The organism is Flavobacterium granuli, from assembly GCF_031456055.1.
Classification (GTDB): Bacteria; Bacteroidota; Bacteroidia; order Flavobacteriales; family Flavobacteriaceae; genus Flavobacterium; species Flavobacterium granuli_A.
In genome coordinates this window covers 288,357-346,027 of sequence record NZ_JAVDTX010000001.1, presented here as the reverse complement: position 1 = coordinate 346,027, position 57,671 = coordinate 288,357, and the positions used below count along the sequence as shown (strand labels likewise).

54 protein-coding genes (1 of these 54 only partly in view) are annotated in these 57,671 nt (G+C 33.8%); 25 read left to right on the top strand and 29 right to left on the bottom strand.

The features are described from left to right. Nucleotides 1-147 precede the first annotated feature (147 nt). The 11 genes from J2W95_RS01555 to J2W95_RS01505 all read right to left on the bottom strand — a co-directional run bounded on the left by J2W95_RS01555 (nucleotide 148) and on the right by J2W95_RS01505 (nucleotide 9,919). The gene (locus J2W95_RS01555) at nucleotides 148-1,431 is read right to left on the bottom strand and encodes an MFS transporter (RefSeq protein ID WP_310003231.1); all 1,284 of its coding nucleotides are present in this window, start codon (nucleotides 1,429-1,431) and stop codon (nucleotides 148-150) included. Between the two features lie 10 nt (nucleotides 1,432-1,441). After that, entirely contained in the window at nucleotides 1,442-1,669 is a 228-nt protein-coding gene (locus J2W95_RS01550; protein WP_310003229.1) for a hypothetical protein, read from the bottom strand. 1 nt (nucleotide 1,670) lies between these two features. Continuing rightward, a complete protein-coding gene (locus J2W95_RS01545) occupies nucleotides 1,671-2,270 on the bottom strand; it encodes a TetR/AcrR family transcriptional regulator (RefSeq protein ID WP_310003227.1) in 600 nt (199 codons plus the stop codon). Nucleotides 2,271-2,461: 191 nt separating this feature from the next. Further along, nucleotides 2,462-3,625 carry an FAD-dependent oxidoreductase gene (locus J2W95_RS01540; RefSeq protein WP_310003225.1) on the bottom strand — a complete coding sequence of 388 codons (1,164 nt, stop codon included), beginning with the start codon at nucleotides 3,623-3,625 and terminating at the stop codon, nucleotides 2,462-2,464. Between the two features lie 31 nt (nucleotides 3,626-3,656). Then, on the bottom strand, nucleotides 3,657-4,415 hold the full coding sequence (locus J2W95_RS01535; protein ID WP_310003223.1) for a helix-turn-helix domain-containing protein: 759 nt from the start codon (nucleotides 4,413-4,415) through the stop codon (nucleotides 3,657-3,659). 119 nt (nucleotides 4,416-4,534) lie between these two features. Then, on the bottom strand, nucleotides 4,535-6,757 hold the full coding sequence (locus tag J2W95_RS01530) for an NADP-dependent isocitrate dehydrogenase (protein WP_310003221.1): 2,223 nt from the start codon (nucleotides 6,755-6,757) through the stop codon (nucleotides 4,535-4,537). A 288-nt stretch (nucleotides 6,758-7,045) separates the two neighbouring features. Beyond that, entirely contained in the window at nucleotides 7,046-7,396 is a 351-nt protein-coding gene (gene rplS, locus J2W95_RS01525; protein ID WP_077370497.1) for a 50S ribosomal protein L19, read from the bottom strand. A gap of 193 nt (nucleotides 7,397-7,589) precedes the next feature. Next, nucleotides 7,590-7,961, bottom strand: a complete 372-nt coding sequence (locus tag J2W95_RS01520; protein ID WP_310003218.1) for a hypothetical protein — start codon at nucleotides 7,959-7,961, stop codon at nucleotides 7,590-7,592. Between the two features lie 66 nt (nucleotides 7,962-8,027). Continuing rightward, nucleotides 8,028-8,705: a tRNA (guanosine(37)-N1)-methyltransferase TrmD gene (gene trmD / locus J2W95_RS01515; protein ID WP_100841719.1), complete on the bottom strand. Its 678-nt coding sequence runs from the start codon at nucleotides 8,703-8,705 to the stop codon at nucleotides 8,028-8,030. 95 nt (nucleotides 8,706-8,800) lie between these two features. After that, nucleotides 8,801-9,448, bottom strand: coding sequence for a DNA/RNA non-specific endonuclease (locus tag J2W95_RS01510; RefSeq protein WP_310003213.1), 648 nt, complete (start codon nucleotides 9,446-9,448; stop codon nucleotides 8,801-8,803). 27 nt (nucleotides 9,449-9,475) lie between these two features. Continuing rightward, nucleotides 9,476-9,919 (bottom strand): DUF1569 domain-containing protein, encoded by a 444-nt coding sequence (locus J2W95_RS01505; protein WP_310003211.1) that lies wholly within the window; start codon nucleotides 9,917-9,919, stop codon nucleotides 9,476-9,478. Between the two features lie 359 nt (nucleotides 9,920-10,278). On the opposite strand from J2W95_RS01505, the gene J2W95_RS01500 reads away from it, so the two are divergent. The 4 genes from J2W95_RS01500 (at nucleotide 10,279) to J2W95_RS01485 (ending at nucleotide 13,736) form a co-directional block, all read left to right on the top strand. After that, a complete protein-coding gene (locus J2W95_RS01500; RefSeq protein ID WP_310003209.1) occupies nucleotides 10,279-10,842 on the top strand; it encodes a DUF4256 domain-containing protein in 564 nt (187 codons plus the stop codon). Between the two features lie 49 nt (nucleotides 10,843-10,891). Further along, the gene (locus tag J2W95_RS01495; RefSeq protein ID WP_310003207.1) at nucleotides 10,892-11,425 is read left to right on the top strand and encodes a GNAT family N-acetyltransferase; all 534 of its coding nucleotides are present in this window, start codon (nucleotides 10,892-10,894) and stop codon (nucleotides 11,423-11,425) included. 57 nt (nucleotides 11,426-11,482) lie between these two features. Next, the gene (locus J2W95_RS01490) at nucleotides 11,483-12,652 is read left to right on the top strand and encodes a dipeptidase (protein WP_310003205.1); all 1,170 of its coding nucleotides are present in this window, start codon (nucleotides 11,483-11,485) and stop codon (nucleotides 12,650-12,652) included. Nucleotides 12,653-12,803: 151 nt separating this feature from the next. Further along, complete coding sequence (locus J2W95_RS01485; RefSeq protein WP_310003203.1) at nucleotides 12,804-13,736, top strand: peptidylprolyl isomerase; 933 nt, start codon at nucleotides 12,804-12,806, stop codon at nucleotides 13,734-13,736. Nucleotides 13,737-13,881: 145 nt separating this feature from the next. Here the strand turns inward: J2W95_RS01485 and J2W95_RS01480 are convergent, their stop codons facing one another. Continuing rightward, complete coding sequence (locus J2W95_RS01480) at nucleotides 13,882-14,442, bottom strand: thioredoxin family protein (RefSeq protein WP_310003201.1); 561 nt, start codon at nucleotides 14,440-14,442, stop codon at nucleotides 13,882-13,884. Between the two features lie 179 nt (nucleotides 14,443-14,621). Between J2W95_RS01480 and J2W95_RS01475 the strand changes: the two genes are divergently transcribed. Next, complete coding sequence (locus J2W95_RS01475) at nucleotides 14,622-14,957, top strand: tRNA-binding protein (protein ID WP_310003199.1); 336 nt, start codon at nucleotides 14,622-14,624, stop codon at nucleotides 14,955-14,957. Between the two features lie 35 nt (nucleotides 14,958-14,992). On the opposite strand, the gene J2W95_RS01470 is transcribed toward J2W95_RS01475, so the two are convergent. Beyond that, nucleotides 14,993-15,571 (bottom strand): YceI family protein, encoded by a 579-nt coding sequence (locus J2W95_RS01470; RefSeq protein WP_310003197.1) that lies wholly within the window; start codon nucleotides 15,569-15,571, stop codon nucleotides 14,993-14,995. Nucleotides 15,572-16,025: 454 nt separating this feature from the next. Here J2W95_RS01470 and J2W95_RS01465 point away from each other — a divergent pair, with 454 nt between their 5' ends. Beyond that, nucleotides 16,026-17,558 carry a SulP family inorganic anion transporter gene (locus J2W95_RS01465; protein ID WP_310003195.1) on the top strand — a complete coding sequence of 511 codons (1,533 nt, stop codon included), beginning with the start codon at nucleotides 16,026-16,028 and terminating at the stop codon, nucleotides 17,556-17,558. 362 nt (nucleotides 17,559-17,920) lie between these two features. Here the strand turns inward: J2W95_RS01465 and J2W95_RS01460 are convergent, their stop codons facing one another. From J2W95_RS01460 to capB, 4 genes are all read right to left on the bottom strand, one after another. Next, on the bottom strand, nucleotides 17,921-18,739 hold the full coding sequence (locus J2W95_RS01460; RefSeq protein ID WP_310003192.1) for a sulfurtransferase: 819 nt from the start codon (nucleotides 18,737-18,739) through the stop codon (nucleotides 17,921-17,923). A gap of 3 nt (nucleotides 18,740-18,742) precedes the next feature. Next, nucleotides 18,743-19,291: an RBBP9/YdeN family alpha/beta hydrolase gene (locus J2W95_RS01455; protein ID WP_310003190.1), complete on the bottom strand. Its 549-nt coding sequence runs from the start codon at nucleotides 19,289-19,291 to the stop codon at nucleotides 18,743-18,745. After that, nucleotides 19,288-20,121, bottom strand: a complete 834-nt coding sequence (locus J2W95_RS01450; protein WP_310003188.1) for an alpha/beta hydrolase — start codon at nucleotides 20,119-20,121, stop codon at nucleotides 19,288-19,290. The genes J2W95_RS01455 and J2W95_RS01450 overlap by 4 nt, the downstream gene beginning before the upstream one ends. A gap of 248 nt (nucleotides 20,122-20,369) precedes the next feature. After that, nucleotides 20,370-21,632, bottom strand: a complete 1,263-nt coding sequence (gene capB, locus J2W95_RS01445; protein ID WP_310003186.1) for a cysteate-C-fatty acyltransferase — start codon at nucleotides 21,630-21,632, stop codon at nucleotides 20,370-20,372. A gap of 416 nt (nucleotides 21,633-22,048) precedes the next feature. Between capB and J2W95_RS01440 the strand changes: the two genes are divergently transcribed. The 5 genes from J2W95_RS01440 (at nucleotide 22,049) to J2W95_RS01420 (ending at nucleotide 26,824) form a co-directional block, all read left to right on the top strand. Continuing rightward, nucleotides 22,049-22,879, top strand: coding sequence for an NYN domain-containing protein (locus J2W95_RS01440; RefSeq protein WP_310003184.1), 831 nt, complete (start codon nucleotides 22,049-22,051; stop codon nucleotides 22,877-22,879). Between the two features lie 365 nt (nucleotides 22,880-23,244). Continuing rightward, nucleotides 23,245-23,826, top strand: a complete 582-nt coding sequence (locus J2W95_RS01435) for a non-canonical purine NTP diphosphatase (RefSeq protein ID WP_310003183.1) — start codon at nucleotides 23,245-23,247, stop codon at nucleotides 23,824-23,826. A gap of 106 nt (nucleotides 23,827-23,932) precedes the next feature. After that, nucleotides 23,933-24,886, top strand: a complete 954-nt coding sequence (locus J2W95_RS01430) for a transporter (RefSeq protein ID WP_310003181.1) — start codon at nucleotides 23,933-23,935, stop codon at nucleotides 24,884-24,886. 168 nt (nucleotides 24,887-25,054) lie between these two features. Continuing rightward, on the top strand, nucleotides 25,055-25,549 hold the full coding sequence (locus tag J2W95_RS01425; RefSeq protein ID WP_310003179.1) for a hypothetical protein: 495 nt from the start codon (nucleotides 25,055-25,057) through the stop codon (nucleotides 25,547-25,549). Between the two features lie 156 nt (nucleotides 25,550-25,705). Beyond that, complete coding sequence (locus J2W95_RS01420; protein WP_310003177.1) at nucleotides 25,706-26,824, top strand: GTP cyclohydrolase; 1,119 nt, start codon at nucleotides 25,706-25,708, stop codon at nucleotides 26,822-26,824. Between the two features lie 79 nt (nucleotides 26,825-26,903). Here J2W95_RS01420 and J2W95_RS01415 read toward each other — a convergent pair whose 3' ends face one another. Further along, nucleotides 26,904-27,287 (bottom strand): PUR family DNA/RNA-binding protein, encoded by a 384-nt coding sequence (locus J2W95_RS01415; RefSeq protein ID WP_310003175.1) that lies wholly within the window; start codon nucleotides 27,285-27,287, stop codon nucleotides 26,904-26,906. A 67-nt stretch (nucleotides 27,288-27,354) separates the two neighbouring features. Further along, nucleotides 27,355-29,115, bottom strand: coding sequence for an ABC transporter ATP-binding protein (locus J2W95_RS01410; RefSeq protein WP_310003173.1), 1,761 nt, complete (start codon nucleotides 29,113-29,115; stop codon nucleotides 27,355-27,357). A 203-nt stretch (nucleotides 29,116-29,318) separates the two neighbouring features. On the opposite strand from J2W95_RS01410, the gene J2W95_RS01405 reads away from it, so the two are divergent. From J2W95_RS01405 to yajC, 3 genes are all read left to right on the top strand, one after another. Next, nucleotides 29,319-30,422, top strand: a complete 1,104-nt coding sequence (locus tag J2W95_RS01405; RefSeq protein WP_310003171.1) for a Glu/Leu/Phe/Val family dehydrogenase — start codon at nucleotides 29,319-29,321, stop codon at nucleotides 30,420-30,422. Between the two features lie 222 nt (nucleotides 30,423-30,644). Next, the gene (nusB, locus tag J2W95_RS01400) at nucleotides 30,645-31,556 is read left to right on the top strand and encodes a transcription antitermination factor NusB (protein ID WP_310004258.1); all 912 of its coding nucleotides are present in this window, start codon (nucleotides 30,645-30,647) and stop codon (nucleotides 31,554-31,556) included. A gap of 66 nt (nucleotides 31,557-31,622) precedes the next feature. Further along, on the top strand, nucleotides 31,623-31,898 hold the full coding sequence (gene yajC / locus J2W95_RS01395; RefSeq protein WP_111409251.1) for a preprotein translocase subunit YajC: 276 nt from the start codon (nucleotides 31,623-31,625) through the stop codon (nucleotides 31,896-31,898). Nucleotides 31,899-31,976: 78 nt separating this feature from the next. On the opposite strand, the gene J2W95_RS01390 is transcribed toward yajC, so the two are convergent. From J2W95_RS01390 to J2W95_RS01375, 4 genes are all read right to left on the bottom strand, one after another. Next, on the bottom strand, nucleotides 31,977-32,525 hold the full coding sequence (locus J2W95_RS01390; RefSeq protein WP_310003168.1) for a hypothetical protein: 549 nt from the start codon (nucleotides 32,523-32,525) through the stop codon (nucleotides 31,977-31,979). A 251-nt stretch (nucleotides 32,526-32,776) separates the two neighbouring features. After that, nucleotides 32,777-33,340 (bottom strand): YdeI/OmpD-associated family protein, encoded by a 564-nt coding sequence (locus tag J2W95_RS01385; RefSeq protein WP_310003166.1) that lies wholly within the window; start codon nucleotides 33,338-33,340, stop codon nucleotides 32,777-32,779. Nucleotides 33,341-33,466: 126 nt separating this feature from the next. After that, nucleotides 33,467-34,741, bottom strand: a complete 1,275-nt coding sequence (gene pepT / locus J2W95_RS01380; RefSeq protein WP_310003165.1) for a peptidase T — start codon at nucleotides 34,739-34,741, stop codon at nucleotides 33,467-33,469. 165 nt (nucleotides 34,742-34,906) lie between these two features. Beyond that, on the bottom strand, nucleotides 34,907-35,668 hold the full coding sequence (locus J2W95_RS01375; protein ID WP_310003163.1) for a hypothetical protein: 762 nt from the start codon (nucleotides 35,666-35,668) through the stop codon (nucleotides 34,907-34,909). Between the two features lie 340 nt (nucleotides 35,669-36,008). Here J2W95_RS01375 and J2W95_RS01370 point away from each other — a divergent pair, with 340 nt between their 5' ends. Continuing rightward, on the top strand, nucleotides 36,009-36,971 hold the full coding sequence (locus J2W95_RS01370) for an ion channel (protein ID WP_310003161.1): 963 nt from the start codon (nucleotides 36,009-36,011) through the stop codon (nucleotides 36,969-36,971). On the opposite strand, the gene J2W95_RS01365 is transcribed toward J2W95_RS01370, so the two are convergent. Then, the gene (locus J2W95_RS01365) at nucleotides 36,961-37,653 is read right to left on the bottom strand and encodes an SIR2 family NAD-dependent protein deacylase (RefSeq protein WP_310003159.1); all 693 of its coding nucleotides are present in this window, start codon (nucleotides 37,651-37,653) and stop codon (nucleotides 36,961-36,963) included. The two genes, J2W95_RS01370 and J2W95_RS01365, sit on opposite strands and share 11 nt — an antisense overlap. A gap of 61 nt (nucleotides 37,654-37,714) precedes the next feature. On the opposite strand from J2W95_RS01365, the gene J2W95_RS01360 reads away from it, so the two are divergent. Further along, nucleotides 37,715-38,380, top strand: a complete 666-nt coding sequence (locus J2W95_RS01360; RefSeq protein WP_310003157.1) for a TrmH family RNA methyltransferase — start codon at nucleotides 37,715-37,717, stop codon at nucleotides 38,378-38,380. A gap of 1,058 nt (nucleotides 38,381-39,438) precedes the next feature. Here the strand turns inward: J2W95_RS01360 and J2W95_RS01355 are convergent. Together J2W95_RS01355 and J2W95_RS01350 are read right to left on the bottom strand one after the other, a co-directional pair. Further along, nucleotides 39,439-40,206, bottom strand: a complete 768-nt coding sequence (locus J2W95_RS01355; protein WP_310003154.1) for a carboxypeptidase-like regulatory domain-containing protein — start codon at nucleotides 40,204-40,206, stop codon at nucleotides 39,439-39,441. Nucleotides 40,207-40,296: 90 nt separating this feature from the next. Further along, entirely contained in the window at nucleotides 40,297-42,225 is a 1,929-nt protein-coding gene (locus J2W95_RS01350; RefSeq protein ID WP_310003151.1) for a DEAD/DEAH box helicase, read from the bottom strand. A 375-nt stretch (nucleotides 42,226-42,600) separates the two neighbouring features. Here J2W95_RS01350 and J2W95_RS01345 point away from each other — a divergent pair, with 375 nt between their 5' ends. From J2W95_RS01345 to J2W95_RS01320, 6 genes are all read left to right on the top strand, one after another. Continuing rightward, complete coding sequence (locus J2W95_RS01345) at nucleotides 42,601-42,894, top strand: DUF4834 family protein (RefSeq protein ID WP_310003147.1); 294 nt, start codon at nucleotides 42,601-42,603, stop codon at nucleotides 42,892-42,894. A gap of 145 nt (nucleotides 42,895-43,039) precedes the next feature. Next, a complete protein-coding gene (locus J2W95_RS01340; RefSeq protein ID WP_310003146.1) occupies nucleotides 43,040-45,457 on the top strand; it encodes a YfhO family protein in 2,418 nt (805 codons plus the stop codon). A 44-nt stretch (nucleotides 45,458-45,501) separates the two neighbouring features. After that, a complete protein-coding gene (locus J2W95_RS01335) occupies nucleotides 45,502-46,800 on the top strand; it encodes a glycosyltransferase family 4 protein (protein WP_310003144.1) in 1,299 nt (432 codons plus the stop codon). A 41-nt stretch (nucleotides 46,801-46,841) separates the two neighbouring features. Continuing rightward, complete coding sequence (locus J2W95_RS01330) at nucleotides 46,842-48,311, top strand: lipopolysaccharide biosynthesis protein (protein WP_310003142.1); 1,470 nt, start codon at nucleotides 46,842-46,844, stop codon at nucleotides 48,309-48,311. Nucleotides 48,312-48,448: 137 nt separating this feature from the next. Further along, nucleotides 48,449-50,131 carry a mechanosensitive ion channel family protein gene (locus J2W95_RS01325; protein WP_310003139.1) on the top strand — a complete coding sequence of 561 codons (1,683 nt, stop codon included), beginning with the start codon at nucleotides 48,449-48,451 and terminating at the stop codon, nucleotides 50,129-50,131. 270 nt (nucleotides 50,132-50,401) lie between these two features. Next, the gene (locus J2W95_RS01320; RefSeq protein WP_310003137.1) at nucleotides 50,402-50,698 is read left to right on the top strand and encodes a hypothetical protein; all 297 of its coding nucleotides are present in this window, start codon (nucleotides 50,402-50,404) and stop codon (nucleotides 50,696-50,698) included. Nucleotides 50,699-50,954: 256 nt separating this feature from the next. On the opposite strand, the gene uvrA is transcribed toward J2W95_RS01320, so the two are convergent. Beyond that, nucleotides 50,955-53,750, bottom strand: coding sequence for an excinuclease ABC subunit UvrA (uvrA, locus tag J2W95_RS01315; RefSeq protein WP_310003134.1), 2,796 nt, complete (start codon nucleotides 53,748-53,750; stop codon nucleotides 50,955-50,957). Nucleotides 53,751-54,126: 376 nt separating this feature from the next. On the opposite strand from uvrA, the gene J2W95_RS01310 reads away from it, so the two are divergent. Then, on the top strand, nucleotides 54,127-54,711 hold the full coding sequence (locus tag J2W95_RS01310) for an RNA polymerase sigma factor (protein ID WP_310003132.1): 585 nt from the start codon (nucleotides 54,127-54,129) through the stop codon (nucleotides 54,709-54,711). Between the two features lie 52 nt (nucleotides 54,712-54,763). Further along, nucleotides 54,764-54,907, top strand: coding sequence for a hypothetical protein (locus J2W95_RS01305; protein WP_310003130.1), 144 nt, complete (start codon nucleotides 54,764-54,766; stop codon nucleotides 54,905-54,907). A 108-nt stretch (nucleotides 54,908-55,015) separates the two neighbouring features. Here the strand turns inward: J2W95_RS01305 and J2W95_RS01300 are convergent, their stop codons facing one another. Next, nucleotides 55,016-55,666 carry an endonuclease III domain-containing protein gene (locus tag J2W95_RS01300; protein WP_310003128.1) on the bottom strand — a complete coding sequence of 217 codons (651 nt, stop codon included), beginning with the start codon at nucleotides 55,664-55,666 and terminating at the stop codon, nucleotides 55,016-55,018. A gap of 153 nt (nucleotides 55,667-55,819) precedes the next feature. Here J2W95_RS01300 and bcp point away from each other — a divergent pair, with 153 nt between their 5' ends. After that, a complete protein-coding gene (gene bcp, locus J2W95_RS01295; RefSeq protein ID WP_310003126.1) occupies nucleotides 55,820-56,272 on the top strand; it encodes a thioredoxin-dependent thiol peroxidase in 453 nt (150 codons plus the stop codon). A 112-nt stretch (nucleotides 56,273-56,384) separates the two neighbouring features. Here bcp and J2W95_RS01290 read toward each other — a convergent pair whose 3' ends face one another. After that, a protein-coding gene (locus tag J2W95_RS01290) for a TonB-dependent receptor (RefSeq protein ID WP_310003124.1) crosses the window boundary here: on the bottom strand, nucleotides 56,385-57,671 show its 3' portion. It continues 174 nt past the right edge of the window; 1,287 of the gene's 1,461 nt are visible here — the last part of the coding sequence; its start codon lies off the right edge, out of view; its stop codon occupies nucleotides 56,385-56,387.

Sequence of the window (57,671 nt, the reverse complement as noted above, 5' to 3'; positions counted from 1 at the left end):
TAACAGTTGTTTATTTTAGTTTTAGAATTGATTGGAATAATGCTTTTGTCAGGGTTATAGAGCCCAGTAATTTTTTTTATAAAATACTAGGAATTGGATATATATTCCTTGTGATTAGAAAATCGATAGAATTGGAATAGGCTATTGTTAAGATTTGGTTTGAGCTTCTAGAGAAATGGCAAATTCTTCTTTCTTTTCTTTGTTTTTTCTTTTCACCATTTTATTGACACGATACATAAGAACTATAGTCAATATTGAAATACAGACGATTATGATTCCCAAGGTGTCGTAATGTTCAAGAGGACTCATCTTGTCTTTTTGTACGACAATTGTTCCTGCAAACACAGCAGCAATACCACCGGCAATTTGTTGTAAAGACGAGTTTATGCTCATAAACGCACCTCTGTCTTGCATTTCGGGGATGGAGGTTACCAAAGCCGTTGAGGGCACCATACGTCCCATAATTCCCATCATCATAAGTATATTTGCGACAGCAACCAACACAAAAGGAGTAACGCCAAGATTGGTGTAGATGGTAACCATTATGATTGTCCATATTGTGGCACCAACGAATATTTTGTATTTGTCTATAGTGTCACTCAATTTTCCAATCAAAGGCATCACTAACAATGTAGATAAGCCAGCTATCATAAATAGCATTGGTAATTGATGTTGTGTAATGTGCAAATTGTTAATAGCGAATGCACTACCAAAAGGCATCATCATAAAACCTCCAACAGATAGCAATGCTGTAGCAGTAAACCCGATTCGGTAGTCTTTATTTGCAATAGTGTGTTTTAAGTGTTCAAAAGCTGATTTTTCTTGTCGGAGTTCAAGATGTTTTGTGATGGGTTTTAATTTAACTGCGATAAAAAACGCCACAATTCCGGCCATTCCACCCACCCATAAAAATGGAGCATGCCAACCCCAAGCATTGGCTAGATACAAACCAATTGGAATCCCTAAAATTTGACTAGCACCAAATCCCATTTGGATAAAACCCATTACACGTCCGCGTTGTTGAAGCGTGAATAAATCGGCAACAATAGCCATAGAAATCGAACCAATAACGCCTCCAAATAGTCCAGTAATGATTCTGGCCGCTACAAGCAAATAGTAGGAGTTTACAATTCCACATAAAAAGGTTCCCAAAATAAATCCAACGTAAAAAAACAACAATAGTTTTTTACGGTCAAATTTATCGGCAAAACCAGCTGTTAGCAATCCTGAAACACCCGCGCTAAAAGCGTAAGCGGAAACAACCAGGCCAAAATGAGTTGGCTTTAAACTAAGAGATTTCATTAGTATATCGCCCAAAGGAGACATTACCATAAAATCGAGTATTACTGTAAATTGAGTAATTGCGAGTATAAAAACAGCAAATTTTTGATAAGAAGTGAATGGGGTTGCCTTTGGTTTTTGTTCTTTCATTTTCTTTTGTTTATTCCAATGCTGAGCAGTTGAAGTTTTTATTGTCTAAAAGTTTTATTATTTGTTCTTCGGATAAAGTGTCGCTTACAATTCGTAAAACACGATCAATATCTTCCAAGTCTAGCGTCCATTGTTGGATTTCTGTGTTTCCATCAAGGATATTGCTTATTTTTTGTTTATCGTTTTCGGTTGCAATATTGGTTGCAAATACCAATACATTTTCTATTTGGTTTTCCATATTAAGATGTTTTAGGTGTCAATGCTTTTATCACTAATTCAAATGCTTCTTCAGTCGCTTCTTTGGTAAGTTTGAAAGGAGTTCCTCCGATACCTTTTTCTTCATTGTGAAAACGAAGTAAAGAATATAATGGTCCATAGGCAATACTCCAAAACACCTCGTTAGATAAGGGAATTAATTCTTTTTTATCAATAGAATTTTTTATAAAATCAGTCATTATGGTTTTAAAGTCGGACAGACTTTCGTTTATAATATAATCTCGATAACTGGAATGACACAAAAGTTCCCAGCAAGATGTTCTCAAAGGATATTTGATTACAAATCGTGCTCTGTTTTCCCATTGTTTACGTAATCCTTCTTTAAAAGGCATTTCAGGAGAAAAATCTTTGACCATTTCATTGAAGAAATCTTGTCCAATTTCGATTCCGATTTTTTTTATCAAATCCTCCTTATCTGTATAATAGATGTATAAAGTAGCCACCGACACGCCAGATTCTTTTGCCAATCTATTCATTCCAAAGCCTTCAATGCCCAATTTTACCAGCATTTCTATGGCTTTCTGTTTGACTATTTCTTCCTTGTTTGTATCTCTTGTTCGCATTTTTAATTTTTTGAAGAAGCAAAAATATTGATTATAAATGAATGTTCGCTTATTTATGAAAAATAATTGAATGAAAATTTTAAAAAATTAACCGCAAAGTTCGCAAAGAATTAGACTAAGCTCTAAAAGCTTTGCGTACCTAGCGTTTCCCTTTGCGCACTTTGCGGTTAAAATTTTTTTTCAAAAATGAATTATGAGAATTGTTGAAACATTTCCAATAATTTTTTTAGCCCTTCAGGAGAGTGCATAAATTCGGTATTGTCCATTGTTTCCTTTCCTTTTTTTGCAAATCTTGTGAACATTTCTTCTTCGTAATCTGCAATTGCAGATTTTAAATCTGTAAATTTTCCATTGGTTAAGCTTTCGCTTAATTGCAAAGCATCAAGCATTGCCATATTAACGCCTTCACCAGCATAAGGTGGCATCAAATGCGCAGCATCGCCAATAATTGTGATGTTTGCTTGAGCTTCCCATTTTTGATCTAAAGGCATGCAGTATAATGGTCTTGGAGTATATGTCACATTATCAAATTCGAATAATTCTAGCCAAACGCTATCCCATTTGAAGTACTCTTTTTTGAACCATTCCAAAACTTGTTTACTGTTTTTAAAGTCTATGCCACTTTCTGTAATCCAGTCGGCATTTGTTTTCCAACCAGCATAAAAATCCAAGCTTCCATCGCCTTTTGCACTTACTGATATTGTTTTTGAATCTCCAAAAGACATAATTTTTCCGCCTTTTAATAAGTTGTGGATTTTTGGAACGTTCTTTTCAGAATCAGGAATATTGCCTTCTAATACTGTAACACCTGAATAAAAAGGTTGAATTGGTGTCACGAATGGACGAATTTTAGATCTCGCTCCATCAGCTCCAATAACAATATCAGCCACAACAGTCTCGCCGTTTTCAAAAACGATTTTCCAGCTGTCGTTAATGCTTTCAAGGGAAACAATATGACTATTCCAAACTACTGTATTTGGTTGTAACGAATCCAATAAAATAGTTCTTAGCGGTCCGCGGTCAATTTCAGGTCTGAACCATTCATCTCCAAAATTACCTGTAGATTCATCATTATGGTCGTCAAAGAAAATTTCTGCATTTTCGTCTAGAATTCGAAGTCGGTCTGCGCCAGGTCTGTAATTTGCATTGAAAGCATCCATCAAACCTGCTTCTTCAAGCGCTTTCAATCCCGATTCATAATGCAGGTCAAGCGTTGCGCCCTGTGCTCTAACTTCTCTGTTGAAATCTCTTTCGTATACTTTTACATTTGCTCCTTTAAGTTGTAAAAGTCTTGCTAATGTCAATCCACCTGGACCTCCACCAATTATTGCTATTTTTTTGTCTTGTAGTAACATTGCTTTATTTGTTTAAAATTATAAGGCAAAACTACTTCTTTGGCAAAGTTGAAAATTGTAAAAATCGGTCGTTTTTGTTTTTAAATAATTCTTTTGGTGTAACACCCGAAAGTTTTTTTACTTCTTTGATGAAGTGGGCTTGATCTGTAAAGTTTTGTTCAGGAAATAAAATGCCTTCTTTGATGTGTTGCACCGAAGCTCGAAATCGCAGGATATTACAATAAGATTTCAAGGAAAGTCCAAACATTTGATTGAAATACCGATTGATTTGGCGACTGCTCCAAAACACTTTTTCGGATAATTCGACAACTGATAGCGAGCCATTTGATGAATAGATGAGGTTGAAAAGTTTTCGCTTTCTATCATCTACTTCTTGCGGTATAAGAGTTTTTATTTTGTTGGTGACTTTAATGCAAAGTGCTTCAAAATCATTTAAGTCTTCTTTGGTAATTTCCCAAAAGCTATTTGGCAATTGCTGACCATCATTCAAAATTGTTGAAATGCTGGTGCCTAGTAAATATTCAATGGCTAAAAGTTTTAAATTGACTGCGAAAATGACGGTTTTGGGAGGAAGTATCGTTTGTGTTGGTTCGCTTTCTAATCCCCTTAAAGCGGAATCGAAAGGCTCGGTGTCCGAGTAAGAAAAGAAAATATCTATTCTCCCATCTGGTATAACCATAATTTCTTTTTCGATATCCGAATGATTAGTAAGCATCCAAAACCTTTCCACAAAATCGGAAATGGATTCTTCGGCTTCAATTATTTTATGTTCAATTTCGTTGTTAAACATTCGGTTTTTGCTTTTTTGAAAAATCAATCGGAATATTTTTCAAAGATACTAAACAAGTGTAAAAAAAAAGACAACCCTTTCGAGTTGTCTTTTGAATATAAATAGAAGCCTTTTTTGAATTAAGCTAGTTTAGCTAAAATACCATTGAAAGTTCCACTTGGACGCATTGCTTTGTCTGTCAATGCTGGATTAGGTTGGTAATAACCACCAATCTCTTGAGCTTTACCTTGAGATCCTATTAATTCTCCGTTGATTTTAGATTCATTTGCAATAAACTCAGCAGAGATAGGGGTGAAGATTGCTTTCAATTCAGCGTCTTTGTCTTGTGCTGCCAAAGCTTCTGCCCAGTACATTGCCAAATAGAAGTGTGAACCACGGTTGTCAATTCCACCTAATTTACGAGTAGGCGATTTGTCAGTTGCTAAGAATTTCTCGGTAGCTAAATCCAAAGTTTCAGCTAGCACAATTGCTTTAGGATTGCGTAAAGTTTGTCCTAAATGCTCTAATGAAGCTCCTAAAGCCAAAAACTCTCCAAGTGAATCCCAACGTAAGTATCCTTCTTGAATAAATTGCTCAACGTGTTTTGGTGCCGATCCTCCTGCGCCAGTTTCAAATAAACCACCACCATTCATTAATGGAACGATAGAAAGCATTTTTGCTGAAGTTCCTACTTCCAGAATTGGGAATAAATCGGTTAAGTAATCACGTAATACGTTTCCGGTTACCGAGATAGTATCCTGTCCTTTGATGATACGCTCCAAAGTAAAGTTGGTAGCCTCAATAGGATTTAGGATTCTGATGTCTAAACCAGTTGTATCGTAATCCTTTAAATATTTCTCTACTTTTTCGATTAATTGTTTATCGTGTGCTCTGTTGTTATCCAACCAGAAAACCGCAGGAGTATTAGACAAACGGGCTCTGTTTACGGCTAGTTTTACCCAGTCTTGAATAGGAGCGTCTTTTGCTTGACACATTCTGAAAATATCGTTTGTTTCAACACTTTGCTCCATTAAAACAGTTCCGTTTGTATCGACAACGCGAACAACCCCATCAGCTTTCATTTGGAATGTTTTGTCATGAGAACCGTATTCTTCGGCTTGTTGTGCCATCAAACCTACGTTTGGTACACTTCCCATTGTAGTAGGTACAAAAGCACCGTGTTTTTTACAAAAATCGATAGTAGCAGTATAAACACCAGCATAACATCTGTCTGGGATAATTGCTACAGTATCTTGTTGTTTTCCTTCTTTGTTGAACATTTGTCCAGAAGTACGAATCATTGCAGGCATAGAAGCATCTACAATCACATCCGACGGAACGTGAAGATTGGTGATTCCTTTATCTGAATTTACCATTGCCAAAGCTGGTCCGTTTTCGATAGCTTGTGCAAGGGCAGTTTCCACTTCGGCTTGTTGAGGGTGTCCTGTAATTTTTGCATAGACATCACCTAAACCATTGCTGGTATTAATGTTTAATTCTTCAAATAAAGCAGCATATTTTTTGAATACATCAGCAAAATATACTTCAACAATAGCACCAAAAATAAGTGGGTCTGAAACTTTCATCATCGTTGCTTTCAAGTGCACAGAAAGCAATAAATTTTGTTCTTTGGCTTCTATGATCGTTTTGGCCACAAAAGATTTTAACGCATTTAGGCTTAAAACTGAAGAGTCAATGATTTCTCCTGATTTCAAAGGAGTACTTGCTTTAAGAACGGTAGCGGTTCCGTCTTTGGCAACAAATTCGATTTTTACATCTGTTTCATTAGCCAAAGTCAATGATTTTTCACTTCCGTAAAAGTCACCGCTTTCCATAGAAGCTACGTGAGTTTTTGAATCAGCGGTCCAAGCACCCATAGAGTGTGGATTTGCTTTTGCGTAATTCTTAACTGCTTTTGGAGCTCTACGATCTGAATTTCCTTCACGTAAAACTGGATTTACAGCAGATCCTAAGATTTTAGAATATTTAGCTTTAACAGCTTTCTCTTCTTCAGTTTGTGGATCTTCTGGGAAATCAGGCAAAGCATAACCGTGAGATTGCAATTCTGCAATGGCCGCTTTCAATTGTGGAATTGACGCTGATACATTCGGTAATTTTATGATGTTTGCTTCAGGAGTAGTAGCCAATTGACCTAATTCCAATAAAGCATTTTTTGTTTTTTGATCTTCCTTTAAAAATTCTGGAAAGTTTGAGATGATTCTTCCGGCAAGCGAAATGTCTCTGGTCTCAATTTCGATATCAGAAGTGGCAGTAAATGCCTGAACAATTGGTAGAAAAGAGTAGGTTGCCAATAAAGGAGCCTCATCTGTAAGTGTGTAAAAAATTTTAGCTTTTGAAGTCATTTTTTTTTATTTTTTTTAATCTAAATCACAATTAATTAAAGGCCTTATATGAAATTACAACGATTGAGATAAGGCGGGCAAAGATAAGAAATACTCTTGTAATAGGGTTTCAATTTATGTATAAAAAAATAAATTTAAATACATATTCTGTGATATTTTTTATTTAATATTTTTTAGGCCCTTTTATTCTTAAATTATGAATTTTGTTACCACAAATTTATCAAAAAAAAGTCCCAATCGCGATTTTCATCGGTTGGGACTTTTTTATCATTAAAGAAATAGCGTAAACTATCTTCTTTTGTCTCTAATCTTAGCTTTTTTACCAGTAAGTTGTCTGAAGTAGAAAATTCTAGCTCTACGTACAGCACCTTTCTTGTTGATTTCAATTTTTTGCAAAGCTGGCAAGTTTACTGGGAAGATACGCTCAACTCCAATTGCACCTGACATTTTACGAATTGTAAAAGTTTCTGTGTTAGCAGAACCTCTTCTTTGAATTACAACACCTTTAAAAAACTGTGTTCTTGTTTTTTCACCCTCTTTAATTTCGTAGTAAACTGTGATTGTGTCTCCAGCTCCGAATACAGGGAAATCTTTTCTTGTTACGAATTCGTCTTGAACGAATTTCATTAAATCTGCCATGATAATTTGTTTAATTATGGTTTAAAAAGAGCAACATTCGCGGTTTTCGCCAGAGGTTGGTCTAATGAGGGTGCAAATGTAAAAAATAATTATGAATTGTGAATTATAAATTTTAAATTATTTATTTGCTAGTTTATTTGAAAAAAGACATTGTTATTAAGAGCTATTTTTGTGATTTCTAATGCTATATAAATTAAGGAACCATTTTTGCTTGTTTTACTTTTTTTATGGTTTCTGCAATTTTCTCATCTGTTCTTGCTTTAATATCACTGTATTTGTTTATACCCAATGAAGAAGTCAACGATTTATCTCTTTTATCAAATAATTTATCAATTTCTTTATTACGATTTTCTTTTGATAAATTCTTTTCGTCCAGACCAAACAATTCCAATACTAATGTGTTATTCGCATTTCCGAAATAGGTTTTTTCATCTTCACTTAGTGCGACACCGTAAGTTTTGTTGAGTTCATTCAGCAAGGATGTTCTATTTATTCCTTGAGCAAAAGAAATAGATGAAATGAAAAAAGCAATAATTAAAATTACTTTGAAGATTATTTTTTTCATGATTTATACTTTTAAAGGTTATTAAGAAGTGAACGAATTCTTATTTTAAGTATAAATATATGAAAATTAATCGTTTAATAAGTCAGGTCTTCTGTTCTTTGTGTGTTCATATGCTGTGTCTTCCCTCCATTTGTCAATTTTAGCAAAATGACCACTTAATAAAACATCTGGAACTTTCCAGCCTTTGTAATCGGCAGGGCGGGTGTAGATGGGGCCAGAAAGTAAACCATCCTGAAAACTATCTGTCAATGCCGAAGTTTCGTCACTCAAAACCCCAGGAATCAATCGGATTAATGCATCGGATAAAACCAAAGCTCCCAATTCTCCTCCTGATAAAACATAATCTCCTATCGAAATTTCCTTAGTGATAAAATGGTCGCGAACGCGTTGATCAACACCTTTATAATGTCCACACAAAATGATAATGTTTTCATACATCGACATGGTGTTAGCCATTTTTTGGTTTAGTGTTTCGCCGTCAGGAGACATGTATATGATTTCGTCATACGATCTTTCGCTTTTCAGGTGAGTGATACAGGCATCTATGGGCTGAACGGTCATAACCATTCCAGCTCCACCGCCAAAAGGATAATCATCAACACTTTTTTGTTTATTGGTCGTATAATCTCTTAAATTATGAAAATGAACCTCCACCAGTCCTTTGTCTATGGCGCGTTTCATAATCGAAGCTTCAAAGGGACTTCTTAATAATTCAGGTAATACAGTTATAATATCAATTCTCATGTTGCTTTTTTAAGAACGGCAAAGGTACAAATAAATTTAAAGAGGTGTTTGCAGCTTTAATCATAAACATAGATCGGAAAAGGAAATATTTGTTTCTAACTAAAACTCCATTCCTTGTAGCTCAACTCTTTTTTTATTTTCTCCTCTATTTTTTCAGATAGTTTCTGGTTGAAATCAATTCCAGTAATTTGTTCAATTGCATCAATGGTTGTGGCAAAAGTATAAAGTGGCGCATCCGATTTTTCATTGGGAACCAAAAACGGAATCATTACCAAACCTTCGTCCTGTACCCGAACAACGATTTTGAAAAAATAATCAGGAACCGAGACTTCTTCCTCGCCAATAGTGACCAAATTATCGTGTAAAATACTTCCGGTCACTATAAAAAGAGCCGTGTATTTATCAGCCCAATATCGAATTTTCTGTTCCAATCGGTTCCAGATTCCAGCATTGAAAGCCTTGTTTTGAGGAGAAACATTCGAGGTGTAAAAAGTTTCCTTGTAAGCTTCCCTTGAAAACTTCATATCAGCGGCGGGAACCAGATGACCTTTGTCATAGCCAGTGTCTTTGTAGTTTCCCCAATGTGCCGAATCAGTATCAACTAATGGGTCTTGCTTAAAATATGGCCTTTCAAAATGGTGCTGATGTTGGGACTCCGCTGTCAAATAATAGGCAGCCCATTCTGCTTGTTCGTGTTCTTCAGAATACGACAGAAAGAAATGCTTATGTCGGATGATACTCATAAACGAATGTTTTTTTAATGTTTTGACCTAAATTCCAAACTGCTTCAAATGATGATCCGTATGTCTCCACATCAATTTATCCCAATCTTCATAAGTCATTTTACCCCAAAAAGGGTGGTCCATAACCTTGATGACCTGAGTGCCTTGTGCAAATTGGCTAAAATTTTCGGCAAATTCTTTTCTGCTGGATTCAAAATCGTAGAAACCTTCAAATTTTAGTTCTTTGGACGTTGGGCTGTTTTTTCCAAAGTCATTATTGAAAGCCTTGTTTTTTAACAATTTGCCCAATAGTCGCAATAGGAAATTTGTTTTAAGGACTTGTTTGCCAAACCCAATCTGAATTACTGCGTTGCAATGTTTACACATTTGGTCCACCGTCATTTTACCCCACAGCGCTTTGCTCTCAGGTGATAGCGAATTAATTCTGGCAATTATAGCTTCATTATCGACTTTGTCATATATTGAGCCCATATTTTTTGATTTAAAAGTGATAAACAAATATACGGTCAAAAGAGTATTGTCAAAAAGAATAAAGAAAATAATTATTAGGAGCAACTTCCTGCTCTTCGTTTCAAGCTTACTCGTAGCCTTGTTTTTTTCTTGGGCAAAAAAGGAGCTTCCTCAGGTCGCTCTTTTTCGCCCAGAAAAAAATGTAAGTCTCCTTCGCAAGACTTTCCACTTCGATCAGGACTAAGCTTTAGTGGAATTAAGAATTCTTAACAGTTTCTACATTAGATAAGGACTTAAAACTAAAAATAGGTTAAAGAGAAATTTAATATATTTACGAGATTTGAATCAATCTATTAGGTGTATAAATAAAAATTATAACAATGGAAACTAAAAAAGAGTTGTCTCCAGAACAACGTGATGAACTGATAGAAATATTAAAAACGCGTTTTGAGAAAAACAGAAACCGCCACATAGGTCTTGACTGGGAAAATGTACAGACTAAACTGGAAGCTAATGTTGAAAAACTATGGTCGCTGAATGAAATGGAAAGAACAGGCGGTGAACCGGATGTTGTAGGTCATGATGAAAAGACAGGCGAATACATTTTTTATGATTGTGTAGCAGAAAGTCCTAAAGGGCGTAGAAGTCTTTGTTATGATGGTGAAGCGTGGGATGCGAGGAAAGAATTCAAACCCGAAGGCACAGCAATAGATATGGCCTCCGAAATGGGTATTGAGCTTTTAACGGAGGAACAATACCGAGAGTTGCAACAGCTTGGAAAGTGTGACACCAAAACATCTAGCTGGATAATAACACCTTCGGATATTAGGAAACTCGGCGGTGCCATTTTTGCCGATTTTCGTTATAATACTGTTTTTATTTATCACAACGGTGCTTCTTCGTACTACGCTGTTAGGGGATTTCGTGGATCGTTAAGGGTTTAATTTTGTATAGACAAAAACAGTAATAAGCACTTCCTGAAAAGAAAAATACATGATAATAACGATAGATAATACGCTTAAATTAGAATTAATTACCGAAAATCATGCACAAACCATTTTTGAAATAGTTGATGCCAACAGAGCTCATTTGAGACCTTGGCTACCTTTTGTAGACAGAATGCAAACTGTAGAATTCGCGAATAATTTTGTGAAAGGCGCGATGCAACGTAACAAAGACGGAAACGAATATGCTTTTGTAATTATTGAAAATAAAAAAGTAATTGGTCGAATTGGTGTTTATAAAATTGATAACCAAAATAAAATTGGTGAAATTGGATATTGGATTATCGAAGGATTGCAAGGAAAAGGAATCGTAACCAAATCCTGTAAAGCCATTATCGATTTTTGCTTTTCGGATTTACAGTTGAACAGAATCGAAATAAAATGTGGAACTGAAAATTTCAAAAGTAAGTCTATTCCCGAAAAATTAAATTTTACAAAAGAAGGTGTGATTCGGCAAGGAGAATTGCTTTATGATACATTCATTGACTTGAATTTGTATTCGCTTTTAAAATCGGAAGTTTAATGATTTACTTTCTTTATAGTATATTGGCTTTAAAATCCCATAATTAAAATAATAACAATGAACATCAAAATTTCAATAATCAGTATTTTATTAGCTCAACAACTCATGGCGCAATCTTACGAGAAAATACATTCGGATGCCATTATGGTGGATACACACAATGATTTTCTTTCTAAAACTATTGATTATGGATATCTTTTTGATGCTGATTTAAAAGGGAAAACCCACAGCGATTTGGCAAGATTGAAACAAGGAGGTGTTGATGTACAACTTTTTTCAGTGTTTTGTGATGGTGATAAAAAAGAGCCTTATGCATTTGCTAATCGTCAAATGGATTCATTGGATGCAGTCCTAAAACGCAATCCCAATAAAATAGTAAAAGTGGCTAATAGCAGTCAATTGTACAAAGCAGTAAAACAAAATAAAATTGCAGCCATGTTTGGGATTGAAGGCGGTCACATGATAGAAAATGATTTGGATAAATTAGCTTATTTCTATCAACGCGGTGCCAGATATATGACCTTGACTTGGAATAATTCTACTCCATGGGCAACAAGTGCTTATGATGAAACTTTTAATAAAAAATTAACGCATAAAGGACTGACCGATTTTGGAAAACAAGTAGTCCAAAAAATGAACGAAATGGGAATGTTAGTGGATGTCAGTCATGTCGGAGTGCAAACTTTTGATGATGTTTTGCAAACTACTACCAAACCCGTAATTGCTTCCCATAGTTCAGTTTATGCCTTGTGCCAACATCAACGTAATCTAAATGACGAACAAATAAAAGCGATTGCTAAAAATGGTGGTGTCATTCAGGTGAATTTTTTTTCAGGATTTTTGGATAACAACTACATGAAAGGTGAAGAAGCCTTTATAGAAAAGCATTCTGCGGAAAATGATTCTCTTATAAAAACAGGAATGTCAGCAGATTTAAGTGTAGCATTTTTATTCGATAAATATAAAAGCGAGGTACAACCTTTACGTGTGCCGTTTTCTGTGCTCATAGACAATATAGAATACATTATAAAATTAGTTGGAGTTGATTATGTTGGTCTCGGATCCGATTTTGATGGTATTGAGTCGCCTCCATTACAATTAGACGATGTGACAAAATATCCACTCATTACAAAAGCATTGTTAGAAAAAGGATATAGTAAACAGGATTTGACCAAAATTTTGGGTGGTAACTTTTTAAGGGTTTTGAAAGCAAACGAGCCAAAATAAAGTATAGCTTAGAAATAAACTACAAATAGTCATAAAGTATTTGGATAATGCTAAAACTAACTTGAGTTCTATTATACCGGAATCAAATCCTCAAATTTTCTGATTATCTAATTTTATTCGTAAATTTGCACCTCAATAAAAAATAAACAAAATGGAAAACGGAATATACGCTAAATTCAACACCACTAAAGGAGCGATTTTAGTAAAATTAACACACGATTTAACACCAGGAACTGTTGGGAACTTTGTGGCTCTTGCCGAAGGAAACATGGAAAATAAAATTAAACCTCAAGGGCAAAAATTCTACGATGGTTTAAATTTTCACAGAGTAATTCCTGATTTTATGATTCAAGGAGGTTGTCCTCAAGGAACTGGTACTGGAGATCCGGGATACAAGTTTGATGATGAGTTTCACCCATCTTTGAAACATGACCGTCCAGGAGTTTTGGCAATGGCTAATTCTGGTCCTGGTTCTAATGGTTCTCAATTTTACATCACGCATGTACCAACTTCTTGGTTAGATGGGAAGCATACTGTTTTTGGTCACGTAGTTGAAGGTCAGGATGTAGTTGATGCTGTTGCTCAAGGAGATGCTTTAGAATCTGTTGAAATTGTTAGAGTAGGTGAAGAAGCTCAAAAATGGAATGCTATTGAAGCTTTTGTTGGTTTAAAAGGAGCTCGTTTGAAAAAACAAGCAGCTTTGAAAGCGGAATCAGAAGCGAAAATGGAAACATTAGCTGCTGGTTTTGAAAAAACAGAAAGTGGTTTACGTTACCAATTCATCCAAAGAGGTTCTGGTAAAAAAGCAGAAAGCGGAAAAACAGTTGCTGTTCATTATGAAGGTTCATTAGAAAGCGGTAAAGTTTTTGATTCTTCTTATCCAAGAAAAAAACCAATTGTGTTCAGATTAGGTCAAGGTCAAGTAATTGAAGGTTGGGACGAAGGTATTGCTTTATTGCAAGTTGGCGATAAAGCTCGTTTCGTTATTCCATCTGATTTAGGATATGGACCAGCAGGAGCAGGTGGTGTTATTCCTCCAAATGCTATCTTGATTTTCGACGTTGAATTGATGGACGTAAAATAGTAAGCAGAAAGCAGAAAACAGTAATCAGTGATTATTGTGATATATAGGAAATCCCAAAACTTTCGTTTTGGGATTTCTGCATTTTAGGATATGGATGTTCTTTTCGGTTTTATTTTCTTTTTTCTGTAATCTATATTCTGCCATCTTAATCAGTTTTCCACTTAATATTGCATCCAATACTAGGTTTCTGCGGTTCTATCATGACTCTATTATAGATTACACTGTCAATTGCTCCTCTTAAGTCACTGCCGCTTAAAGGAATTCCGTTTCCAGGTCGGCTGTCGTCTAACTGGCCTCGATAGACTAATTTGTCATTTGTATCAAACAGGAAAAAGTCTGGTGTGCAGGCTGCATCATAGGATTTGGCTACTTCTTGAGTTTCGTCAAATAAATAGGGAAATTCTACACTGTTTTGAAAGGCAAATTCGGTCATTAATTCTGGTGCATCCTGAGGATATTTCTCTATATCGTTACTCGAAATGGCAATTAAACCAAGTCCTTGTACACGATAATCATTGGCAATCATTACAATTTCTTTAACCACATGTATTACAAAAGGACAGTGATTGCACATGAAAATTACTAAAGTTCCTTTGGCACCTTTTAGGTCATCATAGGAATATTCAAAATTTGAGTTGGTGTCTTTTAGTCTGAATTTTGGAGCCAAAGTTCCAAGGGGAGCCATATTTGATTCAGTCCTTGCCATTTTTCTGGTTTGTTTAAAATTTTATTTTTTATTCTTAAAATTAAGAAAAAGGTTTGTTTTTAAGTGAAAAGATTAAATTTAATTGTAGAAAAGACGCTAAGTTTCTATGATATTAAGACACTAAGTTTTTTTTTAACTTAGAACCTTAGTATCTTAGTATCTCACTAACTTAAAAAAAAATGGATTTAACGTGGTCAGAATTTGAAAGAGTAGAAATGCGAGTGGGAACAATATTAGAAGTCAATGATTTTCCCGAAGCTAGAAAACCTGCATTCCAACTCACTATTGATTTTGGAAGTGTCATTGGAGTCCGTAAAACATCTGCTCAAATCACCAAAAGATATACCAAAGAAGTTCTTGTAGGAAGACAAATCGTAGCCGTAGTTAATTTTCCTAAAAAGCAAATAGGTAAGTTTATGAGTGAATGTTTGGTGTTGGGGGCAGTAGGTGAGGAAGGCGATGTAATTTTATTGGCACCCGATTTCAAAATAGAAAATGGATTGCGAATAGGTTAGTATTATGGACTGTTGTTAGGATTTTGCATTTTGGATTATTTTTTTAGTAATTCAATATTGGCATCTATTTTTACTTCATCGCTAATCAAGAAACCGCCAGTTTCTATTGCAGCATTCCATACCAAGCCAAAATCTCTACGGTTTATTTTTCCTTTCAATTTTAAACCTGCTTTTGTATTTCCCCATGGATCGACATTGCTACCGCCATATTTTATTTCCAAAATGGTTGGTTTTGTGATTTCTTTGATAGTCAGTTTACCGATTATTTCAAAAATATCATCATCCAATCTTTTAAATTTAGTGGACTGGAAAGTGATTTTTGGAAACTTTTCGGCATCGAAGAAATCAGCACTTTTTAAATGAGCATCTCTTTTTTGATCATTGGTATTAATGGAATCAACATTTGCAGTAAAAGAAAATTCCGCATTTTCAAAATCTTCTTCTGCTTCAGCTGTTCCGGTTATTTTATTAAATCTTCCTGTTAGAGTAGCAATTTCAAGATGTTTAATTTTGAATGACATCTCGGAATGTGTGGGATCTATTTCCCATTTCATATTTTCCATAATGTTGGTTTTTATGTTTGGGTTTTCTTTAATGGATGTTTGTGGTGACATTTTATTGAAGTTTAGGAAAGATTTGTAAAAAGAAACTATGGAAGTTTACGTTTTCTAGTCCTGCGCTTTGGTGCAAAGTGATAATCAGAAGAGCATAAAAAATCTTCAAAAGACAAAGAATATCTCTTTTTCATAATTATCTTTCTTTAATTTTTGAGGAATAAAACAACATAAAAACAATGAACAAAGTTAGTGATTTAAACTAAATTTTAAATGATTTTTATCATGCAATCAATTGTTTTTTAGTGTTTTAATTGTTTTTTATTTTAAAAGAAAGAAAAGGTTGATATAGTTGTTTTTTGTTGCTGCAGACAGCAAGGTAGTGAGTTTTTTTTTATCCGAATCCGATTTCAAAGAGTAAAATAGATTAAGATCAGAAGCAGAATTTTCGAATTGGATTGATGTTTAAAACTGTATTTTTACACCTTTCTAAAAATAATTCCATTTTCAATCTATGAAGCGATATTTTAATTTATTCAATTTCAATCAAAAAGTAGATTATAAGATTGAAATTTTAGCAGGGCTTACTGTAGCAATGACAATGATTCCAGAATCACTGTCTTTTGCTATACTCGCTGGTTTTCCGCCTTTGGTGGGTTTGTATGCCGCATTTATAATGGGGTTGGTTACTGCAATATTTGGAGGAAGACCTGGTTTAATTTCTGGTGGGGCAGGAGCAACTGTTATCGTTTTAATTGCCTTGATGAAATCGAATGGATTGGATTATGTGTTTGCCGCAGTTGCCTTGGCAGGAGTTTTTCAGATTTTAGTGGGTTTGTTCAAACTGGGAAAATTCATTCGGTTAGTGCCACAGCCTGTTATGTATGGCTTTGTAAATGGATTGGCAGTTGTTATTTTTATGTCACAGATAGAACAATTTAAAACTGTTGTCAATGGTGAAAATGTTTGGCTTTCTGGGAATTCTTTGTACGTAATGCTGGGTTTGGTGGCTTTGACAATAGCCATAGTAATTGGTTTTCCAAAATTGACCAAAAAGATTCCAGCCTCCTTAGTAGCTATTTTTGTGGTTTTTATAGTCGTTCTGGTGTTGAATATTGACACTAAAACAGTAAAAGACATTGCTTTCGTTAGCGGTGGTTTTCCTCCGTTTCATATCCCAAGTATTCCTTTGAATTTTAATACCCTTCAGATTGTTTTTCCTTATGCCTTAATTATGGCTGGAGTAGGATTGACGGAAGGATTATTGACATTGAATTTGGTCGATGAACTGACGGATACCAAAGGGAATAGTAACAGAGAATGCATTGCCCAAGGAAGCGCGAATATTTTGAACGGGTTTTTCTTCGGAATGGGAGGATGTCCTATGATAGCCCAAACACTAGTTAATATATCTGCGGGTTCTAGGGCGAGATTGTCTGGAATTATTGCTGCGATAACTATTTTGTTAATCATATTATTTGGGGCACCCGTAATCGAAAAATTACCTATTGCAGCTTTGGTTGGGGTAATGATGATGGTGGCGATTGGGACTTTTGAATGGGCTAGTTTCCGAATCTTTAATAAAATGCCTAAACACGATATTTTTGTATTGGTAGTCGTTGCTTTGATAACCGTTTTTCTACATAATTTGGCATTAGCTGTATTGATAGGAGTGATTATTTCAGCTTTGGTTTTTGCTTGGGAAAGTGCCAAAAGAATTCGAGCCAGAAAATACATTGACGAAAACGGAGTGAAACATTACGAGATATATGGTCCGCTTTTCTTTGGATCGACGACTACGTTTGCAGAGAAATTTGATGTTGCTAATGATCCCGATGAGGTCGTCATAGATTTCAAAGAAAGTAAAGTAATGGACATGAGTGCCATTGATGCCTTGAATAAAATTACGGTGCGATATGCCAATGTAAACAAAACGATTCGGTTACGTCATTTAAGTGAAAATTGCAGACAATTATTGCAAAATGCAGATGCTGTTATTGATGTAAATATTCTGGAAGATCCAACTTATAAAGTAGCAGTGGAGTGATCTGTAAAGTTGGATTTTGATAAAAAATAGCCCACAGATTGTACGGATTAAACAGATTGTCACTGATTTTTTGCCTAATCAAAACATAGGAGAACCTATCAAAATCATAGGAGCTCCTACCAAATAGATAGGAAGGCCTACAAAAATCATAGGAGCTCCTATTAAATAGATAGGTGCGCCTTCCAAAAATATAGGCGTGCCTACCAAAAGGATAGGTGGGCCTATAGAAATTGTAGGCGTCACCTACCAAGTAGATAGGCGTGCCTATAAAAATCATAGGCGCGCCTATCAAAAACAAAGGTGACGCCTACAAAATCTAGAGGCGAGCCATAATAATAGTATGGCGAAGCATTCCCTTATTTCTACTCAATAGGTAAATCAGTTGAACCCCATTCGGTCCAAGAACCGTCATAAACAGCTTTTGGATTGTCCGAAATCAATTCGGTGGCCAATAAAACGATGCAAGCGGTAATTCCAGAACCACAAGTAAACAATAAAGGCTGATCGTTTAGTTTTAGGATTTCTTTTAATTCTTCTGTCGATTTGAATTTTCCGTCTTGTTGCAGCTCGGTGAAAGGAGTGTTTATAGAACCTGGAATATGTCCGCTTCTTAATCCTGCTCTTGGTTCTTCGAGAGTGGCGTGGAATCGGTCAGCTGATCTGGCGTCCATAAGAACAGCTTCTTTGGTTGTGATATTCTCCAGAATCTGTTCTTTGTTTTTGATTAATTCAGGCTGAAATTTTGCTGTAAAATTTCCTTTTGAATAAGTTGTTTGTTGTTGTTGTTCTTCTGTTGGATATCCTTCTTTAATCCATTCCGGAAGTCCACCATCCAATACAAAAACATTCGAATGCCCCATCGCTTTGAACATCCACCAAGCTCTTGGGCTAGAATAGATTCCCAAAGTGTCATAAACAACAATTGTACTGTTTGAGTTAATACCTAATTTTTGAGCTTCAGCAGTGAATTTTTCTTCCGAAGGAAAAGTATTCGGCAATGGATTGTTGGTGTCGCTAAAATTGTTTTTTATATCAAATAAACGGGCTCCTTTTATTTGTAAATCTGGATTTTGATTTTCCAAATTAGATTGATTTTGCTCTAATCTTGCTTCAAGCACAATTAGATTAGAATCGTTTAGATGTTCTTGGAGCCAAGCTGCGGAAACTATTGGATTTGTCATTTTTTAGAGCTTAATTTTTGATATTAATTGTTGTAAATAATCTTGGCCTTCTTCCCAATATTCGAGATTAGAATCAGAATTGATGTGTCCTTTTTGGCCAATGTTTATAAAATCACTGCCCCAATATTCGGCTAATTCTTTGGCTCTTTCGGGTGACATATAAGTGTCGTTTTCGGTTCCTACAACAATTGATGGGAAAGGGACCGCTTGTGTTGGAATAGGGGAAAAGTGTCTTAAAAAATCTGGGGTGTGAGCTGGTGAATCCACATCGGCGGGAGCGACAAGCATCGCGCCTACAATGTTTGGATTGTTATTTTGGGAAACCCAATGCATCACTAAGGAAACTGCCAGACTATGAGCGACCAAAATGGTTGGTTCCTCTATTTTTTGGATCGTTTCAGAAAGTCTTTCAAGCCATTCGTGAAGTTGAGGTTCGTCCCAATTGTCTTGAATGACTTTGGTTGAATTGGTGAATTTTTGTAACCAAAAGCTTTGCCAGTGTTTTTCGCCAGAATCTCCGAGTCCTGGAATAATTAATAAGTGAGGGGTCATTTTTTGAGTTCTTTTTTTAGGGAAACAATTCTTTGAATTTCTTTGACAACCAATGGAAAAGCTGGTTCAGTCATATTATGTCCAAAACCTTGCAGTTCATATAAAGTCGTTTGTTTGTGGCCAGTAAGTTTCATCATTCGCGCCATATAGGCGTTTTCTTCATAGCGTCCTAGCATTTCTAACTCTCTGTCGCCTGTAATTAGTAATAAAGGCGGGGCATCGGCACGAACGTGATATAATGGGGCAAACTCATCGACGATGGGTTGGGTGTCTGGTATACCTCTTTCTTTTCGGATTTCAAAATGCGTAATAGTTTGAGAACTTAACGGAATCAACCCAGCAATAGAATTCGCTTCTATTCCATCTGTTTTCAACCATTTTTTATCTAAACCAACCATCAATGCTAGATAGGCTCCAGCCGAATGTCCAGAAACAATAATCAAGGAATTGTCGCCTCCGTAAGCAGCAATATTTTTGAATGTCCAAGCAACTGCCGCAGCTGCATCTTCAATGCATTTTTGTGCTTTTACTTTTGGAGATAATCGATAATTTACTGAAACGACGCAAAATCCTTTGTCTTTAAGCCCTTCTGGAAGTTCTTTGTTTCCACCTGTTAATCCTCCTCCGTGAAACCAAATTACAGTTGCAAATCCTTTGGTGTTTTTTGGGTAATAGATATCGAGAACGCAACGTTCTTTGATGTATGGATCTGTTTTGGCTTCAGCTTCGCTATAATAAGGAATATTTGTAGCAGTGGTGTATTCTGTTTTTTGAGCAGTAATTAATGTTACGGAAAGCAGTAGAATCAGTGAAAGAAATATTTTTTTCATCTTCGATTTTTATTTTGAAAGTATAAAAATAAAGAATTTTTATACGTTGTTGGTACAGTTTCTTATGAAAATATAAAGCTGTAGAATAGCCCTGATAGAAGCGGTATCCCATCTCGTTTTTTCTACGAGATGGAATATAGCGGATAGCAGGACTGAACTTGATGAAAGACAAAAAAAATCTGCTCCAAAAAAAAATCCATCAGCCTTTCGACCGATGGATTTACTATATTCAGATGAACTGCTAAAAATTAAGCGTCCAAATCTACTTTAGTTCTGCTTGCAATTTCTTTGTAAGTCCCATTTACTAATTTCTCACGGATCGCTTCAAAAGCAGTAAGCGTTTGAGCAATATCATCAAATGTGTGAGAAGCGGTAGGGATAACGCGCAATAAAATCATTCCTTTTGGGATAACCGGATAAATTACGATTGACAAGAAAATACCGTAGTTTTCTCTTAAGTCATTTACCATTACCATTGCTTCTGGTACACTTCCTTCAAGGTAAACTGGTGTAACACAAGTATTGGTATCACCAATATTAAATCCTTTGCTTCTCAAACCGCTTTGCAACTTATTTACGTTTTCCCATAATTTGTCTTTCAATCCTGGGTTATCGCGCAACAATTGTAAACGTTTCAATGAACCGATTGTTTGGATCATTGGCAATGCTTTTGCAAACATTTGTGAACGTAAGTTGTATTTTAAGTAATCGATAATGTCTTTATCTGCTGCTACAAAAGCACCAATATTCGCCATTGATTTTGCAAAAGTCGAGAAGTAAACGTCAATTCCGTCTTGACAATCTTGCTCTTCACCAGCTCCGGCACCTGTTTTACCAAGAGTACCAAAACCGTGTGCATCATCAACAAGTAAACGGAAATTGTATTTCTTTTTCATTTCTACAATCTCTTTCAGCTTTCCTTGCTGTCCGCGCATTCCAAAAACACCTTCAGTAATAAAAAGGATTCCTCCTCCTTGTTCAGTAGCTAATTTTGTAGCACGTTGCAGGTTTTTCTCCATGCTTTCGATGTCGTTGTGTTTGTACGTAAAACGTTTTCCGCTATGTAAACGAACACCATCAATAATACAAGCGTGACCATCTACATCATATACAATCACATCATTTCTAGTAACCAAAGCATCGATGATAGAAACCATTCCTTGGTAACCAAAATTCAATAAATAAGCTGATTCTTTCATTACAAAAGCAGCCAATTCATTCTCTAATTGTTCGTGATATTTAGTGTGTCCGCTCATCATACGTGCTCCCATTGGAGCTGCAGCACCATATTCAATAGCTGCATCAGCGTCTGCTTTACGAACTTCTGGATGGTTTGCAAGACCTAAATAGTCATTCAAACTCCAGTTTAAAACCTCTTTTCCTTGAAATTTCATTCTCGGTCCTAAGTCTCCTTCTAATTTTGGAAATACAAAATAACCTTCTGCTTGTGAAGCCCATTTTCCTAATGGACCTTTATTGTTTTGAATTCTTTCGAATAAATCTTTTACCATAATATATAATATCTACTGCTATTAATTTTAAGAAGTCGCAAAAATAATTATTTATACCGTATTAGCATCTTGAAAGTATATTTATTTTTCCAAATCCAAAGCTTTAACATAACTAATGCTGTCATTTTTAGCGAAGTCGATATGAGGAGCTATTTCCTGCTGTACATTACAAGCTCTCCGTCATAAACCTTTTTTTCTATTGTGCAGCAAGGAGCTTCCGTTGGTCGCTCTTGCGGCACAAGAAAAAATAGGTTTATTCCCTCGAGGCTTTCCATTTCCATCAGGGCTAATGCGATAATCAACAACTTTCTTTAATAAAAACATGTATATTTGATGTTGTTTTAATGTCGATAGTAATGACAATTGCAATATCAATTTGAAAATCTAAAATCTGAAGTCTAAAATCTATATTAGGTATGTCCCAAATCACCAAAGAATTAAAACTAGCCGTGCTAATTGATGCCGACAACGTTCCTTATAGCAATGTAAAAGGAATGATGGAGGAAATTGCCAAGTTCGGAACTCCAACCACCAAACGCATTTATGCTGATTGGACTAAACCTAATGCCAACGGCTGGAAATCAGTTTTACTAGAACACGCCATTACACCCATTCAGCAATACAGCTATACAGTTGGCAAAAATTCTTCGGATTCAGCATTAATTATTGATGCAATGGATTTATTGTATTCGGATAAATTGGATGGTTTTTGTATCGTTTCCAGCGATAGTGATTTTACCAGATTAGCGATTCGTTTGCGTGAATCAGGTATGAAAGTCATTGGAATTGGTGAAAAGAAAACTCCAAGTGCCTTTATTGCTGCTTGCGACCGATTTGTCTTTATTGAAGTTTTAGATGGTGCCATTAAAAAGACACGAAAAACAACCAATGCCCAAAGCAAATCACAAAAGTCGTCAGCAACTGCTGTTGCAGGATCTAAAAAAGCGGTTGACCCGAGCAATAGTGAACAGGCGCAGCAAAAAGAAGCTACTAATAAAATTGACGCTCAAACAATCGAACTCATTGAAGACACTCTAGATGCCATTGGCGATGAAGATGGCTGGGCATTCCTTGGCGATGTGGGAAATCTAATTGTAAAGAAAAAACCAGAATTCGACCCTAGAAATTATGGTTTTTCAAAACTAACTCCAATGCTCAAATCACTTACTGATATTCTGGAGATAGACGAAAGAGAATCCGATAAAAAAGGAATCAAACACGTTTATGTAAGATTGCGTTTTACTTAAAAAATGCCATAAAAATAAAGAGGGCGTATGTACCGCCCTCCTCTTTGTAAGTTCTGATTTATCATTATCTAGCTTATACTTAAATTCGGTATAGCTGACTATTGAGAATACTTTTTCTAATATTCAATATTTGTGATATTATATGCTCAAGTAATTAATCAGAACCACATTCAAATATACAACTTTTTTATATTTAATGTGTTGAAAAATAGGTTTTTAACTATCGATTTAAAGTAGCTTGACCTTAATTTAAAATCACTACATTTTAATTGATGGAAAGGGAGTGTTAATATTTAAATCTGTTGTTCTTTTGATTGTGATAAACCAATACATTTGTGTTTTTTAAAACAATAATACATACTTATATGAAAATCGTCTTTGCCACGAACAACGCCAATAAAATTCGCGAAATACAAAGTATGCTTCCTCAAAGCATCGAAATTATTAGTCTAGAAAGCATAGGCTGTCATGAAGAAATTCCTGAAACCGCCGATACTATTGAAGGAAATGCTATTATGAAAGCCAATTATGTAACAGAGAAATATGGTTATAATTGTTTTGCTGATGACACTGGATTGGAAGTAGAAACGTTGAATGGAGAGCCTGGAGTTTATTCTGCACGATATGCTGGAGAACAAAAATCGGCTGAAGACAATATGGATAAATTGCTTGTAAACTTAGAAAATTCAGCGAATAGAAATGCCCAATTTAAAACCGTAATTACTTTAAATCTAAAAGGGGAACAGTATCTTTTTACTGGAATAGCCAAAGGTGAAATTACTTTGGATAAAAATGGAAATCAAGGTTTTGGTTACGACCCTATTTTTAGACCTGAAGGATATAAGGAAACGTTTGCACAACTTTCATTAGAAACTAAAAATGCCATAAGTCACAGAGGAAAAGCGACTCGTGAGTTAATCACTTTTTTAAATCAGAATCCGCAGTAAAATTTGTGTAAAGCAAATATTCTAAGAAATTTTTAACCAAATGATAGTTACAATAAAATATAGTACATTTGAAATGCGTTATAGCTTTTCACTCAAATAATTCAGTATGTTCAATATCAAAACATTATTTTTTACTTCCCTTTTTTTAATACCAACAATTCATTACGGGCAACACACAGATGAAATTAATTCGAATAGACCAGGCGAATCCATGTCGGCTTTTGCAGTTGGAAAAACGGTTATTCAAGTAGAAACAGGTGTGTTTGGTATTCAAGAAAGTCATAGTTTGTCGAATTATGATGCTAATGGTTTTGGACTTGATTTTGAATTGCGATATGGTGCATTTTTGGAGAGCTTAGAATTTATTGCAGATGTTCAATATCTAAATGAAAAATATACATATCCTATGCAAGTTGATGATCGATCCGATTTTAAACAAGCTGTTTTGGGAGCTAAATATTTGATTTATGACCCGAATAAAGGATATAAAAAAGAAGCGAATATATACAGCTGGAAAGCAAATCATAAATTCGATTGGCATCAAGTAATTCCTGCTGTGGCTGTTTTTGCGGGAGCTAATTTTACAGGTGCTGATAATCCTTATTATTTTTCACCTGAATCGGCTATTTCACCAAAAGCCGCTTTGATTTTGCAAAACCATTTAGGTGATGGTTCTTGGGTTTTTGTTACCAATATTATTTACAATTACATTGCTACCGATTATCCTAGTTTGAGTTACATTTTAACCTTAACTAAGGGGATTAATAAAAAATGGTCTGCTTTTGTTGAAAATCAAGGGATAAAAAGCGATTTTTATAGTGATGCCATCGTTCGAGGTGGAGCTGCTTATTTGATTAATAGAAACATGCAGGTTGATGCTTCCATAAGTACTAATTTTAAGGATACGCCTTCGATTCTTTATGGAGGTGTTGGGGTTTCATGGCGTTATGATGGTCGATACAAGGAAGTACATCTTTTGACAAAAGAAGAAAAAGCTGCTGAAAAAATGGCTAAAAAGAGCAAACCAAAAAAAGGTTTTAGATTATTTAAAAAGAAATAAAAGCAATTCTCTGTAAAATAGAAATGATGACCATACAAGAAACCAAGGCTAAAAAATAATCTTACAAAATTAATTATTAAAAATTTGATTGGTTAAAAATAAATCTTACATTTGTTTTAAGAATAAATTGTCAACTTGTTTGTTTTTAACTATTTAGAGATTGGTATTATGAAAAATATTTACATTCTTTTTCTTGTGATTCTATGTATTTCATGCAATGATAATGATGATCCTGAAATTATAGATGGAGTTGTAATTAACGAAAATGTTGATGTTTATCTTAAAAATAGTGCAGGTGAAAATATTTTAGGCACTGATAAATATCCAGAAAATAGCATTAGCATAAAATACTTAATAGGAGGGAAAGAATTTGGTTATGGTTATAATTCAACAGGCGCCATTTTAGACAACCCGAAAGGTTTTTTTATTGAAAAACTATCGGAACAGGAAACAGGAAAAGGGATGCGTATTTTTTTGAATGCGGATTCTTCCGAAGATTATCCGATTACCTATTTACGTTGGAATGAAACAGAAACTGACATTCTCAAAGCGAAGTACAAAAGAATGGGAGGTTCTGTTTTATTAGAAAAATTATGGTTGAACGATGTCTTAGTATTGGGTGTTGAAGGACAAACAACCAGATATATTACCATAGTAAAATAACAACTTAGACGAAATACTTAAAACTTGGAGGCCCATTAATTTGGGCTTTTTTAATGCAACTTTTTTTTTATTGTGCCAAAGTTGGTTATATTCGTAGCGTTTCCATTATTTACAAACAAATGCTTTAGTAGCTATAAATAGACACAATTTCATCCAATGATTACCATTCAAGAAGCCAAGACTAAAAACGAGTTAATCGAATTCATAAAATTTCCTTTTTCCTTATACAAAGACAATCCGTATTGGGTTCCGCCGATAATTGCCGATGAACTGGAAACATTTGATAAAACAAAAAATCCAGCTTTTAATAGTGCAGAAGCTAATTTTTATATTGCTCTTAAAGATAATCAGATAGTAGGTAGGATAGCAACAATCATCAATTGGGATGAGGTGAATCATCAACAGAAAAAGAAAGTTCGTTTTGGTTGGTTTGATGTTATTGACGATATTGAAGTAACCAAGGCTTTGCTTGAAAAAGTATATGAACTGGGGAAAAAGAATAATCTGGAGTATGTTGAAGGTCCAATGGGGTTTTCTAATCTGGACAAAGTTGGTGTTTTAACCGAAGGTTTTGACGAATTGGGAACGATGATTACTTGGTACAATCATCCGTATTATAAGACTCATTTTGAAAAATTAGGTTACGTAACCGAAAAAGAATATGTCGAAAATAAATTCCCTTTTGCAAATGCCAAACCAGAGTTTTTTGAAAAAATTAATGAGTTGGTCAAAAAAAGGTATCAATTAAAACCGATTAACTTCAAATCTACAAAAGCCGTGATGCCTTATGTTGATAAAATGTTTGATTTGTTTAATGAATCGTATGCTAATTTGTCTTCGTTTGTTGCGATATCCGATGTGCAAAAAGAATATTTTAAGCAAAAATACATCAGCTTTATCAATCCTGAATACATAAAATATGTAGAAGACAAAGATGGAAACCTTGTGGCTTTTGCGATTGTGATGCCTAGTTTTTCTAAAGCGCTTCAAAAAGCCAACGGGAAATTATTTCCTTTCGGATTTCTACATTTATTGAATGCAAGACGTAACAGTAAGGACGTAGTTTTTTACCTTATTGGTGTACATCCTGACTATCAGAATAAAGGTGTTACAGCCATTATATTTAATGAGTACCACAAAACATTTACGAAAAGAGGAATTGAAAATTGTTTCAGAACACCAGAACTAGCAGACAATCTAGCGATACAACTGCTTTGGAAAAACTTTAATCCAGTGGTTCATTGTCGTAGAAAAACGTTTAGGAAGGAATTATAAAAAAAGATAATATTTGGTATTAAAGCAAAAAGCCGACAGTTTTTGAACTGTCGGCTTTTGTTTTTTTATGCTTTTTATATTAAATATCGTCAAATTCGATATCTGTAAAGCTAGATGTATTTGGAACTATGTCTTCGTTTGTTTTGTCATCTGAAGCATATTCTTTTTTGAAATCTTTTTGGTGTCTCTCCGAAATTACCTCTTCGCCTTTGTGGTTCAAAACGTAAGATGTCATATCTTCTAAAATTTCTGAAAAAGCGGTAAAATCTTCTTTGTATAAATAGATTTTATGTTTTTTGAAATGAAAAGAACCATCTTCTTCCGTGAATTTTTTGCTTTCGGTAATTGTGATATAATAATCGTCAGCTTTGGTAGCTCTTACGTCAAAGAAATAGGTTCTTCTACCAGCTCTTAAAACTTTTGAAAAGATTTCTTCTTTTTCTAACATATCATTTTCTCTCATAATCGTATCGTCATTTTTTTATTTAATAGCAATCAAAAATCATAAAAATATATGTATTATACAACAATTAAAGCAATTCTTTTTCCGAAAGTTGCTTTAAATAAAGTGCTGCATAATACCCATCTTGGTTTATTAATTGATTATGAGTGCCTTGTTCAATTATCTTTCCATCTTCAAGAATGATAATTTTATCTGCATTTTTTGCAGAAGAAACCCTATGACTTACAATTATGGTAGTTTTGTTCTTGCATATTTGATATAGATTGTTCAAAATAGCTTCTTCGGTTTCGGTATCAACGGCAGATAGACAATCATCAAAAAGTAAAATTTCTGGATTTTTTATGATCGCTCTTGCAATAGAAACGCGTTGTTTTTGTCCGCCCGAAAGTGTAATTCCTCTTTCTCCTAATATGGTATCATATCCTTTGTTGAAACCGATAATATTGTCATGAACGACAGCGCTTTTCGCTACTGCTTCAACTTCTTGATCGGTTGCGTCTTCTTTTCCAAACTTGATGTTGTTCTTTATAGTGTCTGAAAATAAAAAGGCATCTTGAGGAACTACTCCGATGCTGTTACGCAAATCAAACAAATTGAGTTGACTAATTTCATGATTGTCTATCAAAATTTGCCCGCTAGTTACATCGTATAATCGTGAGAGTAAGGACAAAATTGTTGATTTTCCAGAACCGGTTTTTCCTAAAATTGCCAAAGTTTCTCCTTTATGAACTGTGAAACTTATATTTTGAAGTGCTTTTATTTGTGTGTCATTATAAGTGAAACTCACATTTTTAAACGTGATGCTGCCTTCTATTTTTGATCTCTGAATATTTGTATTCTGAATTTCTGGTTCGATTTTCAAAAATTCATTAAGTCTTTTTTGAGATGCTTCGGCTTCTTGAACCATAGATGAAACCCATCCCAAAGAAGCAACAGGCCAAGTTAGCATGTTTACGTATAAAATAAATTCAGCAATGGTACCGATGCTTTTGATGGTGCCGTGAACATACATCAAACCTCCAAAATAAATCACGATTAAGTTACTGACTCCAATCAAGGCAATCATTAAAGGTCCGAAAAGAGATTGGACTTTGGCTAAACTCAAACTTTTACTTTTACTTTCATTAGCCAAATCGTTAATGTTGGATTGATGCTGATCTTCTAATGAGTAGGCCTTTATAACACGTATTCCTGAAAAAACTTCTTGTGTGTAACTGGAAACTTTGGATAAATATTGTTGGAAAGTCGTCGATCTTTTATTGATTTCAGAGCTCAACTTGAATATGCAATAAGATAATATTGGTAAGGGCAATATGGTATATAAAGTTAATCTTGGCGATACATTATACATATAACCAATTACTATGGCAAAACGTATAAAAGTATTTATAGTGTACATGACAGCTGGGCCAACATACATTCTCACTTTAGAAACGTCTTCGCTTATGCGATTCATTAAATCGCCTGTTCTATTTTGTTTGTAAAAATTTTGAGAGAGATTTTCGTATTGACGAAATACTTCATTTTTTAAATCGAATTCGATATGACGCGACATTACAATCAAAGTTTGTCTCATCAGGAAAGTAAGGAAGCCTGCGATAATTGTTGTTGCAATAATTAATAAGATATTCGAAATTAATTCTTGACTTATAACGCTGGAATCGACAGATTTACTTTTGGCGAAAGCTTCAATTTCATTAAATGACTTACTAATTAATTTTGGTGTAAATAATGAAAATATTTGTGCGATTATGGTGATAATAATGCCGAGTGAAAAGCTGTATTTATACTTGATGAAATATTTGTTTAAATATCGTAATTCTTTCATGTTTTAAGAGATTCGGTATTGAATTGTTTTCGTTTTTTATTTAATATCTGAATTTTAACAATTGGATTAAAAATATCATTTGCTTCAAATCATTGATGTATATTTATTTTTAAATAAATTTAATGTTGTATGTTTATTTTTTATGTATGTTTGAAGAGTCTTTTTGATAAATTCGTAATTTTTAACTAAAAAAATATAGTACTATGGATGCTACTGTTACCACTGGAAAAGAACTTCAAAAAATGGATCCAGTTTTTGGACAATTGTCTTTTAATGATCACGAGCAAATCGTTTTTTGTAACGACAAAGATACAGGATTAAAAGCAATTATTGGTATTCATAATTCGGTTATGGGGCCTGCATTAGGAGGAACTCGTATGTTTAATTATGCTAATGAATGGGAAGCTTTGAATGATGTTTTGCGTTTATCAAGAGGGATGACTTATAAAGCAGCTATCACAGGATTGAATATTGGTGGTGGAAAAGCAGTTATTATGGGTGATGCCAAAACTCAAAAAACTCCAGAATTGATGCGTAAATTTGGAGAATTTGTACATTCTCTAAGTGGAAGATATATTACGGCTGAAGATGTTGGAATGGAAACTTCAGACATGGATATAGTAAGAGATGTAACCCCTTACGTTACCGGAATTTCGGAAGAAAGAGGTGGATCGGGTAATCCGTCTCCAGTTACTGCTTTTGGAGTTTACATGGGTATGAAAGCCGCTGCAAAACAACAATTTGGATCTGATAAATTAGAAGGTAAAAAAATATTGGTTCAAGGAATTGGACACGTAGGTGAAACTTTGGTTGAGTATTTAACTAAAGAGGGAGCTAAAGTTATTATTGCTGATATCAATGAAGAAAAATTGTATGAAGTAGCAACAAAATATGGTGCTCAAATATTTACTGGAGACGATTTATATAGCGCCGATGTTGATATTTATGCGCCTTGTGCTATGGGAGCAACAATTAATGATGCTACCGTAAATAAAATTAAAGCAAAAGTTATTGCTGGTGCTGCCAATAATCAATTGGCAAATGAAAATACACACGGTTTGATTTTGCAAGAAAGAGGAATTCTTTATGCTCCGGATTTCTTGATTAATGCAGGTGGAATTATCAATGTTTATGCTGAATTAGAGCATTATGATAAAGCAGAAATTATGCGTAAAACCGAAAATATCTACAATACTACATTGGAGATTTTTGATTACGCTGTTGCAAAAGGAATAACGACTCATCAAGCTGCTTTGACTATTGCACAAAATCGTATCGATTTAAGAAAAATAGAAAACGCAAAATAGATTTTAGTTTGCAGTTTACAGTCCCAGTTAGCAGTTCCATTTTTGGGCTGTAAACTGGGACTTTAATTTTGTGCCCAATTGAAAACTGGGACTGCGATTGAAAACTATATCAAATAAAGCCGTTATAAATTTTCATTTGAGAGATGAAATTCATAATTTTGCAGACTAATTTTAAAAAGTTCTTACAAGGTGGTAAATAGAAGACACATCCGCGTTAAAGTCATGCAATCCATTTATGCGATGCATCAAAACGGTTCTGATAATCTAGAAAAAGAAGAGAAATTTCTTTTTTATAGTATTGACGCCATTCAAGATTTATACCTTATCATGCTTTCTTCGCTGATAGAAATATGTAAAAAGGAAACTGTTTTTTTACATCTGTCAAGCCAAAAACATTTGGCCACAAAAGAAGAACGTAATCCAAATGAAAAATTCATCAAAAACAGTATTTTTCAAATTCTTGCCGAAAATAATTCCCTTAGTATAGCTTTAGAAAATCGTTCAATTAACAATTGGGCTTTAAATGATGATTATATTATTCTTCTTTTAAATGCTATAAAAGAAAGTGATTTGTATGCCAAATACATGAGTAATGAGGTAAACACTTTCGAGGAAGACAAAGAGTTTATCGTTGATATATTTGCTGATGTAATTGTACCAAACGAAAAATTATATGATTATCTAGAAGATGATAAATTGACTTGGATTGATGATATTCCTTTGGTAAATACTCATATTATCAAACAACTAAAGGCAATTAAGCAAGGTGAGGATGATAATTTTAGAGTTCCAAAATTATACAAGGACAATGAGGATAAGGCTTATGTGAAAGATTTGTTTAGAAAAACAATTTTAAACGAAACTGAACTGGCCAAAGAATATGTTGATAAAACACCTAATTGGGACAGTGAACGTATCGCCGAAATTGATACAATTATCCTTAAAATGGCTATATGTGAATTCTTGAAATTCCCTTCTATCCCAGTGAAAGTAACTTTGAATGAGTATTTGGAATTGGCCAAAGAATATTCAACTCCAAAGAGTAGTATTTTTATCAATGGAATATTGGATAATTTGGTAAAAGAACTTGAAGCTAACAAAAGAATTGTAAAAATCGGAAGAGGATTGATGTAATAATCAAGATTAAATTCTGAATTTTGCAAGAAACAATAACAATTAACAAAAACTAAATTTTAAATTATGGGACAATTACAACAGTTTTTACCGTTTCTATTAATGTTTGTGGTGATTTATTTTTTTATGATCAGACCACAACAAAAACGTGCTAAAAACGAAAGAGAATTTGAAAGCGCCTTAAAAGTAGGGGATAAAATAATTACCAAAAGTGGTATTCACGGGAAGATTTCAGAAATTGCGGATTCTACTGTAGTTATCGAAACAATGGCTGGAAAATTGAAAATGGAGCGTTCTTCAATTTCTATGGAATTGAGTGCAACTTTGAATAAAAAAGAGTAGTCAAGAAACTATAAAACTTAAAATCCCAAATTCCGATTTTCTAATTGGAATTTGGGATTTTTTCTTTGTAAACGAGAATTATTTTTTCTTGCTTTTTTTGGTTTTTTTAGCTTTAGCCTTAGCTTTTTTCTCTTTGATTTTAGCTTTTAGCTTGGCTTTTTTAGCTTTCTCTTTTTTGGCCTTCTTAGCTTTTTTTGCTTTTTTCTTGGCTTTTTCTTTAGCCTTGGCTTTTTTCTCTTTTTCTTTTTCTTTCTCCTTCATTTTTGATTTTTTTTTCTTTTTCTTTTTTTCTTTCTCTTGAGGAATTACGGCTGTTTTTTCTATTTTGATTTCTACAGCAGTAGGGGGCTTAACATCACTTTTTACAATTTCAATTGGTGGGGCAGTAACTTTCGCTCTACTGGATCTTGTTGTGGTTCGTGTAGCAGTGGGTTTTGTTGTAGTACTTGCAACTGTTGTCTTAGGTGTAACTGTTTTTACAGCTGTAGGCTTTGTGGTTGTAGCTCTAGTAACTGTTGATCTTGGTTTTGCAACGGCAGGCTTGCTAATTTCTGCTTTTTCATCTTTTACCTTATCTGGACTGACTGCTTTTTCTGGAATTACTTTTTCATCTTTTTTTTCTATCATAATGGTAGTATTAATGGGTTATTAATTGCTTTTCTGTCATTGAAGAACGTAGAAGTTTGTTCTTGCAAATCATTCAATATTAGCTAATTGTCGGTTTTGTATTAACAAATGTAACGAATATTTCAAAGTCTGAGTGTTAATATTTTACTGATTTTTAGTGAGTTAGGTTTTATTTTTTGAATAAAAAAAATCCCAAATTCCCGAGAGTATGGAATTTGAGATTTTTTTATTAAAAATTTGAGTTTACTTAACTATCTGTACTTGTCATTTAAGCCAATATTGTTTAAAATCATTGGTTTTATCTTTTCAATTCTGGAGAGTTTAGTTTCTTCGCGTTTTGCAGTTTCTATATATTCTATGAATTCCTTTTGTTTATAAGGGCTGAATTTCAAGTAGGCTTCTTTCAAATCGCCATCAGAATTTAATTCATTTTGCAATAGCGTTGGAATTATAACTTCGCTTTTTGTTTTTTCAGGCTTGATTATTTTTTCCTGTTTTTCATTATCGATAGCTTCCCGAATGTAAGCCAGAATTTCTTTTTCATTAATTTCTTCTTTGGATGTAAAACGCCATTGTCTCAATGATTTGGTAACTCCTTCATTAGAATTGATCAAATGTTCTTTTTCATCTTTTAAAAATGCTCCATTGAAAAACCAAAGTGTGAAGAATTTTTTGAATCCTCCAACTCCAATTACATTTTTGTTGTTATACACGTACACACAACCGCCCCATTTGTTGGTTTCAACCAATTCAGTTTTGGCTATAATTGTTTTTAAAATCTCTAATTCGGTTTCCCATTGATCGTTTTTTATCATACGAAGATGGTATTTGTTATTTAGCGGACTCGAGCGATAGCGAACAGGTGAAGCAATATGGTATCGCCATTCTTCATTCCTATTTATGATTTGAAATCATAGCCATTTCATAGAAAAAGAATAGTTTTAACGTTTTTTGGATATAGTTTCTTTTTTTAGATAAGCTCCGTTGGCGGTCAATTCTGCAATTTTTACAATTACATTTACGGCTTTTTGCATGCTTTCTACAGGAACATATTCATATTTTCCATGGAAATTATGACCACCTGCAAAGATATTTGGGCAAGGCAAACCTTTATATGACAATTGGCATCCGTCAGTTCCTCCTCTAATAGGTTTTATGAGTGGTTTAATACCAAGTTCTCTCATCGCTTTTTCGGCAATAAAAACAATATGTTTTACAGGTAGTACCTTTTCTTTCATATTGTAATATTGATCTTTAATCTCAGTAATTACTATGTCTTCTCCAAATTGTTTAGCAAATCGTTTGTTGAATTTTTTAGTGATTTTAGTAATTAGCTCTTTGCGTTTTTCAAATTTTAATTTACTATGATCGCGAATGATTAATTCCAATACTGTTTCTTCAATGCTTCCAGTTAGATGATGTACATGAAAAAAACCTTCGTAACCTTTTGTTTCCTGAGGAGTTTCACCTGAAGGCAATTCGTTAATAAAATCATTTGCAATAAGCATGGAGTTGATCATTTTTCCTTTTGCATAACCTGGATGAACACTTTTTCCCTTGAAAATAATTTTGGCTCCCGCTGCATTGAAATTTTCATATTCCAATTCACCTACCTGGCTTCCGTCCATGGTGTAAGCCCATTCTGCAGCAAATTTTTCTACGTCAAAATGATGAGCACCACGACCTATTTCTTCATCCGGAGTAAATGCGATTCTGATTTTTCCGTGTTTGATTTCAGGATTGTTAATCAGGAATTCCATTGCGGTTACAATTTCGGTAATTCCTGCTTTATCATCGGCACCAAGGAGTGTTGTTCCGTCTGTAGTGATTATTGTTTGCCCTTTATATTGTAATAAATCTTTGAAATAGAAAGGGGAGAGGATAATATTTTTTTCGGCATTCAACACAATATCTTTACCATCATAATTGGGAATAATTTGTGGTTTTACATTGGCGCCAGTAAAATCTGGAGTAGTATCAAAATGTGAAATAAATCCAATTGTTGGGACTTCATGATCTACATTACTGGGTAGTGTTGCCATGATGTAGGCTTTGTTGTCAATGGTGACATCTTGAAGGCCAATAGTTTTTAATTCTTCAACCAATTTATTGGCTAAATCCCATTGTTTTGCAGTGCTGGGGGTTGTGTTTGAACTTGCGTCTGACTCGGTGTCTATAGTTACATAACTTACGAAGCGATCAATAATATTTTGCATGGTATTTGGTTTTTGACAAAGATAAACATTTTTAAAAAAGAGATTATGAGTTTTGAATGGTGTTGTTGTGATGTGTATAAATAAAAAAAATCCGTTGTGAAACGGATTTTTTTTTATTTAAAATTGGTTATAAATTAGGATTGGTTTGGTTTATTTTTTTTTGTGTTAGTTTTGTTTGGCTGCTTTTTCTGCGGCTATTTTGGCATCGGCTTCTGCTTTTTTAGCAGCTTCAGCTTCAGCTTTTGCGATTTGTTCATCCAATAGAGTTGCTTTTTGTAATGCTAATTTGGCTGACTCAGCTAATTTTTGATCAGCTTCTTCTTTTTCTTTTTTTAACTTTTCTACATCTTTAGATAGTTTTTCTTGAGCGTCTTTAGCTTTTTCAGCTTCTTTTTGGTAAGCGGCTATTTTTTCATTAGACAATTTTTCAGCTTCTTTTGCGGCTTTTGCATCAGCTTCAGCTTTTGCTTTAGCGGCAATAGCTTCTTCTTTTGCAGCTTTTGCGTCAGCTTCAGCTTTCGCTTTTGCTTCTATTGCTGCTATTCTTGCAGCTTCTTTTGCTTCAGCTGTAGATTTTTTATCTGCTTCAGCCTTAGCTTTAGCTGCAATAGCTTCTTCTTTGGCTGCTGCTATTTTTGCTTCTTCTGCTGCTTTTTTATCTGCTTCAGCTTTTGCTTTAGCTGCTTTTTCTGCGGTTACTTTAGCTTCGGCAGCTGCCTTTTTTTCTGCTTCCACTTTTGCTAAATAAGCTTTTTCCTGATCTTTTAAATCTTGCATTTGCTTTTTAAAGTCAATTGGAGCAGTCTCTGTTTTAGCAGTAATTGTTGAAGAATTTTCAGTACTTACAGTATCATCTTTGGATTCTTGAGCAAAAAAACTTTGAGAAAATGTAAGAAGTACAATGATCAGGGGTAATTTTAAATTCATGATTTAGTGGTCTTTGGTTAAATTTTGGAATAGTTTAGGAATGACAAATATAACTTTTTTTTCATTTTTTTAACTTTTTAGGTTAAAAATATTTTTATTTTTTGTTAAAATGTGTTTTTTGTAATTTTAAATGTATTATTTGGAAATTTTATGAGGAGGTATTAATATGATGACTTATCTTTTTTAATAGAAAAAACTGTTATTTTGAACGGTTCAAAAAAAGGAATACATTATTTAGGAGTGGCACTTTAATTTATTTCGTTATCATTATTAAATGAGAATTGATGTTATTGTTAAGTAGAATTTATTGTCTAATTTGCAGTTAATTAGGAACTGATACATGGCGATATTTAATCGATTGAATTTAAAAGCAAAATCCCTTATAAATACGGGATTTGGATCTAGTGCATCCAGTTACGGTGGTCGTTTCATAAATAAGGACGGGTCGGCAAATGCTGCCAAAAAAGGCATTGGGTTTCTTGACAGAATCAGTTGGTATCATACTATGTTGGATATGCCTTCTTGGAAATTTTTATCTATTCTTTTGTTGTTTTATATTAGTATTAATTTTGTGTTTGCGTTGCTGTATTTTGGGATTGGGATTGAGCATCTCAATGGGATTCAAACGACAGATGATGTTTGGGTACAATTTGGTCAAGCTTATTTTTTTAGTGCACAAACCTTTACGACAGTGGGGTATGGGCATATCAGTCCGACGGGTTTTTATACGAGTGCCTTATCATCTGCCGAAGCTTTAATGGGTTTATTGAGTTTTGCTATCGCCACAGGATTGTTTTTTGGAAGATTTAGTAAGCCTGCCATTTTTTTGAAGTTTTCTCATAATGCAATTATTGCTTCTTTTAATGGTGGAAAAGCATTAATGTTTAGACTTGCTCCTTATAAAAACACCAATTATATTGATGCAGAAGTTAATGTAACTCTAGGTATGCGAATTGAAGAGAATGGAGTTATGATGAATAAATTTTACACCTTGGATCTTGAATATCAAAAAATTAATTCGCTAGCTTTGAGTTGGACATTAGTTCATCCGATAACAAGCGAAAGTCCTTTGTTTGGATTTGAAGCTTCTGATTATTCTTCGATTTCGGGTGAAATTATTTTGATTATCAAAACATTTGATGATATGTTCAGTACCACGGTTGCGACTCGGACTTCTTATACTTTTGATGAAGTCGTTTATGGAGCCAAATTTAAGCCGATGTATTCCCAAAGTGAAAACCATCAAAGTACTGTCCTAGATTTAGGTTTGTTAAATGCCTTTGATAAAGTTGTTATAGATTAGTTTGTAATTTTTCTTTTAAAATACGGACTCCTTCCGAAGCGATATTCGGAATTATTTCAAGAGGGTTTCTAAGATTCGGAATTTTTATGGGTTTTGGATCGATATAATAAATGAGAGTTTCTTTTGGAGTATAATCAATTAAGCCAGCAGCAGGATAAACCTGCAAAGAAGTGCCAATGACTGCAAAATAGTCGGCTTGTTCTGTTATTGTTATGGCTTCTTCCAAAGCAGGAACTTGCTCACCGAACCAAACAATATGAGGGCGAAGCTGGTTTCCATGTTGGTCAACATCACCAAAATTCAAATCGTCTTTCCAATCCAAGATATAGTTTTCGTTTTTGGAGCTTCGTACTTTTAATAATTGACCGTGTAAATGGGTAATATTTGTACTTCCAGCCCGTTCGTGTAAATCATCCACGTTTTGGGTGATGATGTAAACGTCAAAATCATTTTCCAATTCGGCTAAAATTTGATGGCCTAAATTGGGTTTTACTTCTTTTAATTGTTGGCGTCTTTGGTTATAAAAATCAAGTACCAATGCTGGGTTTTTGTGCCAGCCTTCTGGAGTAGCGACATCCATTACATTATGACCTTCCCATAATCCATCGCTGTCGCGAAATGTTTTGATACCGCTTTCGGCGCTGATTCCAGCACCAGTAAGAACCACTAATTTCTTTTTCATCTATATACATTAGATTATAAAACTACTCTTTTTTAGTATTTTTGCCAAAAAAACACGTGCAATGATTGATTTGGATTACCTTAATTTTCTTGAAAATATTATAACAGACAACAGGAAAGAAAGATTTTTGGATGTTCTGGGAAATCGTACAAAACATTTTACTATTGCAGTGGAAGATGTTTTTCAGATGCATAATGCCAGTGCAGTAATGCGCAGTTGTGAGGTTTTTGGAATTCAGGAATTGCATGTTATCGAGGAACGTTATGGTAAAAGAATTGATAAAGAAATAGCGATGGGCGCCCAAAAATGGGTTGATATTTCGACTTACGACAGTGTTACGAATTGTATCGATACTTTGAAAAATAAGGGATATCAAATCATTGCAACCACACCACATGAGAATGATTGCTTGTTAGAGGATTTTGATATTTCGAAACCAAGTGCGTTGTTTTTTGGTACCGAAAGAGACGGATTGTCGGAAGAGATTCTTGATAAAGCGGACGGCTTTCTAAAAATCCCTATGGTGGGTTTTACGGAGAGTTTGAATATCTCAGTTTCGGCAGCGATTATTATTCAGAACTTAACGAATAGATTACGCAATTCGGATGTCGCTTGGCAATTGACTGAGGAAGAGATGTTGGTAAAGAGATTGGATTGGGCTAAGAAATCTATCAAAGATATTAAGAGAATTGAAGCGAGGTATTTTGAGGAAAATCCCCAGAAATAAATATCAATATCAATTACAAATTTCAAAATTTAGAGGAACTATTTAATGGGAAATATGTTTTTGATATTGAAGGCGTTATTGAAATTTTAAGGTTAATGTTTTGTAGGATTGTCAGTTTTAGTTGTATTTTCGTGTAGGGAAAAGACTTAGTGAAAATGTTCTCAGATTTTTTATTAAAAAAATGATAATTCGAATTCAATAGATTGAAAAAGTATTTAAAATATCTGATTTATCTCTTTCTGGTTTTTGTCCAGTTGATTAATGATTGTACATTATATTTTCAATCAAATTCAGTAGATTATTATCAATACTCGAACGTAATTTTCAAAAGAGAATCGATTAGTAAAGATTCCGAATTATATGTGTTCGGTCAGGCGAATTCAAACGAAAAGACTTCGTTTCCAATTATATTTTCTTGCCTCGAATTCCAAGATATTTATAGTATTCAAGTTCCTGTTCTTTTAAAAACGAGAACATTGCTTTATCAAGAAGTAAGTTCGATTACATCTCAATCCATCTTTATAAATGAGATGGTTACTTCGAGAAGTTCTTATAAAAGTTTATACATAGTCTAGAAAACTAGTTTTTAATCGTCAATGCAATTTAGTGCTTATGATGATAAAAGAAATGTATAATCATTTATAATTTACAAAATGTATAAATATAATAAGAAACAATGTTTGAAGAAATCTAAACTGCCAATCCTTTGGGCAAAAAGAAAATTTATTCTAATTATTACTGCTTTTATGGTCGGAATGTCAAACGGATTAAGTGAGGGTGACACGAAGATTAGTGGAAATCAAAATCACATTGAACAACAACATAAAAAAGATTGATTTTGAATACTTCTAAAAACGCTGTAGAATAACGCATGAAGAATGTTTAAATAAAGTTTTTGGTTTACGTGCGTGAGGGATAGAAGCTAGCTACCGAAGTAGCGCGGATAGCCCGACAGCTTAAAGAAAAGGGACCGAATCACCGTTGCGATGAGTTGGTCCCTTTTCTTTATGGTGGCACGCCCAAATGAGATGTTTAATCAAATTTTGGGTAATTGCTAATTATTTTTTCTTCAAGATTTTGTACTGTTCGTAGCAACCGCTTATTGCGTCCATGATTTGAAGGTCGTTTGCAGATTTGATAAAAGCTTCTGAGTAACTGCAGCGGGTCAATATTTCAGCAATTTCATCTTGAGAAACACCTAGTAATAATGAAATAGTTTCTCTGTCGTATCTGGTTTCCATAAGGTTTCTTACAGTGTCATCCTTTCGCATTTCCCTTAGTTTTTTGAGCTGTTGGGGCCTTTTTCCGAAGAAATTGTAAAGCATATCTGCGGGGTTAAATATGGAGCCCAATACTTTTCCAAAGGCTTCGGGTGCATATTGTCCAGCTTCGTAACCTTGGCCTAAGCCCGAAATGCTATAGCGATAGTCTTCTTTTATAGGGATTAATTTAGAATCGATTTCGAGATAACCAGTTAGATAATATGGGCTTATCACAACTTCGTGTAACGGAATTGCTTTTTGGGTAAGCTGGATTGTGGTTTTTTTGTTTTTGATCCAGTCATTGGTAACGCGAACACGTAATGATTCGAAACCTAGTAGGGTTATGTGTAAGGTATCACTTTGGGTAACAGCTAATTCAAAATTACCTTTGCTGTCTGTAGTGGTTCCTGTAACTTGATTGATGTTGATAATGTTCACATTGGCTAATGGAGAACCAGTATTGTCGGTGATAATGGTACCGGAGATTTTTGTGGGGATCTCAGTGGTTTGAGCTAGTGAACTTATGGAGGTAACTAAAAATAAAAAAACTACAAAATATTTCATAAACTGGTTTAAAACTTTAAAAGTAGTAAAACGGGATTAAATATTTTGTAGTTCTAGTATAATTATAAGAAAATTAACAATCTGTGATTGTTAGTCTCTTCTTGGTCTTCTTGGTCTTGGTGAATCACCAAAGCTTTCAGAACGTCTTGGGGCTCTTTCTGATGAGCCTTCTCTCGAACCTCTGTCAGATGAAAAACCACCTTCTCTTCTTGGAGCAGATGAGCTTCTTGGTCCGAAACCACCTTCTCTAGGAGCAGAACCTCTGTCGCTTCTAAATCCGCCTGATCCTTCTCTTCTTGGAGCAAAACTACCTTCTCTTCTAGGAGCTGAGCTTCTTCCACCACCAAATCCACCACCAGAATTTCTTCCGTTATGGTCACGTCTTCCACCACCGTCATTTTTAGAGATTTCAACATTGATACGACGTCCTTCTAATTGTACGTTGTTCAATATTTCCATTACTTTATCAGTGTGTTCAGGATCTGTGTTGAAGAAAGAGAAACCTTCTTTTACGTCTACTTTGAAAACGTCATCACGACCTAAATCTAATGTTTCTTTCAAGTAGTCTTTCAGTGTCATCCAATCGAAATTGTCTCTTGAACCGATGTTTACAAAGTATCTTGTAGCACCACCATTGTTGTTTTCTCTTGGAGCTCCGTCTCTATCATCACGGTCACGTCTTTCAGAACCTGAAGATTGATTTGAGATATCTCTATTTTTCTTGTAGTAATTGATAAAACGGTTAAATTCTACCGATACCATTTTCTTGATTAATTCTTCTTTCGATAAATCTTCCAATACATTGTTGATAGCTGGTAAGTAGTTGTCAATTTCGTGATCAACTTCAGTATCCTTAATTTTAGTTGCTAAGTGTAACAATTGGATTTCGCAGATTTCAATTCCAGAAGGGATTGTTTTTTCTTCGAATTTTTGTTTGATGATTCTTTCGATAGAAGAAATCTTGCGTAATTCACTTTTAGTTACAATTACGATAGAAGTACCTAATTTACCAGCACGACCAGTACGACCTGAACGGTGATTGTAAGTTTCGATTTCGTCAGGTAATTGGTAATTTACTACGTGAGTAATATTATCAACGTCAATTCCACGTGCAGCTACGTCAGTCGCAACAAGCATTTGGATCTGTCTTCCTCTAAAAGATTTCATTACACCGTCACGTTGCGCTTGGGATAAATCTCCGTGCAATGCAGCAGCGCTGTATCCATCTTCGATTAATTTTTCGGCAACAGCTTGTGTGTCACGTTTAGTTCTACAGAAAACTACTGAGAAAATGTCTGGATTAGCATCAGCTAAACGTTTCAAAGCTTCGTAACGGTCACGGGCATTTACTAAGTAAAATTCGTGTGATACTGTAGCTGAACCAGAGTTTTTAGTACCTACTGTAATTTCGATAGGTTCGGTCATGAATTGTTTTCCAATTCGTGCCACTTCAGCAGGCATAGTTGCAGAAAACAACCATGTGCTTTTTTCATCAGGCGTAGTAGAAAGGATGTTTACGATATCTTCGTAGAAACCCATATTCAACATTTCGTCTGCTTCGTCAAGAATACAATAGTTAATTTGAGAAATGTTTACCAATCCTCTGTTAATCATATCTTGCATTCTACCTGGAGTCGCTACTATAATTTGTGCTCCTCTTTTAATGTCTCTCGCTTGTTCTGTAATGCTAGCCCCACCGTAAACTGCTACCACATTAATACCTTTTTCGTATTTAGAGTAGTTTTTAAGTTCGTTGGTAATCTGCAAACACAATTCACGTGTTGGAGATAAAATCAATGCTTGCGTATTTCTGTTGTTGGCATCAATTTTCTGAATAACTGGAAAACCAAATGCTGCCGTTTTCCCTGTCCCTGTCTGAGCCAACGCAACTAAATCTGTGTCTTTTTCCAATAATAGGGGAATCGCTTTCTCCTGTACTTCGGTCGGATTCTCAAATCCTAGATCTAAAATCGCCTTCAGTAACGATTCACTCAATCCTAATTGTTCAAATTTATTCATATATATTTTTAAAATAGGGTGCAAAATTACTCTTTATAATCCATATAAACTAATGCAATTTTAAGAATTAGGTTTTTATTAGCTTTTGATAATCAGATTATTATGTTTTTGAAATTGCTTTTTAAATTTTGACATTCGTTTTTTACAGTGAAATTATGTCTCGATTCAAGAGTTTTTGTTAAAAAAAAATATCTTAAAATCTGTTTTTAAGTTGTATGGAATTTAAATGAAACTGTATTTGAGTACTTGGAAATGCTTTTTACTCGTTTTTTGGATGGTTTTCTCTTTATTTTATCATTTATTTAAGAATGATATTTTCAATTTGGTCTGAAGTTTCAATATTGATTTATTAATTTTGCCAAAAAATATTTGATTATGCAAACAGCCTCTTTTTCGGGTTTTATAAAAGCGATATTTTATATGATCGCTTTCTATTATATTTTTAAATTTTTGGCTCGATTGTTTTTGCCTCTATTAGTTAAAAAGGCAGTTGAGAAAGCTGGAGAAAATTTCCAACAGCACCAACAGCAGCAGTACCAACGTGCCCAACAGACGACTTGGAAGAAAACGTCAAGCAATGATGAAATTATAATCGATACTGCCAATAGTAAAAATCCTCGCGAAACTAAAAAAATTGGGGATTATGTCGATTATGAAGAGATCGATTAACTCCTGATCCCTGAAGGGGAATTTCAATGTATAAGGCAAATTCTCCAAAAAATAATAATAACCCAAAACCATATCGAGTATTTAGATTTTTTTTGTCGTAATATTAGACTCTAAAATCTGAACTCTAAACTTCAAACCCATATAAATGAAGCAACTTCAAAAGTTCTTTCCGCACGCATTAGCCATACTTGGTTTTATCCTTGTTTCCACACTGTATTTCTTTCCTATTTTGCAAGGAAAACAAATTTTTCAATCGGATATCGCGCAATTCACTGGGATGGCCAAAGAACAAAATGATTTTAGAGCAACTCATCATGAAGAACCTTATTGGACAAACTCTGCTTTTGGGGGAATGCCTACTTATCAATTAGGAGCTAAATATCCTCACGATTATGTAGGAGCTATCGATGATGCATTACGTTTTTTACCACGTCCTGCAGATTATCTATTCCTGTATTTTCTAAGTTTTTACGTTTTGATGTTGGTTCTAAAAGCAGATCCGTTAAAAGCTTTTTTTGGTGCGTTAGCATTCGGTTTTTCTACTTATTTGATTATTATACTTGGCGTAGGACATAATGCCAAAGCGCATGCTATTGCTTATATGCCAATGGTTGTGGCTGGTTTTGTAATGGTTTTTCAAAGAAAATATATTTTGGGAGGTTTGCTAACGATGTTTGCCGTTGCATTAGAAGTAAATGCGAATCACTTTCAAATGACTTATTACCTTCTGATATTATTATTGATTCTTTCTGGGTATTTTATTTATGAGGGAATCAAATCAAAAGAATATAAATCTTTATTGTATTCAGTAGGAACACTTATTGGGGCAGGAATTATTGCTATTGGTGCCAATGCTACTAATTTATTGGCAACAGTTGAATATGCTAATTTTAGTATTCGTGGGAAAAGTGATTTGACTTTCAAACCCGATGGAACCAAAAGCACTACTGATGGCGCTATGACTCGTGAATATATTACAGAGTATAGTTATGGTATTGCCGAAAGCTTTAATTTGATTGCGCCTCGATTGTTTGGAGGATCCAATAATGAAAAAGTAGGTACAGATAGTAGTATGTTTGAGTTTATGATTTCGCAAGGTGTTCCAGAATCACAAGCTACCGATTTTGTAACAGCTATGCCAACGTATTGGGGAGATCAACCAATTGTGTCTGCACCTGCATATATAGGAGTAGTGGTTTTCTTTTTAGCAATTTTGGCTTTGTTTATTGACGAAAGAAAAATTAAATACGCATTCCTTGGAGGAGCATTCTTAACCTTAATCCTTTCTTGGGGGAAAAACTTCCCTGCCTTGACTGATTTTTGTATAGACCATATTCCAATGTATAATAAGTTTAGAGCGGTATCGTCTATTCAAGTTATTTTGGAATTATGTTTTCCTGTTTTGGCTATTATGGGCTTGCAATCTTTTTTTAAATTGGAAAAAGAAAAACAATTAAAACCATTATTGCAATCGGGAGCTATAGGTTTAGGTTTGATTATTGTTTTGTTTTTGTCTAAAAGTTTATTCAGCTTTTCGGGAGCCAGTGACAGTTATTTGATTGAAAGTTATGGACCAAGTTTTGTTGATGCGCTTAAGGCCGATAGAAAATCATTATACAGTGCCGATTTATTACGCTCCGGATTTTTTATTCTCATAGCGGCTGGTACTTTATGGCTATTTGTTAAAAATAGAATAGCCCAAAACACAGCTATTATTTTGGTTGGTCTATTTATGGTTTCCGACTTGTTTTTTGTGGATAAAAATTATGTATCTAATAAAGATTTTATCAGTGCTAGAGATGTTGAAGTTCCTTTTCAGGAAACTGCTGCTGATGCTGAAATCCTTAAAGACCCAACAAATTACCGTGTATTTGATATACAGGGATTGATGCAAGCAAGAACTTCCTATTTTCATAAAGCGATTGGCGGATATAGTGCTGTGAGACCTAAAAGAATGCAACAATTATTTGATTATCAAATTGCCAAAAATAATTTGGAAATACTTAATATGTTAAATGTTAAGTATGTGATTCAAACCGATAAAGAAGGTAAAGAATACCCAATTATAAATCCGGATGCCAATGGAAATGCCTGGTTTGTGAATCAAGTAAATTTGGTTAAAAATGCTGATGAAGAGATGAAAGCTTTGGATAAGTTCAATTCTAAAGAAGTAGCGGTTATTAATGAAAATGAGTTTTCGGATATTAAAAATAAGGCTTTCGTCAAAGACAGTTTGGCTACAATAACTTTGGATTCATACCTGCCAAATAATTTAAAGTATACTTCAAACAATACGGAAGAAGGTTTAGCCGTTTTCTCTGAGATGTATTATGAAAAAGGCTGGAAAGCTTTAATAGATGGAAAAGAAACATCAATCATGAGAGCTGATTATACTTTGAGAGCAATAATACTTCCTGCAGGAAGGCATACTATTGAATTCAAATTTGAGCCTCAAGTGGTGAAAACAGGAAGTGCAATCACACTTGTTAGTAGTATTGGAATGTTATTTCTTTTAGTCGGAGGATTTTACTTTGAGAGAAAGAAAAATAAAGAAGTATTGTAAAGATGTGCTAATCTGCATCTCTACTATAATAACAAAATAAAAAATTGAAATCAAAATCAAAAAAAATCCTCATTATAACTTATTATTGGCCACCAGCAGGAGGGCCTGGTGTTCAACGTTGGCTCAAGTTTGTAAAATATTTACCTGATTTTGACTTTCAGCCAATTGTTTATATTCCTGAGAATCCAACTTATCCAATAGTTGATACGAATTTAGAAAAAGAAGTTTCTGAGAAGGCTATTATTTTAAAAAATAAAATTTTCGAACCCTATCAGTTAGCTTCCTTTTTTTCGAAAAATAAAACCAAAAAAATTAGTTCGGGTATTATTCCAAACCAAAAGAAGCAAACTTTTCTTGATAAGTCATTGCTGTGGATTAGAGGAAATTTGTTTATTCCGGATGCACGGGTTTATTGGGTAAAGCCATCAGTTAGTTATTTGGAAAAATACATTGCCGAAAATAATATCGATACCATAATCACTTCGGGACCACCACATAGTTTGCACTTAATCGGATTGGTTTTAAAACAGAAATTGAAAGTTACTTGGTTTGCCGATTTTCGTGATCCTTGGACCACTATTGGATATCATAAATCCTTGAGATTATCAACTAGGGCCGAAAGAAAACACAAAGCGCTTGAATATAGAGTTTTGAATACTGCCGATACTATTATTGTTACCAGTAAAACTACCAAAACGGAGTTTGAGGCAATAACCAGCAAGCCTATTGCAGTTATTACCAACGGTTATGACACAGAGCCAGTTACAAAAACTATTTTGGATTCCAAATTTAGCCTAGCTCACATCGGGTCGTTTCTTTCGGAACGAAATCCGGTTATATTATGGGAATCTTTGGCTGAGTTATTAAAAGAAATTCCCGATTTTAAATCGCATTTGGAATTAAAATTAATTGGTGCTGTCAGTCAGGAAGTATTGGATACCATCTCACAGTTTAATTTGAATTCATATCTTAATAATCTAGGGTATGTTTCCCATTCTGAAGCAGTGACACATCAAAGAAATTCGCAGGTTTTGTTACTTATCGAAATAAATTCGGAAGAAACGAAAAGCATTATTCCAGGAAAACTTTTCGAATATATGGTTTCCAATAGGCCAATTATTGCCATTGGTCCAAAAGATTCGGATTTTGCCGAAATTATTACAGGAACAAATACAGGTGTGTTCTTTGACTATTCTGAGAAAGAAAAATTAAAAAACACTATCATATCTTATTATAATCAATTTTTGGAAGGGAAATTACAATCGTATGGTGTAGGTTTGCAAAAATATTCCAGAAAGAATCTGACCAAGGAATTGGCACAATTGATTAATTCAAAAATTTAAGGTAATCCAACTTTAAACTTCTAAACCTTAAACTCCTATTAATGGGCATAGTATTAAATCAGTCTTTAAAAAACACAATAATAACGTATATCGGTTTTGCAATTGGCGGTATAAATACGATTTATTTATATCCTGTTTTTCTTGGAGCTACTTATTATGGTTTAACAAATTATGTCACTTCTTGTGCCAATGTTATCATGCCTTTGTTTGCCATAGGTATGCAAAATACCTTAGTGAAATTCTATTCGCAATATAAGACGGAAGAAGAAAGATCCCGTTTTTTATCATTTACTGTTTTATTTCCTTTGCTTTTAATCATTCCTTTTTTACTGCTAGGACTTTTCTTTTTTGATGAAATAGTATTCTTTTTGTCTAAGAAAAATTCAGTAGTCAAAAATTATATCTGGTTAATTCCTATTATCGGATTGAGTATGGCTTATTTCGAAATTTTTTATGCCTGGGCAAGAGTACATATGCATTCGGTTTTTGGTAATTTTATAAAAGAAGTAGGCTTGCGACTTTTTTCTTTGGTTTTGTTGCTTGGAGTTTATTATAATTGGCTCTCAGTAGAGGGTTTTGTTTATGCAACGGCAGTCATATATATATTAGCATTTTTAGTCACAATGTTTTATGCTTTTAGTGTTCAGAAGCCTACATTTCAATTTACTATACCAGTAAACACAAAAGAAATATTAGTGTATACTTTTTATATTATTTTGTCAGGAAGTGTTGCTAATTTACTTTTGGATGGAGATAAAATGATTTTGAATCAATACATGAATATTGAGAATATAGCATTTTATTCGGTAGCAACTTATATCGCTTTAGTTATTTCGGTTCCAAGTCGTGCCATGCATCAAATTGTATATCCCATTACGGCAAAATTGATGTATGAAAACAAACATGATGAAATGAATATTTTATACAAAAAGACGTCTATTAATCTGCAAATTGTGGGCGGGTTTGTAATGCTTTGTATTTTTGTGAATATAAATCAATTGTATGAAATGGTACCCAAAGAATACAGTGGGGGTATTATGGTCGTATTTATGATTGGTTTGTCAAAGTATTTTGATTTGATTTTAGGGAATAACAATGCTATTATCTTTAATACAAAATATTATAAAACTGTTTTGTTTTTAGGGGTTGCACTTGTTGTTTTAACAGTTGGTCTAAATATGATTTTTATTCCTCTTTTCGGGATTATTGGTTCTGCTTTTGCAACTTTGCTGTCTATTACTTTGTATAGCTTAGCTAAATTATTATTTGTTGTAAAAAAATTGCATTTGTATCCTTTTACAAAACAAACTTTGCATTCTTTAGGAATTACGTTTGGTGTTTTTTTAATGTTTTACTTTTGGAAGTTTCCTATAAATCCACTTATTGCAATTGTTTTAAAATCAATTTTGGTAACCATTGTTTATGTATTCATTAACTATAAATTTGTCGTTTCCCCAGAAATTAATCAAACTTTAGATAAAGTTTTTTTGAAAATCAGGAGAAATAAATAGTTGATGTATTTTATAAGTCTCTATGACTTATATGTTTAAAATTTTGTCGTTTAGTTTTTTTATATTTGTAAGTATAGTTTCGAATATTGTCCTTGTACTAGAAACTTTTTTATGAATTAATGGAAAACTTTTTGACTATGATGAATTTTAAAACTACACTATTGTTTTTGTTTTTTGGATGGTCAATATTATTGATTTCACAACCTAAAAAAAGTAGTGCCGACTTAAAAAGCACTAAAAATGAAAGCCCTGTCTCGAATCAAAATATTTCTAAATTAAAAGGCTTTCCTGTAATTCCTTTTAGAGACACCTTGTTTTTTGTCTATAATAAAATAGGTTCTTTTAATGCCGAGAATAGAGCCAATGCAATTACCAGCAGAATAGAATTACTTTATAAAGATCCTTTTTTTAGTAAAGATTCGTTATTGCTAACTAAATCAGATTTTGGTGTCGATATTGTTTATAAGAGCGATTTTGTGGTGATGTCCGTCACAGATTTGGACGGAAAAACTATGGGGAGTAGTAATTTTGCATTGGCGCAAAAAAACCTTGCCATTATTCAGAAGGCGGTGCTTTTTCAAAAGGAAAATAATGCAGTCGAAAATTGGTTAAAAAGAATCGGACTCGTATTATTACTGATTACTTTGATAATTGCAATCGTATTTGCCATCAACAAACTATTTAGTTGGTTTCGAACTTTTCTTGTCAATAGGCAGGAACGATATTTTTCGGGAATAAAAATTAGAGGATCATATATTTTAATTCCAGAAAAGCATTTAGAGTTTGTTTTAAGGATTGCAAGGATGATTCGAATAGTCGTTTTGATTTTTACGTTTTATATTTCTTTACCAGCCATTTTTAGTGTTTTTCCAGAGACGGAAGACTATGCAACTACTCTTTTGAAATGGATTTTTACTCCTGCGAAAACTGCATTGATGGGGTTTCTTAATTTCTTACCTAATTTAATTTCCATACTGGTAATCATAGTATTGTTTCAATATCTTTTGAAAGCTATCAAGTTTTTTGTTGATGAAATTGAGAAGGGACAAATCAAAATTGAAGGATTTTATAGTGATTGGGCCAAGCCAACTTTTAATATAATTAAAGTATTGATTTATGCTTTTATGTTGGTAATCATTTTTCCGTATCTGCCGGGATCTAATTCACCTATATTTCAGGGTGTTTCGGTCTTTGTGGGAGTTTTGTTCTCATTGGGTTCTTCCAATGCGATTGCCAATATGATTGCAGGATTGGTAATAACGTATATGCGTCCTTTTAAAATTGGTGATTTTATAAAAATTGGTGATGTAAGTGGGACTGTTATTGAGAAAACTGCTTTGGTGACCCGTGTTCGAACTCCAAAACAAGAAGATATTACGATACCAAATGCTACCGTTTTATCTAGCTCTTCGATTAATTATTCTGCTAATACTGATAGTGATTCCAAAGGATTATTAATTCATACTAAAGTTACTATTGGGTATGATTGCCCTTGGAATGACGTACAGAAGGCACTAGTAGAGGCCGCTTTGAGAACTGATTTACTCGAAAAGATTCCTGCTCCCTTTGTATTGCAAACTAGTTTAGATGATTTTTACGTTGCGTACGAAATTAACGCTTACACTAAACAACCAAATCAGCAACCTACTATTTATTCAAAATTGCATCAAAACATTCAGGACTGTTTTAATGAGGCAGGTCTAGAAATTATGTCTCCTCATTACAATTCACATCGAGACGGAAACAAAACAACTATACCCGAAAATTATCTAGATAAGGAATATAAGGCATCTCCATTTAATGTAAAAATTGGGGAATAATTTTTTTATGTAAATTAACCTATTAAAATATGTTTTTTTTTAAAATATTTTGCAAGTAAATTATTGTTTATTTTTTGTTGTGATTCAGTTCAACGAGTATTTTTGCATTTCAATAGATAATTTATTTTTAAATCATTGATAGTTAAGTTATTGTGAAATTATTTTTTCAATATCACCAAAAGTGGGTATTGTGGTTTTCTTGTATGTAGCTTAATTTTGTATTATTCTTATATATTTATCTAAATACTTATTTAAATTAATACACAAAAGATGAAAAAGCATTTTATTAATCAAGATAAATTAAATCTATTTACAAAAATCATTTCGAATAAGATTCAAAATGGATTTGTTGTTGTAGAACGAAATGATAAATTGCCTTTTACTGTTTTATATAAAGAAGGCAAAAAAATAAATCATAGCCTCAATTTTTTAGCTTGTTGTGCAACATTAGGGATGTGGTTTTTGCCTTGGCTGTATTTGACACAAGTTGCTTCCAAGGATAAGAAAGTATTAATAGCAATTGATGAGGAAGGTATAATTTTTGAAGAGAATTGTTATTTAGGTTAATCCTTTTTGTCTTAGAATCGGAAATAGATTGCCACAGATTGACTGGGACGTACTTCGTTTTTATATTTATAGGATTGGATTAGTGAAAATCTGTAAATCTGTGGCAAAATATTAGGTTACTTTTAGGCTTTGGGTTGATTAAAAATAACAAGTAATTCTTCTGGAATATATTTATATATACAGGGATAATGAATAAAAAGCCACCACAAATTATTAATTGTGTGTGGCTTTTTTATTGGATGAAAACTAGTACTCTTTATAGTTTTTCTTTTAAATATTTTGCTGTGATCGATTTTTTGTTTTTAACTATTTCTTCTGGAGTTCCTACAGCGAGTAATAAACCTCCATTTTCGCCACCTTCAGGACCTAGATCGATAACCCAATCGGCACATTTTATTAAGTCGAGATTGTGTTCTATCACAAGTATCGAATGCCCTTTTTCAATTAAAGCATCAAAGGAAGCCATTAATTTTTTGATATCGTGAAAATGCAATCCAGTTGTGGGTTCATCAAATACAAACAGCGCTTTATCCTTGATAGTTCCTTTCACTAAAAAAGAAGCGAGTTTTATACGTTGAGCTTCCCCTCCAGAAAGGGTTGATGAGGATTGGCCTAATTGTACATATCCTAAACCTACATCTTGCAGGGGTTGTAGTTTTTGTGTGATTTTTGTTTGCTTATTTTTTTCAAAGAAAGTAATGGAATCATCAATAGTCATCGTCAGGATGTCATTAATGTTTTTGCCGTCAAAAAATACTTCTAAGACTTCTTTTTTGAAACGTTTTCCGTTGCAGGTTTCACAAGGTAATTGAACATCAGCCATGAAAACCATTTCTACATTTATGGATCCTTCACCTTTGCATGTTTCGCATCTTCCACCATCCACATTAAAAGAAAAATGCTTGGCTTGGTAGCCTCTTACTTTGGAAAGTTTTTCTTTGGCATACAATTCCCGAATATCATCATAGGCTTTGATGTAGGTTACCGGATTGGAACGGGAGCTTCTTCCAATAGGATTTTGATCAACGTATTCAATATGCTTTATTTGCGAAAAAGAACCTGAAAGCTCACTAAACTGTCCCGCTTTTTCTCCAGCATTGTCTAATTTTTTCTGCATTGCAGGGAAAAGAATTTTCTTGACAAGCGTGCTTTTTCCACTACCAGAAACCCCTGTAATTACAGTTAAGACATCAAGTGGAAAAGTAACATCTATATTTTGAAGATTGTTTTCTCTCGCGCCTTTTATTTCGATGAAATTTTTATAAGGACGTCGTTTTTTAGGAACTGTTATTTCAAGATCTCCATTCAAATATTTAGCAGTTAAAGAGCTTGATTTAAGGATTTCACCATAAGTACCTTGTGCTACTAGATTCCCTCCTAAAGTCCCGGCTTCTGGACCTATGTCGATAATCATATCGGCGGCTTTCATAATGTCTTCATCGTGCTCGACTACGATTACGGTATTGCCAAGGTCACGCAACGACAATAAAACTTTAATTAGGCGTTCAGTATCTTTAGGGTGTAAACCAATACTTGGTTCGTCCAGAATATACATGGAACCTACAAGGCTACTGCCTAATGAAGTTGCTAAATTGATACGTTGGGATTCTCCTCCAGAAAGTGTAGATGAATTTCGGTTTAAAGTCAAATAATTCAAACCAACTTCTACTAAAAATGACAATCTATTATTGATTTCGATTAATAATCGTTTGGCAATTTGTTTTTCGTATTCATCCAAATCAAGATTCTTGAAAAAATCAACTAAGTGTTTGATTGGTAAATCTACTAATTCAGATACGGTTTTACCATTGATTTTGACATACGAAGCTTCAACTCTAAGACGTTTTCCTTTGCAGACATGGCATTTAGTTTTACCTCTGTAACGAGAAAGCATTACGCGGTTTTGAATTTTATAATTTTTCTCTTCGAGTTCTTTGAAAAAACCATTCAGTCCTTGAAAATATTTGTTTCCTGTCCAAATCAGGTCTTTTTGTTCTTCTGTCAATTGGAAGAAAGGTTTGTGAATAGGGAAATCAAATTTATAGGCATGGTTTACCAATTCGTCCCGAAACCAGCCCATACTTTCACCTCGCCAAGGAAATATTGCATTCTCAAAAATCGAAAGTGAAGTGTTTGGAACAACTAATTCGGCATCAATTCCTATGATATTTCCGTAGCCTTCACAAACAGGACAAGCACCATAAGGATTGTTGAAGCTGAATAAATGGACATTAGGTTCTAGAAAACTAATGCCATCCAATTCAAAATTATTTGAAAACGAAAGTTTTTTATCTGAATTTAATTCCTGCAAATAACAAATTCCTTTTCCTTCAAAAAAGGCTGTTTGCACGGCATCTGATAATCGATTATAAAACTCTTCTTCATCTTTGACTACGATTCGGTCAATGATGAGTAAAATATCTTTATGGTCTAAAGTATGTTGTTCTGCAGTAGTGAAATCATCCAAACGAACCATTTCATTATTGACCAAAATTCTAGCGAAACCTTGTTGTAATAAGACTTTTAATTTATCTTCCAATTGTCTTCCTTCTTCAAGATGAATAGGGGCGAGGAGTAACCATTTGCTGTCTAACTCAAATTCTTTAACTTCAGTAACTACATCGGTAACAGTGTTTTTTTTGACTTCTTGTCCTGAAATAGGCGAATAAGTTCTTCCAATTCGAGCAAACAATAATTTGATGTAATCGTATATTTCAGTTGAAGTTCCTACGGTTGAACGAGCATTGGTCGTATTTACTTTTTGTTCTATGGCAATAGCAGGAGCAATCCCTTTAATGTATTCCACTTTTGGTTTGTCCAATCGCCCCAAGAATTGTCTAGCATACGAAGATAAACTTTCCACATAACGGCGCTGTCCTTCGGCATACAAAGTATCAAAAGCCAAACTGGATTTACCGGAGCCTGAAAGTCCTGTAATAACTACAAGTTTGTTTCTTGGAATGGCGACATCTACATTTTTTAAATTATGTACCTGCGCACCTTTTATAATGATGTTTTTCTTTGGGTCTAGTTTGGAAATATCAATTGACATACTAAAAATGAATTTCCACAAAAGTACTCAATTTTGATGTGAGATTATCCAAAGAAATGAGATCAATAATTGGCTTTTAACCAATTTGTTGTTTTTGATTTACATTTTTGATTCTATACAGTTCATCTTGATATATGAATTTTCTATTTTTTATTATCAAAATAAATCATGTATAACGGTGTATAGCAGTGTTTTATTGTTTTGTTGAATTGATTAAAAAATATAAAAATGATATTTATCATCTTTTTTCTTGTTACTTTTGATAATTATTTGTTAAATTTGAAAAATAATAACCTAACTAACCCCCACAAGCCTATAGTATAGAACTACTTTTTAGAAGATTTCCCCAACCTAACTAATCTAAAAAGGAATTGCTATGGCAAATTTACAAAAATCAGATGCTTTATTAGTAAAGGATTATATGGCCGGTGACGAAAGTGCCTTGGCTATACTAATCAAAAGACATGAATCTAAAATTTATGGATTTATCTATTCTAAAGTAGCCGATAGAGAGATTTCAAATGACATCTTTCAAGATACTTTCATCAAAGTTATTAAAACTTTAAAAACTCAGTCATATAACGAGGAAGGTAAGTTTTTGCCTTGGATAATGAGAATTGCCCATAATTTAATAATTGATTTTTATAGAAAATCAAAAAAAATGCCGCTATTCAGAGAAACTGAAGAATTTTCTATTTTTTCTATAATGTCGGATGATTCTCTTACGGTTGAAAACCAAATTATTGCCGATCAAGTTGAGGTCGATATTAGGAGATTAGTAGAGGAGCTTCCTATGGATCAAAAAGAAGTTTTGATTATGCGTATGTATCAAGATATGAGTTTTAAAGAAATTTCTGAGAGTACAGGAGTAAGTATCAATACAGCCTTGGGTAGAATGAGATATGCTATAATGAATTTGAGAAAAATAATAGATAAACATCAAATTGTTTTGACAAATTGACAATAAATGGATAATTCTCCCGTTGTAGTATAAAATAAAATTTATATTTCATATGGAAAAGAATTACTCTAAAGCATTAAAAATCAATAAAAAAATGAAACCAGATAATGAGGTGGTATCTTTATTATTAAATTACTCTAAAGCATTAAAAATAGTGAAAATAGAGGGTAAGGTTTTTGAAATTATTGTCAATTAAACACAGCTTCTTGTTAAGAAGATAATTCAAGTTTCACAATGCTGACTTGAATAACAAATTTCACTAATTTCTTTTATGAGATTAGTGAAATTTATTATTTATAGTCAATTACTTTTTGATAAATTCACTTAAAACTGATTTTCGCCCAATTGTTCTAGTGATTATATCTCTCTCAAGATTCCAGCCTCTAGCAGGTGAATATTCACGTCCGTACCAAATAATTTGAAGGTGAAGATCATTCCATAAATTTTCAGGAAAAATTCGTTTGGCATCTTTTTCGGTTTGAACTACATTTTTTCCATTTGTCAAATTCCAGCGATACATCAATCTATGGATGTGCGTGTCAACTGGAAACGCTGGGACTCCAAAGGCTTGAGACATTACCACACTGGCAGTTTTATGTCCCACTGCTGGCAATTCTTCGAGATATTCAAAGCTTTGTGGCACTTGGCCATTGTGTTTTTCAATCAAAATTTGTGATAAACCATGAATTCCTTTTGATTTCATAGGTGATAAACCACAAGGCCGAATGATTTCCTTAATCTCTTCCACCGACATTTTAACCATATCGTACGGATTATCCGCTTTAGCAAAAAGTAATGGAGTGATTTGATTGACGCGTACATCTGTGCATTGAGCCGAAAGTAAAACCGCAATCAGCAAAGTATAAGGATCTTTATGGTCTAGCGGAATCGGGATAGTAGGATATAATTCCTTCAACGTGTTTATGACAAATGTTATGCGTTCCTGTTTGGTCATTTTTTGAGTTACTGAGTTACAAAGAATCTAAGTTTCTAAGACTCCTTTTGAATGTAAAAATAGTATTATTTAGTTTTTGAATAGAATTTTGGATGCCATTTTTTTCAAAACTTAGTACCTTAGCCACTTAGTAACTTAGAATCTAAAAAATAAATGACTACATTAAAAAAAGGAGATAAAGCACCACAATTTTCAGGAATAGACCAAGATGGGAAATCACATCAACTAGCCGATTATGCTGGCAAAAAGTTAGTGGTTTTCTTTTATCCAAAAGCATCTACACCGGGTTGTACTACTGAAGCTTGTGATTTAAGAGATAATTTTGAACGCTTTCAAGCCAATAATTATGAACTTTTGGGTGTAAGTGCTGATAGTGCAAAAGCTCAAGCCAAGTTCAGAGATAAATACGAATTTCCTTTTCCATTATTGGCAGATGAGGATAAGTCTGTAATTAATGGTTTTGGTGTGTGGGGACCAAAAAAGTTTATGGGAAGAGAGTACGATGGAATTCACAGAACGACTTTTGTAATTGATGAAAATGGAATTATTGAAGATGTTATCACTACTGTTAAAACCAAAGCTCACGCTGATCAAATATTGAAATAAACATTAATATAGAATTAGCTTGAGTCGTTTCTCAAAATAAAAAATCCAAGAAAAACAATTTGTCTTTCTTGGATTTTTTAATAAAGTTATATTTTTTGAATAAATGAAAATCTTAATTACTCGCTTCCAAAAGTGAATTGGGATGATATCCAAAAAGACGTTTTTCTTTAATGATTTCAGGAACTCCAGGAGGTAACATTGCTTCCCAGCCTGGTTTTCCGTCACCTATCATTTTTAGTACTTGACGTGAGAATACTTCTAGTATTTCAGGATTGTAATCTTCGATATCAACAACTTTTCCATTGAATTTAAAGAATTTGTATAATTCTTTCATTCTAGGATGCACTTTTAAGTTTTTGGAAGTGATAACTTCTCCTTCATCACCCAGCATTGGATATAAGAACACTTTCATGTCACGATAGAATAATTTTCCGAAAGCTTCCAATATTCCTCCACTTAAATGGCGGTAATATTTCTCGTCAAAAATATCCACTAAGTTGTTAACCCCCATGGCAAGTCCCATTCTGGCTTTGGTGTAATTAGAAAAATATTCGACAACTTTATAGTATTCTTGAAAATTGGATATCATTACAGTTTGTCCCAGAGAGCAAAGCAATTCGGCACGATCCATAAAATCTCTTTCGTCAATTTCACCATCTGATCGTAAATTTGATAATGTAATTTCGAAAATCACCAATGTGTTTTCTTTTTCTACTTTGTTTTCTTCCAAAAACATATTTAAGGACTGTTTGTACATGTCCATATTTACCTTGGTAACTGGACGAAAACTTCCCCTAAAAGCGAGAATGTTTTTCTTGTACAGGATTGCTGCTGGTAAAACGTTTACACCTTCAGGATTAAACATTACCGCATCTGTCATTCCATTTTTTACCAATTGTAAACTCATTAATCGATTATCAACATCAGCAAAACGAGGACCTGAAAAATTGATGGTGTCAATCTCCAGTTGGTCTTTATCCAAGTGGTCGTATAAATATCTTAGTAGTTTTTTAGGATCATTGTATTTATAGAAAGCACCATAAATTAGATTCACTCCTAATACGCCTAAAGTTTCTTGTTGTAATCTAGAATCGGTTTCTTTGAATCGAATGTGGATGATAATTTCGTTGTAGTCTTCGGTTGGATCCAGTTGGTATCGGATTCCTACCCAACCGTGGCCTTTAAATTGTTTCGCAAAATCTATCGTTGCAACTGTATTGGCATAACTAAAAAACATTTTGTTAGGATGCTTTGTTCTGCTTAAACGTTCTTCAATCAATTCGCTTTCAAAAGTAAGCATTTTTTTAAGTCTACTTTCGGTTACATAACGACCGTCTTCTTCAATTCCATAAACAGCATCACTAAAGTCTTTATCATAAGCAGACATTGCTTTTGCTAT

What these genes read in the sequence shown, in the direction of transcription:
- J2W95_RS01555 (WP_310003231.1), bottom strand. Translation starts at nt 1,431, where the DNA reads ATGAAAGAACAAAAACCAAAGGCAACCCCATTCACTTCTTATCAAAAA.
- J2W95_RS01550 (WP_310003229.1), bottom strand. Translation starts at nt 1,669, where the DNA reads ATGGAAAACCAAATAGAAAATGTATTGGTATTTGCAACCAATATTGCA.
- J2W95_RS01545 (WP_310003227.1), bottom strand. Translation starts at nt 2,270, where the DNA reads ATGCGAACAAGAGATACAAACAAGGAAGAAATAGTCAAACAGAAAGCC.
- J2W95_RS01540 (WP_310003225.1), bottom strand. Translation starts at nt 3,625, where the DNA reads ATGTTACTACAAGACAAAAAAATAGCAATAATTGGTGGAGGTCCAGGT.
- J2W95_RS01535 (WP_310003223.1), bottom strand. Translation starts at nt 4,415, where the DNA reads ATGTTTAACAACGAAATTGAACATAAAATAATTGAAGCCGAAGAATCC.
- J2W95_RS01530 (WP_310003221.1), bottom strand. Translation starts at nt 6,757, where the DNA reads ATGACTTCAAAAGCTAAAATTTTTTACACACTTACAGATGAGGCTCCT.
- rplS (WP_077370497.1), bottom strand. Translation starts at nt 7,396, where the DNA reads ATGGCAGATTTAATGAAATTCGTTCAAGACGAATTCGTAACAAGAAAA.
- J2W95_RS01520 (WP_310003218.1), bottom strand. Translation starts at nt 7,961, where the DNA reads ATGAAAAAAATAATCTTCAAAGTAATTTTAATTATTGCTTTTTTCATT.
- trmD (WP_100841719.1), bottom strand. Translation starts at nt 8,705, where the DNA reads ATGAGAATTGATATTATAACTGTATTACCTGAATTATTAAGAAGTCCC.
- J2W95_RS01510 (WP_310003213.1), bottom strand. Translation starts at nt 9,448, where the DNA reads ATGAGTATCATCCGACATAAGCATTTCTTTCTGTCGTATTCTGAAGAA.
- J2W95_RS01505 (WP_310003211.1), bottom strand. Translation starts at nt 9,919, where the DNA reads ATGGGCTCAATATATGACAAAGTCGATAATGAAGCTATAATTGCCAGA.
- J2W95_RS01500 (WP_310003209.1), top strand. Translation starts at nt 10,279, where the DNA reads ATGGAAACTAAAAAAGAGTTGTCTCCAGAACAACGTGATGAACTGATA.
- J2W95_RS01495 (WP_310003207.1), top strand. Translation starts at nt 10,892, where the DNA reads ATGATAATAACGATAGATAATACGCTTAAATTAGAATTAATTACCGAA.
- J2W95_RS01490 (WP_310003205.1), top strand. Translation starts at nt 11,483, where the DNA reads ATGAACATCAAAATTTCAATAATCAGTATTTTATTAGCTCAACAACTC.
- J2W95_RS01485 (WP_310003203.1), top strand. Translation starts at nt 12,804, where the DNA reads ATGGAAAACGGAATATACGCTAAATTCAACACCACTAAAGGAGCGATT.
- J2W95_RS01480 (WP_310003201.1), bottom strand. Translation starts at nt 14,442, where the DNA reads ATGGCAAGGACTGAATCAAATATGGCTCCCCTTGGAACTTTGGCTCCA.
- J2W95_RS01475 (WP_310003199.1), top strand. Translation starts at nt 14,622, where the DNA reads ATGGATTTAACGTGGTCAGAATTTGAAAGAGTAGAAATGCGAGTGGGA.
- J2W95_RS01470 (WP_310003197.1), bottom strand. Translation starts at nt 15,571, where the DNA reads ATGTCACCACAAACATCCATTAAAGAAAACCCAAACATAAAAACCAAC.
- J2W95_RS01465 (WP_310003195.1), top strand. Translation starts at nt 16,026, where the DNA reads ATGAAGCGATATTTTAATTTATTCAATTTCAATCAAAAAGTAGATTAT.
- J2W95_RS01460 (WP_310003192.1), bottom strand. Translation starts at nt 18,739, where the DNA reads ATGACAAATCCAATAGTTTCCGCAGCTTGGCTCCAAGAACATCTAAAC.
- J2W95_RS01455 (WP_310003190.1), bottom strand. Translation starts at nt 19,291, where the DNA reads ATGACCCCTCACTTATTAATTATTCCAGGACTCGGAGATTCTGGCGAA.
- J2W95_RS01450 (WP_310003188.1), bottom strand. Translation starts at nt 20,121, where the DNA reads ATGAAAAAAATATTTCTTTCACTGATTCTACTGCTTTCCGTAACATTA.
- capB (WP_310003186.1), bottom strand. Translation starts at nt 21,632, where the DNA reads ATGGTAAAAGATTTATTCGAAAGAATTCAAAACAATAAAGGTCCATTA.
- J2W95_RS01440 (WP_310003184.1), top strand. Translation starts at nt 22,049, where the DNA reads ATGTCCCAAATCACCAAAGAATTAAAACTAGCCGTGCTAATTGATGCC.
- J2W95_RS01435 (WP_310003183.1), top strand. Translation starts at nt 23,245, where the DNA reads ATGAAAATCGTCTTTGCCACGAACAACGCCAATAAAATTCGCGAAATA.
- J2W95_RS01430 (WP_310003181.1), top strand. Translation starts at nt 23,933, where the DNA reads ATGTTCAATATCAAAACATTATTTTTTACTTCCCTTTTTTTAATACCA.
- J2W95_RS01425 (WP_310003179.1), top strand. Translation starts at nt 25,055, where the DNA reads ATGAAAAATATTTACATTCTTTTTCTTGTGATTCTATGTATTTCATGC.
- J2W95_RS01420 (WP_310003177.1), top strand. Translation starts at nt 25,706, where the DNA reads ATGATTACCATTCAAGAAGCCAAGACTAAAAACGAGTTAATCGAATTC.
- J2W95_RS01415 (WP_310003175.1), bottom strand. Translation starts at nt 27,287, where the DNA reads ATGAGAGAAAATGATATGTTAGAAAAAGAAGAAATCTTTTCAAAAGTT.
- J2W95_RS01410 (WP_310003173.1), bottom strand. Translation starts at nt 29,115, where the DNA reads ATGAAAGAATTACGATATTTAAACAAATATTTCATCAAGTATAAATAC.
- J2W95_RS01405 (WP_310003171.1), top strand. Translation starts at nt 29,319, where the DNA reads ATGGATGCTACTGTTACCACTGGAAAAGAACTTCAAAAAATGGATCCA.
- nusB (WP_310004258.1), top strand. Translation starts at nt 30,645, where the DNA reads ATGCAATCCATTTATGCGATGCATCAAAACGGTTCTGATAATCTAGAA.
- yajC (WP_111409251.1), top strand. Translation starts at nt 31,623, where the DNA reads ATGGGACAATTACAACAGTTTTTACCGTTTCTATTAATGTTTGTGGTG.
- J2W95_RS01390 (WP_310003168.1), bottom strand. Translation starts at nt 32,525, where the DNA reads ATGATAGAAAAAAAAGATGAAAAAGTAATTCCAGAAAAAGCAGTCAGT.
- J2W95_RS01385 (WP_310003166.1), bottom strand. Translation starts at nt 33,340, where the DNA reads ATGATAAAAAACGATCAATGGGAAACCGAATTAGAGATTTTAAAAACA.
- pepT (WP_310003165.1), bottom strand. Translation starts at nt 34,741, where the DNA reads ATGCAAAATATTATTGATCGCTTCGTAAGTTATGTAACTATAGACACC.
- J2W95_RS01375 (WP_310003163.1), bottom strand. Translation starts at nt 35,668, where the DNA reads ATGAATTTAAAATTACCCCTGATCATTGTACTTCTTACATTTTCTCAA.
- J2W95_RS01370 (WP_310003161.1), top strand. Translation starts at nt 36,009, where the DNA reads ATGGCGATATTTAATCGATTGAATTTAAAAGCAAAATCCCTTATAAAT.
- J2W95_RS01365 (WP_310003159.1), bottom strand. Translation starts at nt 37,653, where the DNA reads ATGAAAAAGAAATTAGTGGTTCTTACTGGTGCTGGAATCAGCGCCGAA.
- J2W95_RS01360 (WP_310003157.1), top strand. Translation starts at nt 37,715, where the DNA reads ATGATTGATTTGGATTACCTTAATTTTCTTGAAAATATTATAACAGAC.
- J2W95_RS01355 (WP_310003154.1), bottom strand. Translation starts at nt 40,206, where the DNA reads ATGAAATATTTTGTAGTTTTTTTATTTTTAGTTACCTCCATAAGTTCA.
- J2W95_RS01350 (WP_310003151.1), bottom strand. Translation starts at nt 42,225, where the DNA reads ATGAATAAATTTGAACAATTAGGATTGAGTGAATCGTTACTGAAGGCG.
- J2W95_RS01345 (WP_310003147.1), top strand. Translation starts at nt 42,601, where the DNA reads ATGCAAACAGCCTCTTTTTCGGGTTTTATAAAAGCGATATTTTATATG.
- J2W95_RS01340 (WP_310003146.1), top strand. Translation starts at nt 43,040, where the DNA reads ATGAAGCAACTTCAAAAGTTCTTTCCGCACGCATTAGCCATACTTGGT.
- J2W95_RS01330 (WP_310003142.1), top strand. Translation starts at nt 46,842, where the DNA reads ATGGGCATAGTATTAAATCAGTCTTTAAAAAACACAATAATAACGTAT.
- J2W95_RS01325 (WP_310003139.1), top strand. Translation starts at nt 48,449, where the DNA reads ATGATGAATTTTAAAACTACACTATTGTTTTTGTTTTTTGGATGGTCA.
- J2W95_RS01320 (WP_310003137.1), top strand. Translation starts at nt 50,402, where the DNA reads ATGAAAAAGCATTTTATTAATCAAGATAAATTAAATCTATTTACAAAA.
- uvrA (WP_310003134.1), bottom strand. Translation starts at nt 53,750, where the DNA reads ATGTCAATTGATATTTCCAAACTAGACCCAAAGAAAAACATCATTATA.
- J2W95_RS01310 (WP_310003132.1), top strand. Translation starts at nt 54,127, where the DNA reads ATGGCAAATTTACAAAAATCAGATGCTTTATTAGTAAAGGATTATATG.
- J2W95_RS01305 (WP_310003130.1), top strand. Translation starts at nt 54,764, where the DNA reads ATGGAAAAGAATTACTCTAAAGCATTAAAAATCAATAAAAAAATGAAA.
- J2W95_RS01300 (WP_310003128.1), bottom strand. Translation starts at nt 55,666, where the DNA reads ATGACCAAACAGGAACGCATAACATTTGTCATAAACACGTTGAAGGAA.
- bcp (WP_310003126.1), top strand. Translation starts at nt 55,820, where the DNA reads ATGACTACATTAAAAAAAGGAGATAAAGCACCACAATTTTCAGGAATA.